Source organism: Paenimyroides tangerinum (assembly GCF_003865405.1).
GTDB lineage: Bacteria > Bacteroidota > Bacteroidia > Flavobacteriales > Flavobacteriaceae > Flavobacterium > Flavobacterium tangerinum.
This window is the reverse complement of sequence record NZ_RQVQ01000023.1, coordinates 1-52,459: the sequence shown is the minus strand read 5'-3', so window position 1 is coordinate 52,459 and position 52,459 is coordinate 1. Positions and strand designations below refer to the sequence as shown.

53 protein-coding genes and 3 pseudogenes are annotated in these 52,459 nt (G+C 33.3%); 36 read left to right on the top strand and 20 right to left on the bottom strand.

The annotated features are described in order from the left end of the window. Positions 1-188: 188 nt before the first annotated feature. Together EG240_RS16980 and EG240_RS16975 are read right to left on the bottom strand one after the other, a co-directional pair. Positions 189-326, bottom strand: a complete 138-nt coding sequence (locus EG240_RS16980; protein WP_262674986.1) for a hypothetical protein — start codon at positions 324-326, stop codon at positions 189-191. A gap of 71 nt (positions 327-397) precedes the next feature. Further along, entirely contained in the window at positions 398-712 is a 315-nt protein-coding gene (locus EG240_RS16975; RefSeq protein ID WP_262674984.1) for a reverse transcriptase domain-containing protein, read from the bottom strand. A 104-nt stretch (positions 713-816) separates the two neighbouring features. Here EG240_RS16975 and EG240_RS11015 point away from each other — a divergent pair, with 104 nt between their 5' ends. From EG240_RS11015 to EG240_RS10990, 5 genes are all read left to right on the top strand, one after another. Further along, on the top strand, positions 817-1,149 hold the full coding sequence (locus EG240_RS11015; RefSeq protein ID WP_397337812.1) for an ArsR/SmtB family transcription factor: 333 nt from the start codon (positions 817-819) through the stop codon (positions 1,147-1,149). A 17-nt stretch (positions 1,150-1,166) separates the two neighbouring features. Further along, positions 1,167-1,640, top strand: a complete 474-nt coding sequence (locus EG240_RS11010) for a DUF6428 family protein (RefSeq protein WP_125019442.1) — start codon at positions 1,167-1,169, stop codon at positions 1,638-1,640. A gap of 29 nt (positions 1,641-1,669) precedes the next feature. Then, a complete protein-coding gene (locus tag EG240_RS11005) occupies positions 1,670-2,725 on the top strand; it encodes an ArsO family NAD(P)H-dependent flavin-containing monooxygenase (RefSeq protein WP_125019441.1) in 1,056 nt (351 codons plus the stop codon). 140 nt (positions 2,726-2,865) lie between these two features. Then, a complete protein-coding gene (locus EG240_RS17080) occupies positions 2,866-3,045 on the top strand; it encodes a hypothetical protein (RefSeq protein WP_397337809.1) in 180 nt (59 codons plus the stop codon). Between the two features lie 366 nt (positions 3,046-3,411). Next, on the top strand, positions 3,412-4,797 hold the full coding sequence (locus EG240_RS10990; RefSeq protein WP_125019440.1) for an NAD(P)-binding domain-containing protein: 1,386 nt from the start codon (positions 3,412-3,414) through the stop codon (positions 4,795-4,797). Positions 4,798-5,105: 308 nt separating this feature from the next. On the opposite strand, the gene EG240_RS10985 is transcribed toward EG240_RS10990, so the two are convergent. Next, a complete protein-coding gene (locus EG240_RS10985) occupies positions 5,106-5,312 on the bottom strand; it encodes a DUF6766 family protein (protein ID WP_203229311.1) in 207 nt (68 codons plus the stop codon). Positions 5,313-5,385: 73 nt separating this feature from the next. On the opposite strand from EG240_RS10985, the gene EG240_RS10980 reads away from it, so the two are divergent. Continuing rightward, positions 5,386-5,754 carry a hypothetical protein gene (locus EG240_RS10980; RefSeq protein WP_203229310.1) on the top strand — a complete coding sequence of 123 codons (369 nt, stop codon included), beginning with the start codon at positions 5,386-5,388 and terminating at the stop codon, positions 5,752-5,754. Here the strand turns inward: EG240_RS10980 and EG240_RS17035 are convergent. Next, the gene (locus EG240_RS17035) at positions 5,654-5,863 is read right to left on the bottom strand and encodes a hypothetical protein (protein WP_317127013.1); all 210 of its coding nucleotides are present in this window, start codon (positions 5,861-5,863) and stop codon (positions 5,654-5,656) included. The two genes, EG240_RS10980 and EG240_RS17035, sit on opposite strands and share 101 nt — an antisense overlap. Positions 5,864-6,190: 327 nt before the next feature. Here EG240_RS17035 and EG240_RS10970 point away from each other — a divergent pair, with 327 nt between their 5' ends. Next, positions 6,191-7,105: a glutaminase gene (locus EG240_RS10970; protein ID WP_125019439.1), complete on the top strand. Its 915-nt coding sequence runs from the start codon at positions 6,191-6,193 to the stop codon at positions 7,103-7,105. A 335-nt stretch (positions 7,106-7,440) separates the two neighbouring features. On the opposite strand, the pseudogene EG240_RS10965 reads toward EG240_RS10970, so the two are convergent. Both EG240_RS10965 and EG240_RS10960 read right to left on the bottom strand, forming a co-directional pair. Continuing rightward, a pseudogene (locus EG240_RS10965) lies at positions 7,441-8,534 on the bottom strand (IS91 family transposase). Further along, positions 8,513-9,445 (bottom strand): tyrosine-type recombinase/integrase, encoded by a 933-nt coding sequence (locus EG240_RS10960; protein ID WP_235830372.1) that lies wholly within the window; start codon positions 9,443-9,445, stop codon positions 8,513-8,515. The pseudogene EG240_RS10965 and the gene EG240_RS10960 overlap by 22 nt, the downstream one beginning before the upstream one ends. Before the next feature lie 330 nt (positions 9,446-9,775). On the opposite strand from EG240_RS10960, the gene EG240_RS10955 reads away from it, so the two are divergent. After that, positions 9,776-10,300 (top strand): GNAT family N-acetyltransferase, encoded by a 525-nt coding sequence (locus EG240_RS10955; protein WP_125019438.1) that lies wholly within the window; start codon positions 9,776-9,778, stop codon positions 10,298-10,300. A gap of 75 nt (positions 10,301-10,375) precedes the next feature. Then, a complete protein-coding gene (locus EG240_RS10950; RefSeq protein ID WP_125019437.1) occupies positions 10,376-10,762 on the top strand; it encodes a hypothetical protein in 387 nt (128 codons plus the stop codon). Positions 10,763-11,202: 440 nt separating this feature from the next. Here the strand turns inward: EG240_RS10950 and EG240_RS10945 are convergent, their stop codons facing one another. Further along, positions 11,203-11,667, bottom strand: a complete 465-nt coding sequence (locus tag EG240_RS10945; RefSeq protein WP_125019436.1) for a LexA family protein — start codon at positions 11,665-11,667, stop codon at positions 11,203-11,205. Next, entirely contained in the window at positions 11,664-12,917 is a 1,254-nt protein-coding gene (locus tag EG240_RS10940; protein WP_125019435.1) for a Y-family DNA polymerase, read from the bottom strand. The genes EG240_RS10945 and EG240_RS10940 overlap by 4 nt, the downstream gene beginning before the upstream one ends. Before the next feature lie 1,195 nt (positions 12,918-14,112). Between EG240_RS10940 and EG240_RS10935 the strand changes: the two genes are divergently transcribed. From EG240_RS10935 to EG240_RS10910, 6 genes are all read left to right on the top strand, one after another. Continuing rightward, entirely contained in the window at positions 14,113-15,105 is a 993-nt protein-coding gene (locus tag EG240_RS10935) for a zincin-like metallopeptidase domain-containing protein (RefSeq protein WP_125019434.1), read from the top strand. A 208-nt stretch (positions 15,106-15,313) separates the two neighbouring features. Next, on the top strand, positions 15,314-15,913 hold the full coding sequence (locus EG240_RS10930) for a ParA family protein (RefSeq protein ID WP_125019433.1): 600 nt from the start codon (positions 15,314-15,316) through the stop codon (positions 15,911-15,913). Further along, complete coding sequence (locus tag EG240_RS10925; RefSeq protein ID WP_125019432.1) at positions 15,906-16,184, top strand: hypothetical protein; 279 nt, start codon at positions 15,906-15,908, stop codon at positions 16,182-16,184. The genes EG240_RS10930 and EG240_RS10925 overlap by 8 nt, the downstream gene beginning before the upstream one ends. Beyond that, on the top strand, positions 16,168-16,392 hold the full coding sequence (locus EG240_RS10920; protein ID WP_125019431.1) for a hypothetical protein: 225 nt from the start codon (positions 16,168-16,170) through the stop codon (positions 16,390-16,392). Before EG240_RS10925 ends, EG240_RS10920 begins: the two co-directional genes overlap by 17 nt. 186 nt (positions 16,393-16,578) lie before the next feature. Then, positions 16,579-17,733: a hypothetical protein gene (locus EG240_RS10915; RefSeq protein ID WP_125019430.1), complete on the top strand. Its 1,155-nt coding sequence runs from the start codon at positions 16,579-16,581 to the stop codon at positions 17,731-17,733. A 1,154-nt stretch (positions 17,734-18,887) separates the two neighbouring features. Further along, entirely contained in the window at positions 18,888-19,691 is an 804-nt protein-coding gene (locus EG240_RS10910; RefSeq protein ID WP_125019429.1) for a topoisomerase C-terminal repeat-containing protein, read from the top strand. 337 nt (positions 19,692-20,028) lie between these two features. On the opposite strand, the pseudogene EG240_RS17140 reads toward EG240_RS10910, so the two are convergent. After that, positions 20,029-20,118, bottom strand: a pseudogene (locus EG240_RS17140) (IS982 family transposase); the annotation flags it as partial. A 676-nt stretch (positions 20,119-20,794) separates the two neighbouring features. On the opposite strand from EG240_RS17140, the gene EG240_RS10905 reads away from it, so the two are divergent. From EG240_RS10905 to ilvA, 6 genes are read left to right on the top strand one after another with little or no spacing between them, the layout of a single operon-like run. Continuing rightward, positions 20,795-21,682 (top strand): branched-chain amino acid transaminase, encoded by an 888-nt coding sequence (locus tag EG240_RS10905; RefSeq protein WP_125019428.1) that lies wholly within the window; start codon positions 20,795-20,797, stop codon positions 21,680-21,682. Next, on the top strand, positions 21,682-23,358 hold the full coding sequence (ilvD, locus tag EG240_RS10900) for a dihydroxy-acid dehydratase (RefSeq protein WP_125019427.1): 1,677 nt from the start codon (positions 21,682-21,684) through the stop codon (positions 23,356-23,358). Before EG240_RS10905 ends, ilvD begins: the two co-directional genes overlap by 1 nt. Before the next feature lie 8 nt (positions 23,359-23,366). Beyond that, positions 23,367-25,097: a biosynthetic-type acetolactate synthase large subunit gene (gene ilvB, locus EG240_RS10895; RefSeq protein ID WP_125019426.1), complete on the top strand. Its 1,731-nt coding sequence runs from the start codon at positions 23,367-23,369 to the stop codon at positions 25,095-25,097. An 18-nt stretch (positions 25,098-25,115) separates the two neighbouring features. Further along, positions 25,116-25,646 carry an acetolactate synthase small subunit gene (gene ilvN, locus EG240_RS10890; protein WP_125019425.1) on the top strand — a complete coding sequence of 177 codons (531 nt, stop codon included), beginning with the start codon at positions 25,116-25,118 and terminating at the stop codon, positions 25,644-25,646. A gap of 20 nt (positions 25,647-25,666) precedes the next feature. Continuing rightward, positions 25,667-26,713, top strand: a complete 1,047-nt coding sequence (gene ilvC / locus EG240_RS10885; RefSeq protein ID WP_125019424.1) for a ketol-acid reductoisomerase — start codon at positions 25,667-25,669, stop codon at positions 26,711-26,713. Further along, positions 26,710-27,954, top strand: coding sequence for a threonine ammonia-lyase IlvA (gene ilvA, locus EG240_RS10880; protein WP_125019423.1), 1,245 nt, complete (start codon positions 26,710-26,712; stop codon positions 27,952-27,954). The genes ilvC and ilvA overlap by 4 nt, the downstream gene beginning before the upstream one ends. 203 nt (positions 27,955-28,157) lie before the next feature. Here the strand turns inward: ilvA and EG240_RS10875 are convergent, their stop codons facing one another. Beyond that, on the bottom strand, positions 28,158-28,613 hold the full coding sequence (locus tag EG240_RS10875; protein WP_124643026.1) for a DUF420 domain-containing protein: 456 nt from the start codon (positions 28,611-28,613) through the stop codon (positions 28,158-28,160). A gap of 31 nt (positions 28,614-28,644) precedes the next feature. Then, positions 28,645-29,133 (bottom strand): hypothetical protein, encoded by a 489-nt coding sequence (locus tag EG240_RS10870; protein WP_125019422.1) that lies wholly within the window; start codon positions 29,131-29,133, stop codon positions 28,645-28,647. 269 nt (positions 29,134-29,402) lie between these two features. Here EG240_RS10870 and EG240_RS10865 point away from each other — a divergent pair, with 269 nt between their 5' ends. Then, the gene (locus EG240_RS10865; RefSeq protein ID WP_125019421.1) at positions 29,403-30,200 is read left to right on the top strand and encodes a topoisomerase C-terminal repeat-containing protein; all 798 of its coding nucleotides are present in this window, start codon (positions 29,403-29,405) and stop codon (positions 30,198-30,200) included. 242 nt (positions 30,201-30,442) lie between these two features. Continuing rightward, a complete protein-coding gene (locus EG240_RS10860; RefSeq protein ID WP_090410428.1) occupies positions 30,443-30,619 on the top strand; it encodes a histone H1 in 177 nt (58 codons plus the stop codon). A 387-nt stretch (positions 30,620-31,006) separates the two neighbouring features. On the opposite strand, the gene EG240_RS10855 is transcribed toward EG240_RS10860, so the two are convergent. Then, positions 31,007-32,500, bottom strand: a complete 1,494-nt coding sequence (locus EG240_RS10855) for an aminotransferase-like domain-containing protein (protein WP_125019420.1) — start codon at positions 32,498-32,500, stop codon at positions 31,007-31,009. A gap of 64 nt (positions 32,501-32,564) precedes the next feature. On the opposite strand from EG240_RS10855, the gene EG240_RS10850 reads away from it, so the two are divergent. Genes EG240_RS10850 through bioA form a run of 5 tightly spaced genes read left to right on the top strand, consistent with a single transcriptional unit; the run spans position 32,565 to position 37,205 of the window. Next, positions 32,565-33,191, top strand: coding sequence for a hypothetical protein (locus EG240_RS10850; RefSeq protein WP_125019419.1), 627 nt, complete (start codon positions 32,565-32,567; stop codon positions 33,189-33,191). Further along, entirely contained in the window at positions 33,181-34,290 is a 1,110-nt protein-coding gene (locus EG240_RS10845; protein WP_125019418.1) for an aminotransferase class I/II-fold pyridoxal phosphate-dependent enzyme, read from the top strand. The genes EG240_RS10850 and EG240_RS10845 overlap by 11 nt, the downstream gene beginning before the upstream one ends. A gap of 2 nt (positions 34,291-34,292) precedes the next feature. Continuing rightward, positions 34,293-34,901 carry a dethiobiotin synthase gene (gene bioD / locus EG240_RS10840; RefSeq protein WP_125019417.1) on the top strand — a complete coding sequence of 203 codons (609 nt, stop codon included), beginning with the start codon at positions 34,293-34,295 and terminating at the stop codon, positions 34,899-34,901. After that, complete coding sequence (bioB, locus tag EG240_RS10835) at positions 34,898-35,896, top strand: biotin synthase BioB (RefSeq protein WP_125019416.1); 999 nt, start codon at positions 34,898-34,900, stop codon at positions 35,894-35,896. The genes bioD and bioB overlap by 4 nt, the downstream gene beginning before the upstream one ends. Positions 35,897-35,939: 43 nt before the next feature. Continuing rightward, positions 35,940-37,205 (top strand): adenosylmethionine--8-amino-7-oxononanoate transaminase, encoded by a 1,266-nt coding sequence (gene bioA / locus EG240_RS10830; RefSeq protein ID WP_125019415.1) that lies wholly within the window; start codon positions 35,940-35,942, stop codon positions 37,203-37,205. 305 nt (positions 37,206-37,510) lie between these two features. Here the strand turns inward: bioA and EG240_RS10825 are convergent. Beyond that, a pseudogene (locus EG240_RS10825) lies at positions 37,511-38,391 on the bottom strand (IS982 family transposase). Between the two features lie 102 nt (positions 38,392-38,493). On the opposite strand from EG240_RS10825, the gene EG240_RS10820 reads away from it, so the two are divergent. Next, positions 38,494-38,832, top strand: a complete 339-nt coding sequence (locus EG240_RS10820) for a hypothetical protein (protein WP_125019414.1) — start codon at positions 38,494-38,496, stop codon at positions 38,830-38,832. A gap of 3 nt (positions 38,833-38,835) precedes the next feature. Here the strand turns inward: EG240_RS10820 and EG240_RS10815 are convergent, their stop codons facing one another. Continuing rightward, the gene (locus EG240_RS10815; RefSeq protein WP_125019413.1) at positions 38,836-39,300 is read right to left on the bottom strand and encodes a LexA family protein; all 465 of its coding nucleotides are present in this window, start codon (positions 39,298-39,300) and stop codon (positions 38,836-38,838) included. Beyond that, positions 39,297-40,550 (bottom strand): Y-family DNA polymerase, encoded by a 1,254-nt coding sequence (locus EG240_RS10810; RefSeq protein WP_125019412.1) that lies wholly within the window; start codon positions 40,548-40,550, stop codon positions 39,297-39,299. The genes EG240_RS10815 and EG240_RS10810 overlap by 4 nt, the downstream gene beginning before the upstream one ends. Positions 40,551-40,595: 45 nt before the next feature. On the opposite strand from EG240_RS10810, the gene EG240_RS10805 reads away from it, so the two are divergent. The 4 genes from EG240_RS10805 to EG240_RS10790 all read left to right on the top strand — a co-directional run bounded on the left by EG240_RS10805 (position 40,596) and on the right by EG240_RS10790 (position 42,872). Then, positions 40,596-41,051 (top strand): hypothetical protein, encoded by a 456-nt coding sequence (locus tag EG240_RS10805; RefSeq protein WP_125019411.1) that lies wholly within the window; start codon positions 40,596-40,598, stop codon positions 41,049-41,051. Between the two features lie 117 nt (positions 41,052-41,168). After that, positions 41,169-41,624: a helix-turn-helix domain-containing protein gene (locus tag EG240_RS10800; RefSeq protein WP_125019410.1), complete on the top strand. Its 456-nt coding sequence runs from the start codon at positions 41,169-41,171 to the stop codon at positions 41,622-41,624. Beyond that, complete coding sequence (locus EG240_RS10795) at positions 41,614-42,177, top strand: PIN domain-containing protein (protein ID WP_125019409.1); 564 nt, start codon at positions 41,614-41,616, stop codon at positions 42,175-42,177. Before EG240_RS10800 ends, EG240_RS10795 begins: the two co-directional genes overlap by 11 nt. Before the next feature lie 125 nt (positions 42,178-42,302). Next, the gene (locus EG240_RS10790; protein WP_125019408.1) at positions 42,303-42,872 is read left to right on the top strand and encodes a recombinase family protein; all 570 of its coding nucleotides are present in this window, start codon (positions 42,303-42,305) and stop codon (positions 42,870-42,872) included. Positions 42,873-43,439: 567 nt separating this feature from the next. Here EG240_RS10790 and EG240_RS10785 read toward each other — a convergent pair. The 3 genes from EG240_RS10785 to EG240_RS10770 form a co-directional block, all read right to left on the bottom strand. Next, on the bottom strand, positions 43,440-44,234 hold the full coding sequence (locus EG240_RS10785; protein ID WP_125019407.1) for a cation transporter: 795 nt from the start codon (positions 44,232-44,234) through the stop codon (positions 43,440-43,442). A gap of 4 nt (positions 44,235-44,238) precedes the next feature. Then, entirely contained in the window at positions 44,239-46,410 is a 2,172-nt protein-coding gene (locus EG240_RS10780; protein WP_125019406.1) for a TonB-dependent receptor, read from the bottom strand. A gap of 452 nt (positions 46,411-46,862) precedes the next feature. Next, positions 46,863-47,099, bottom strand: a complete 237-nt coding sequence (locus EG240_RS10770) for a hypothetical protein (RefSeq protein ID WP_235830371.1) — start codon at positions 47,097-47,099, stop codon at positions 46,863-46,865. A 150-nt stretch (positions 47,100-47,249) separates the two neighbouring features. Between EG240_RS10770 and EG240_RS10765 the strand changes: the two genes are divergently transcribed. The 3 genes from EG240_RS10765 to EG240_RS10755 all read left to right on the top strand — a co-directional run bounded on the left by EG240_RS10765 (position 47,250) and on the right by EG240_RS10755 (position 51,844). After that, positions 47,250-48,218 (top strand): ATP-binding protein, encoded by a 969-nt coding sequence (locus tag EG240_RS10765; protein WP_235830370.1) that lies wholly within the window; start codon positions 47,250-47,252, stop codon positions 48,216-48,218. A 439-nt stretch (positions 48,219-48,657) separates the two neighbouring features. Continuing rightward, positions 48,658-50,652 (top strand): DEAD/DEAH box helicase, encoded by a 1,995-nt coding sequence (locus tag EG240_RS10760; RefSeq protein ID WP_125019404.1) that lies wholly within the window; start codon positions 48,658-48,660, stop codon positions 50,650-50,652. Then, complete coding sequence (locus EG240_RS10755) at positions 50,645-51,844, top strand: GIY-YIG nuclease family protein (protein ID WP_125019403.1); 1,200 nt, start codon at positions 50,645-50,647, stop codon at positions 51,842-51,844. Before EG240_RS10760 ends, EG240_RS10755 begins: the two co-directional genes overlap by 8 nt. A gap of 150 nt (positions 51,845-51,994) precedes the next feature. On the opposite strand, the gene EG240_RS10750 is transcribed toward EG240_RS10755, so the two are convergent. Beyond that, complete coding sequence (locus EG240_RS10750; protein WP_125019402.1) at positions 51,995-52,183, bottom strand: hypothetical protein; 189 nt, start codon at positions 52,181-52,183, stop codon at positions 51,995-51,997. An 81-nt stretch (positions 52,184-52,264) separates the two neighbouring features. Beyond that, the coding region (locus tag EG240_RS16705; protein WP_203229309.1) for a hypothetical protein at positions 52,265-52,459 on the bottom strand (195 nt) is incomplete at its 5' end.

Genomic DNA, 52,459 nt, shown 5'->3' with positions numbered 1-52,459 from the left:
TTCAAATGTGGCTGGTGTGGTTTTTCGGGTGATTGTTTTAAGTCGTTCTTTTAGTTTCTTCCACGCTTTTCCCGATACGATGAGTTGGTATTGATTTTTGCTTCCTTTCTCGTACGTAGATACGAACCCAAATCCTAAAATTGTGAAGTTGATTGGTTTTCTAATCCCGCTCTTTTCTTCATTTATAGTTAATTTGAGTTGTTTTTCAAAAAATTTTCAATTACTACTCTTGTAGCTTTGGCTTGATTGTGGCTTTTGCAATAGATACTAAAATCATCCACATAACGTACAAATTTATGTCCTCTTCGAGTCATTTCCTTATCCAATTGATGGAGTAAAATGTTCGACAATAATGGTCTTAAAGGATTTCCTTGCGGAACGCCTTTTACTCACGCGTTTATATTTGTTTTTTTTGTATTCGTGAATGCAGAGCATTTCTTCGTTTATGTAGTTTTCCGTTGATTTTAATAGGTGCTCTGAGCCATTTGCGTATGAGTTGCATCGTAGCTTTGCATTTCACTTTTTGATAGATTAAATTCAGTAATAAACAATGGTCAACTTCGTCAAAGAAGTTTTTCAGGTCAATATCCACAATGTGGTTTAATCCTGAATGGATGTAATCCCGAGATTGTCCAACGGCTTGTCGGGCATTCTTGTGGGGTCTAAATCCATAGCTGTAATTACTGAATTCGGGTTCGAAATGCGGTGCAATAGTTTGTGCTACGGCTTGTTGTTGAGTTGAAATTTATTTCAATAAAATAATTGATCATTAAATTCTTTGTCGTAATATTGCAATATAGAAATAAAGAAATGGAAATAGAACAAACAAAACCAAAGGATTTTACAGACAGCCAACACGAAATTACTCACATTATAAAAGCATTGGGACATCCTGCCCGAGTGGCTATCATAGAATATTTATTATCAGTTGACACTTGTATCTGCGGAGATATTGTTGATGTACTTCCTTTAGCACAGCCAACTGTTTCAAGGCATTTAAAAGAACTTAAAAATGCAAAACTAATTAAGGGAACCATTGAAGGTAACACGATTTGCTATTGCATTGACGAAAATACTATTGAAGAACTGCAAAAATATTTTACAAATATTTCGGCAAAACTTACTCTAAAAAACAAAAATTGTTGCTAACATAAAATAATACCAAAATGAAACTATCACAAGTAAAAGCACTTTTACCAACTTTAGAAAATGTAACATTCAAATTGGAAAACGGCTCTTTTGTTCCAGAACATTTTCACGTTACCGAAGTTGGAATGATTACAAAAAACTTCATTGATTGTGGTGGAGTAATTCGTACAGAAAAAACCGTAAATTTTCAGCTATGGAATGCAGACGATTTTGAGCATCGCCTAAAACCAACCAAACTTTTAAACATCATCAAACTTTCGGAAGAAAAATTAGGCATTGAAGATGCGGAAATTGAAGTGGAATATCAAAGTGAAACCATAGGAAAATACGGATTGGCATTTGACGGAACAAATTTCATTTTGCAAAACAAAACAACTGCTTGTTTAGCACAAGATGCGTGTGGAATTCCGTCCGAGAAAGTAAAGAAGAATTTATCCGAATTATCTGTAAATCAAAATGGGTCTTGTACACCAGGTGGTGGATGCTGCTAGTTAAATATAGACAAAAAAACAAATTGCGAATGGACAAAATATTCGATACCATAGTAATTGGAGTAGGGCAGAGTGGTCTGGCATGTGGCTATTACCTAAGAAAAGCGAAACTAAAATTTCTGCTTTTGGATAAGCAATCAGAACCGGGGGGCGCCTGGCTGCACGCTTGGGATAGTTTAACTCTTTTTTCTCCTGCAGATTACAGCTCCTTGCCAGGTTGGCCAATGCCCAAAACAGAGCAAAAATTCCCGCTGCGCTTACAGGTAGTTGATTATCTGATGAAATATGAACAACATTATCAATTACCCATACAACGAGGTGTTGAAGTTACCCACATCTTAAAAGACAATGGTATTTTTCATATTCATACTTCCAAAGGTATATTCCAAGCAAAAACGGTTATTTCAGCAACTGGTACATGGGGCAACCCCTACATTCCAAATATAAAAGGTATTGATAAGTTCAGTGGTATCCAATTACATTCCGCACATTATAAATCACCTGATAATTTTAAAGGGCTTAAAACTTTAGTGGTTGGGGAAGGAAATTCAGGGGCACAAATCGTTGCTGAAGTTTCGAAAGTTACGGAGGTTAAATGGTCAACCAAAAAAGAACCCCAATTTTTACCGGATGATGTCGATGGATATTACCTCTTCAATGTAGCATCAGCAAGATACAGAGCAGAAAAAGAGGGCAGGCCATTCGATGCTTCAGCATATAATTTAGGAAATATAGTGATGGTGCCGCCCGTAAAAGAGGCGCGAGAAAGAGGTGTACTCACTTCGTCGGGTTCCTTCACGGAGTTATATGATCAAGGAGTAATTTGGGAAAATGGACAACAAGAACAGTTCGATACAATTATCTGGTGTACAGGTTTTGGTTATGATACCAAGCATTTAAGAACTGTTGTAACACTCGATGAGCGAGGCAGCACGGAAACAATTGAAAGTAAATCCACTACTACAGATGGCTTGTGGTTGGTAGGTTATGGCAATTGGACAGGCTATGCATCCGCAACCTTAATTGGATTAAACCGAAGTACAAAACAAACGGTACAGGAGATAGAATTTTTTTTAAACTCTTAACGAATTAAAAATGAAAATTGCATTATTTAGTGACATTCACGCAAACCTACCCGCATTAGAAGCCTTTTTTGCAGATGTAGAAAAAAGAAATCCCGACAGTATACAGCCTCGCTGGACAAAATAAGAAAGTTCCATCCGGTGTGGCATTAGCTATGGTTTCCAGTGTAAGTTATTTGGGTTTTCTATTGGGCCCTCCGTTAATTGGTTATATCGCTGAAATATTTAGCTTGCGTTATTCCTATGGTCTATTTGCTTTCTTTGGTTTATTGATGTTTGTTATGACAAGTAAGTTAAAGATCTTTCAAGAGACTACAGACTAATACATTTATTTATTCAACCAATTTTGAAGGTCAATGGAGCGTCATCCATTGACCTGCATATCTATAAATTCTCAAAGAAATCCCATCTTAAAACAAAAAACCGCTTTATAAGCTCAGTAATACCATAAAGTTGTATTTGCAACCAAAATTTCGTATATTGCAAAAACGCAAGAGTATTACGAGTAATAGTATTGCATTGATCAATTCAATTAAGTCCTTGATAGAGGTCTTATTTTCTTCAAGAGTTTGCACTCTTTCAAAAATGCCTTCGAGCCTTTATTAAGGTTTCAGGATCAAATATTGATTCTTATTAGTTTAATCCTCCCTTCTTATAACATAAGAGAGGGAATAAATTTTTATGTATATATGACAAATTTTAAAGTTGGGATTATCGGTGCAGGTCCCAGTGGACTTGCTATGCTAAGGGCCTTTGAGTCAGAGCAGAAAAAAGGTAATCCCGTTCCAGAAATTAAATGTTTTGAAAAACAAGACAATTGGGGTGGTATGTGGAACTATACTTGGCGTACCGGCGTAGGTAAATATGGTGAACCATTGCACGGAAGTATGTATAAATACCTTTGGTCTAATGGTCCCAAAGAATGTTTGGAGTTTGCAGATTATAGCTTCACAGAACACTTTGGGCAACCTATTTCTTCTTTCCCACCGCGTGAGGTTCTTTTCGATTATATTCAAGGAAGAATAAAGAAAAGTAAAGCCCGAGACTTTATTCAATTCAATACAGTAGCACGCTGGGTAGATTACTTAGAAGATAAAAAACAGTTTCGCGTTATCTTTGATGATTTAGTTAAAAACGAAACTTTTGAGGAAATATTCGATTACCTAGTCGTGGGAACGGGCCACTTTTCAACGCCAAATCTACCTTATTTTAAAGGTATAGAGAATTTCCCTGGCGCTGTAATGCACGCTCACGATTTTAGAGGAGCAGATCAATTTATTGATCAAAAGGTCTTGTTGATAGGAAGTAGTTATTCGGCAGAGGATATCGGTGTGCAATGTTACAAACATGGAGCTAAATCCATTACGATCTCTTACCGAACGAGTTCTATAGGGTCTAAATGGCCTGAGGGAATAAAAGAGAAAGAATTAGTAACTCATTTTGAGGGGAGCACGGCCTTCTTTAAAGACGGTCACTCGGAAGACTTTGATGCTGTAATTTTTTGTACTGGTTATCAGCACAAACTTCCGTTCTTACCCGATAATCTGAGATTGAAATCTAAAAATTGCTTATACCCTAATCACTTATACAAAGGTGTAATCTTTAATGATAATGAACGATTAATTTACCTAGGTATGCAAGATCAGTATTATACATTTAATATGTTTGATACACAAGCTTGGTTCGCCCGTGATTATATACTGGGAAGAGTTTCGCTACCTTCTAAAGAGGAGCGTACTGCTGATATTAATAAATGGATGGCCTATGAAAAATCAACCGTCACAGGCGCTGATCATGTGGATTTTCAAACAGATTATATTAAAGAGTTAATATCTCTGACAGATTATCCACCGTTCGATCTGGACAAAGTAGCCGATATGTTTAAGCAGTGGCTGCATGACAAAGAGGTGAATATTCTCAACTACCGTGACCAAGTCTTTACTTCCGTTGTCGATGGTACAGAAGCATCTATTCACCACACCCCATGGATGAAAGAAATGGACGATAGTTTAGAACGCTATCTAGACGAAGTTACCCTAGATGACGAAGAATTAATGAAAGTAAATAACTATTAAGTTTTAGACGTCAAATCCTATAATATTAAAAATAGTCCAATTGTTTAATTACGATTGGACTATTTTTGATTTTCCCCAATCTTAATCCGGTCGATCCCCTACCGTTATCTGATTTTCTCATGAAATAGCACTCACGTCTATACTTTTAACATCATCAAGTAATCGGTCGTTTCAGCTTACTGACAGGATAGACTAACTTTAAATATATTACCCTGTAATCAAACACGTACTTCATAGGGCAATACATCGTGCTACCCTCAGCCGCTTGCTTTTATTTCCTCAACAAATCATTTGATTCACTGCATTTATTATTTTCCTGTTTCCAAATGTGGAGCGTCTACTGGCTTTGATTGTGGAGAGCCCTTTTGACGCAAAAAAATCGTTAGTAATACAATTGAAGCAACTGATAGGAATTCACTCTGCCAATTTTGAAAAGTTTCGAACCAAAAAGTAGGCTCACCAAGAAATTCGCCTAATCCTATTGAAGATTTGCCTTCCAAAGCGTCTTCTTCCATTTTCCCACGATAACTCCCATATAGATGTAAACCCCACTCCCTCTCCATAGAGCGCTATCGTGTAACGCCCGAAATGATTGAGAAAGTAAGTTCTGGAAAATGGGATACCAAAGAGAATGAAGAGGATCGCAAACAGCGCGATGCAATGGCAGCAAGAGGTTATTATCAGGCATTCCAGTCCGTCAAGGAAAGTATCAACTCCATATTGCGTGGAGCAAATGCGGGAATGCAGGTAGACAAAGACCACTCGAAATGGTATAGGCAACTTTTCGATCCGAGTGTGACTGCAGGTTTGTTGAAAGCCGCTGATCTAGCTGGATATCGAAACAATCAGGTTTATATCAGCAATTCCAAGCACGTACCCTTAAATGTTGACGCCATGCGTGATGCGATGCCTGTATTGTTTTCGAGCGTTGCTGCAGTTCAAAAAGATAATCTTTGACCTGTTCGGGATCCAACTCGGTAGGCAGGGTTTTAAAATGCAGCGCCAGGGCTGCCACATGCCGGGAATAATTATCGAACGTTCTGGGGCTCCTGCCCAGGATCGAAATATTCCTTTCGAAGCGTTGCAGCAGTTCAGCAAAATCACTAACTTCGCTCGAGGCGCGGTTCAGAATTTTGTTTACCCTTAACTCCTCCGGAGATTTTTTTTTGTAGCCATTTTAAAGATTTTTTGTTGTTTTACCAAAGTTAATAAAACAGCGAAGGGAAAAGCTACCGGAGGTTTAGTTCAACATCGTATTGGCAATAGTGCGGAGGGAAAGCAAGTTTGAAGATTTCAGATTTGCCGAAGATTAATTTATAATAGAAAAAGTTTGCATTTTTAGCCGCACCATCGCCAATACGTAACCGTTGTGTACAATTAAATTAAAAAAGAGGTGAATTTAGAAGAAATAGTTAGGGCAACCTATGAAGAGGTTAAAAATACAGATGACAAAGGACGATTGGCATCTTATATTCCTGAGTTGGTTAACGTTGATTCGGAAAGTTTTGGAGTATTTATATCAACAATTGACCACACTAATTTTGGTATTGGCAATTTTAACGAAAAATTTTCGATTCAGAGTATTGCAAAAGTACTTTCACTAAGCTTAGCATATAGTATTCTTGGCGAGAAAATTTGGACAAGACTTGGAGTAGAACCTTCAGGAACAGCATTTAATTCTCTAGTTCAACTTGAAGCAGATAAAGGCATACCTCGAAATCCCTTTATAAATGCTGGAGCAATTGTTATTTCAGATATTCTACTTAGCAAGCTGAAAAACCCAAAAGAAGAATTTTTATCTTTTATTAGAAGCATTTCCAATAATTCAGAATTAAACTATTCAAGCAAAATAGCTGCTTCAGAAAAAAGCGTAGGATTTCGAAATGTGGCATTATGTAATTTCATTAAATCCTTTGGAAATATTGAAAATGAACCCTCAGATGTTCTTGACTTCTATTTTGATCTTTGCTCTCTTGAAATGAATTGCAAAGAGCTTTCAGAATTATTTTTGTTTTTAGCAAACAATGGCTGTAACATATTTGCTAACAACTCGATACTTACCAAAAGCCAATGCAAAAGAATAAATGCACTAATGCAAACTTGTGGCTTTTATGACGAATCTGGAGAATTTGCCTTTAAAGTTGGACTTCCTGGAAAGAGTGGTGTTGGAGGAGGGATTGTTGCAATCCATCCAAATCATTATGCGATTGCAGTTTGGAGTCCGAAATTGAATGAAAAAGGAAATTCATATAAAGGGATGAAATTTCTTGAAGAGTTTACAACAAAATCTCAGTTGTCGATATTTTGAGATGAAATAGCCATGATTGAAACAAATCACCAACCGAAGATGATATTATAACCAATCTGGCGTATTCCATGTGACCCATAAAAATAAATAATAACACATGAAAACTGTACACAATAACTAAGCTTTCGTCTTGCCCGGAGGGCACGAGATGAAAGCCCGTTGAACGGAACCGGAGTAGCTTATAAAGTAATATGGAGTTTTCGAAGTATGACTTTAAGATATACAAGCAGTAATTTTAGGATTACTGCTTTTTTTGTGGTTGAATTTGTGCTGTTTCAATCATTTTTCGGGGTTTTCTGAGCCAATCGAACACAAGTTTCCCTTACCCGTAAAAGTTAATTCACAGAAGCAAGTGTGTTTTCGATAAGATAGGCTTTTGGCGGACCTCTTTGTCCGAAAACATGCAACGTAACCAGATTTCCAACTTTACAACAATAGCATTTTCGATGTTGTGTTTTAGTCTCAACTATCGGTCTAATGATATTTAAATCTTCTTGTAATTGTTGTAGTTTTCCGCGTTTCCAACTGCTACTTAAAATGCCGTAATGCCTAATTCGAACAAAGCGTTTAGGCAGAATATGCAAACTAAATCGCCTTGTAAATTCTTCGTTTTTTAAGGTGAGTTGCTTAGTTTTACTGTTGTCTTTATAGTCTTTGTAACTAATGGTAACTTCATGATTGGTTACGTTTTTAATCCGATGGTTACTAATGGCTACCTTGTATATCTACCTAAATATTCAATTACTTGCTTTGGACCACCAAAAGGCTGTTTGGCATAAACCACCCAATTTTTGGCAAACAATTGATCGTATAATTTCTGATTAGCTAGATTTTCTTTACGCATGGCCGCTACAAATTTTGCTCTAAAAACATTACTCAACGCATCTGTACAGAATAAGTATTTATCGGTTTTTATCTTGCGTTTCCAATTGCCATTTGCATCAATTCCACCGCCAGGAACAATACAATGAATGTGCGGATGTAAACTCAAATTTTGTCCCCAAGTATGCAAAATTCCCATCATTCCTAAATGCATATTTTCGGTTCTTCCGAATTGTGAAAGCGTTGCCCAAACCGAATCAAATAAGATTTTATACATCATTTGTGGCTGATGAATCGCTAAACCATTAAGCGAATCTGGAATGGTAAAAACCACATGATAATACGAACAAGGCAACAAATCTTGTTCGCGAGCCTGAATCCATTCTTCACGTTTATGTCCTTGACATTTCGGACAATGTCTGTTGCGACAACTGTTGTAACTAACACTTATATTTCCGCAAGAATCACAAGCATCTACATGTCCGCCCAAAGCAGCAGTTCGGCATAAAGTCAGCGCTCTGAGTGTTTTTTCTTGATGAACGGTAAAGTTTTGGTTGGACAAATCGACTTTTTTGAGCACATCGGCTACTTCCCATTGCGGCTGCATAGCGTAAAAACGGTATCAATTGGACTGTGTACTTTTTGGTTTTCGAGCTGACAAACATGCAAGTATTCCATCGTAGTTTCTACACGCTCATGTCCCATCAGTTTCTGAACCTGAAGAATATTTACACCATCTTCCAACAAATGGGTTGCATAGCTGTGACGCAACGTATGGGTGTGCACATCTTTTAAAATTCCAGCCTTTTTACAAACCGATTGAATCGCCCATTGTACGCCACGCTGACTGTAACGCGAATCAAATCCTCTGGCGTCTTTGGTGTTTCCGGTAAATAAAAAGGTGGTAGGATGTTCGACTGAAATATATTTTTTAATCCCTCGAATGATATGGTCAGAAAGTGGCACATAACGATCTTTCTTCCCTTTACTTTGAACGATATGAAGCAGTTTTCTATCGAAATCTAAATGCTTTAATTCGATGTTTCGAACTTCCATACAACGAAGTCCACAACCGTAAATCAAACCAATTAAAATACGATGTTTAAGTAAATCGGCATGTTGAAGCAACTTCCAAATCTCATCACGACTAAGAATAACAGGAAGTTTTTTTTCTTTAGGAATTGCAGGCAAATGAAGATAATCGTAGGGAAGATTTTCAGTTTTTAGCAGAAATCGAAGTCCGTAAACCGTATGTTTAAAGTACGATTGTGAAGGAGAATTGGAACGTTTTTGTAGTTCAAAGAGATAATCTTTAACCTGTTCAGGATCTAAATCGGTTGGTAAAGCACCAAAATGAAGCGCCATTGCAGCCACATGGCGTGAATAATTATCGAAGGTGCGTTTACTTCTACCTAAAATGGAAATATTTCGTTCAAAACGTTGCAAAAGTTCTGAAAAACCATTAATTTCACTACAAGCGCGATTCAGATATTTGTTTGGTCTTTCGACTACGCTCAAGGCAGGTCTTAATTCCTCTGGATATTTTTTTTAGTTACCATAATTTTGAATTTTAATACCATAAATATATGGTTTCTAATGGAAAAGCTACCGAAGGTTTAGTTCAACAGCAGTTTCGCAAAATGCGGTGTAAAGGCTTTTTTTAAAGTTTTGGCTTTTTAAGTCGCAATTACATTTCGTTTTGTAAAAAATATTAAATTTACAAAAGCCTAAATGTTTTGCTTGTGTTTTGGGATTTTCTTTAAACTTGGTTTTGTGAGATTCCCGCACTTCGCGAAGCTGCGGCTCGTTAGCGACAACCTTATCGAAACAGCGACCAACAAAGAATGAATGGAAAATATTGGCATTGAAAAATTAACAATAAGTGACCTTGACGAATTGCAAAAAATTGGTCGACAAACTTTTTATGAAACATTTTCTGAAAGCAACACGGAAGAAAATATGAAAAATTATTTGGAAAGTGGTTTTTCAGTTGACAAAATAAAAACCGAATTGAGTGATGAAAATGCTGATTTTTATTTTGCGAAAATTGACAAAAAAATAATTGGATATTTAAAACTCAACTTCGGACAATCTCAAACCGAACTAAAAGATGACAAAGCTCTTGAAATCGAAAGAATTTATGTTCTCAAAGAATTTCACGGAAAAAAAGTTGGACAAATTTTATATGACAAAGCAATAGAAATAGCCAAAAATAAAAATGCGGATTATGTTTGGTTAGGAGTTTGGGAAGAAAATCCGAGAGCAATAAACTTTTATAAAAAAAATGGGTTTGTAGAGTTTGACAAGCATATTTTTAAACTCGGAAATGATGAACAAACGGACATTATGATGAAACTAAAACTAACAAATTAAAAAGATGCAAAAAAGGCAGCTGCCAACTAACGGTTGTGTAGAATTAGGATTAACTTTGATAATTAAATTTTAAATATGGATTTTATTGCTAAAGAAATATCGATAAGTGATGAAGGGTTTGGAATTACAATTTCAATTTGTCAAAAGGAGGATAAATACAATCCAAATATTGATTTATCTTTTGAAGAAATTGTAAACTCAATGGGAAAATATATTCTTCTTCAAAAAACTTATGCCGAAGATGAATTTGAAACGGATTACTATTATTTTGAATCACATGATAAAGATAATTGTGGTGAGTTGGACGATTATGAAATTGTTTTATCCCATTCAGAATTTATAATAAAAGCACCTAATTTTAAATATAAGATAGGTATAGATTCTGATTCAATATTATTCGATGAGTTAAAGCAAGCCCTGCAATATTTCACAAAAGATAAAGGAAAATTGATTGTTTTATAAATTTGTAAATCAATCTTATATGATCTGATTTTAGTATTCATATATAAATATATATTTATATATATATTCTTCCCTCCCACCCTTTTATTGGATTAATTTGAATTAAATTATAAAATAGAATTCAGAATGAATTCTTAGAAACCTATTTTTAAACCTTCAGAATTAAACTTCTTATTCCATCGAAGATTAATTGATACTTCAGTTTCAATTCAAATTAGATGCATTGTCCCTTTGTTAAGCTGTACTTGATTCTAATTCCGATTCCTTATTTTGTATTGAATATATCTTGATATAATTAGCAACATAATATTCAAACAAATTTAAAATAAGAAGGTTATTTTTTTTGATTTGTAATTTATTTCTTAAGGTGTTGTAATTCAATTATATTTGACATATATTTATATATAAATATATATTTATATGTGATGTCTTTTTACTAGCTAATATCTTTTTTTCTTTTCTCTGATTATTGTATCTACTACTCCAAGTATGACTACTTCATCATTTTCTTCAATTTTTACTGATTCGGAATATTTAGGATTCAATGCCATTAGGGTTGAATTTTTTTTGTCATATCTCTTTAAAGTGTAGTCTGACGCATTTATTGAAACGACAATATCATCTCCATTTTGTGCTTCGTAATCTGATCTAATAATTATTAAATCTCCATCTAAATATTCTGGATACATTGAAAGACCCCTTACCCTATTAACAAATGTGCTTCCTATTTTTGAAAGGTACCTTTCGTCAAGGCTTACTCTGTCTGATAAGAAATCTTCTGCGGGAGATGGAAATCCTGCTCGTATGCCTCCATGAAATTCCGCAAAATATTTTTGTCCTTCTTTATTTATGGATAGATTCTCTAATTCATCTCCAAACTTTGGTGCCTTTATAAAATTTATCATCTGATTTCTAATATTTCATTCCACTTAGTTGTATAATTTGGACTCAATAGGTCCTGACGCATCTTCCAGGTTTGATCAAGTGCTTGAGAACCTATTTTTATCATTTTATGGCCGTATTTAAAGTTAAGTTTATCCATTACAGTCATAATCTTTCGATGATGTACTGGTTCATCTTCGAATAGATTAAACTGCTTTTCATCTTCGGGAGCAATTCCACTGACTATAACTCCTGCCTTTTTATAAGAATAGCCTTCTTTAAAAATGATGTCTAATCCTCTTTTAGCGTATTTTGATATTTCAATATTTGAATTTGTATCAAATGGTATTGTTACATTTATGGATTTATAATACTGTTCTTTTTCTGTCTGAAATCGATTTGTCAAAATAAAAACGGTTACAATTCTACAGGTTGATTTTTGATTTCTTAACTTTTCGGCACAAGTTGCCGCGAAGGTTGAAATTCGCTCTTCTAGATACTCCTTTTCTGTATACGTTTTATCAAATGAACGGGTAATAGCAATGTTTTTTTTGTTTGTAATTTCCTCTAATTCTAAAACTGAAATGCCCTCTAATTCTTTTTTTAAACGCAAGCCTACAACTGAGAATTCTTTTCGAACATAATTATCGGATAATTGAGTAAAGTGTATTGCCTTATGAACACCTCTAGATTTTAGTTTTCTTGAGAATTGTCTACCTATTCCCCAAACATCTTCTATGTCGAGCCATTTTAAGGCTTTAATTCGTTTCTCTTCAGTATCTATACAATGTACTCCATTTAGCTGCGAAAACTTCTTTGCGATACGATTGGCTACCTTTGCAAGTGCTTTTGTTGGAGCAATTCCAACGCAGGTTGGTATTAAAGTACATTTTAAGATGTCTTTTCGAATCTTTAAGCTATACGCTGTTAAATCATATTTTTCAAACCCCTTTAATCTTAGAAAACATTCATCGATTGAATATACTTCTACTTCAGGGCTGTATTTTTTTAAAATTGTTGCTACCCGATTGCTCATGTCCCCGTACAAAGCATAGTTCGAAGAAAAAACCTGTATTCCCTTTTCTAAAAATAAATCTCTGTATTCAAACGCTGGTGCTCCCATCGGTACTCCAAGTGCCTTTGCCTCATTTGAACGTGCGATAACACACCCATCGTTATTACTTAAAACAACAATCGGAACGTGACGTAATTTCGGATTGAAAACACGCTCACAACTTGCATAAAAATTATTACAATCAACTAAGGCATACATAGTACAAATTTACTCAAATCGACGATCCCGTAAAGTTAAAATGCACTTGTGTCAGATCTTGACGTTTTTGATTGAATAATTTAGTTTCCTTTCGGACTTTTTTGATTATAGTATATCTATATATAAATATATATTAGTCTGCATTGAATCGAGATTCCGTTAAACTTATAAATGAATAATCCCTTTTTTTTGATATTCGTATTGCTTTACTTATCTTTAATTTAGAATTCTTAGACTTTATTTTTTAAGTTGATTATTTTTGTTCGTCTGTCCATTATTGTCTTCGTTCTCTATATACACCTACTTATTTACCTAATAAGGTTTATGCACTGTTCAATTTTTCTAGGCGATGCATTTTCTTCCCCTGTTCGAAATCACGAACAAAAGATAAACCTACACCAGTACTTAGTTTTAATTCTTTACGTTTTTATATTATAAATATTCGTATTAAATTCTTTATTTTAGTCCTTGTCTGATATAAATATAAATAAAAAAGGCAAATAGCTTCCTTCTGGATATCTTAATTGAATTATTATATATAGATATATATTTATATATTTATATATTTACATAAAGATATATTTATATGTTTCCCACCCACCCTTTAGTAGATAAATTGGATTAAAACCTTAAAAATCAGTTTTAAAGAAAACATTGAAAACCTATTTTTAAGGGCAATCGTGTTTAAACTTCATTCAAATATGAAGATTAAACGACCTCATTTTTTAATCAAATTAGAAATATTGCTCCCTATTTTAAAATGAATATTTAGTTTTTAAAGTATTAATAACGCTTGATTTTTCTACTTAATTCCATTGTTCTTAAAGTTGTATTGAACTATTTAACCGATTATATTCTAGAGTTTTCTTTCGCCTTATCTATGGTTTTCTTGATGCAAAATTAAATCAGTGAGTAGGAGTAAAAATCTTTTGAGGTTTTTACTTCGCAGAAATCAAATATTGAGGCAAGACTTCATAATCATTCAAAAAATAATGAAGTCTTGCTTCAATGTTGTTTTATTTACTCGCAAAGATTCCTAAAAAAATTTACCGAAAAAGTAGTTACTCATTCTGAGTCTTCTTTTTCTTGACTTCATACTCTTTACTGATTTAGTGTTTTTGGCACAGAAAAGCCATAAAGCGTAAGCTAACTAAGAATATTAAATCAGTTCATTAATTCTAAAACTTTTAATCCTATGAAATCAAATGTAAAATCTAACCGTTCTGTAAATACTTCAAAAGAAACAGAAAATGCCAAAGGCGAAGCTTCAAAGAATATTAATGATGTTTTTTTTAATACTATTATTGACAACATAGAGAAATTAGAACCATCTAATTGGGATCATTTTTTAAAAGATAATTTGGTTTTTTCTCCTTCAAATATTGTTTCTAAATGTAAATACACACGTTACAACAAACTAATCTTAGCTATTGATATTTTAATTCACGAAAGAAAAAGTTTTTATTATGCTACGTTTTCTCAAATTAGTCAGGCTAATGGAAAGCTAAAAAAGGGATCTAAATCCGTTCCGATTCAATACTTTAATTTTGATATTAAACATAAAGAAACCAAACAGAGGATTTCACGATCGGACTATTTAAAACTTTCTTCAACTGAACAGAAAAACTTTACAGTGCGTAGTTTCTTAAAAGTTTATCGCGTTTTTAGTGTCGAGGATATAGAAAATTTTGAAGCATGTGATTTTAAAAATGTTTCTGATTCTGAAAATGAAATTTCTGAAATTTCTTTAAATGAATCTGCGGAGGATTTTGTTTTAAAACTGATTGAAAAAAAAGGTTTAAAACTTGAACATAATGCGCAAGATATTGCTTTTTATTCTCCTTCTTTAGATAAAATTTGTATGCCTTTGACTACCTTTTTTAAAGATGAACATTTTTATTATAGTACTTTATTTCATGAAATTACCCACTGGACAGGTCACAAATCAAGATTAGATCGTTTTGATGATACATTCGTAGATGGACGTAATGCTTATGCATTTGAAGAATTAGTAGCCGAAATAGGGGCGTTGCTTTTTTCTTCTGAATTCGATTATACTCATCAATTTATAAATTCGATCGTTTATCTTAAAAGTTGGTTAAATCAATCTAACTGCGAGGATAAAACGTTAACCATGCAGGAGGCTTTTACCTTGTCAAACAAAGCCTATTCGTTTTTGAAATACTAATTTATTCTGCCGCTTATTACTTTAAGGGGCAGAATAAATTTCCCCTTCGGGGAAGAAATTAGAAATTTTTTAATATTATATTTATTTATAAATTATTGATAATAAATATTTTAATATCTAATTGTGTATATAAATATATATTTATATATCTCTATGTTTGTATATTTATATATATATTAGTACTTTTGATTTAAATAATAAAAATACTATGGCAAAAATTATTTTATTTACCCATCAAAAAGGTGGAGTTGGTAAGAGTACATTATCATTTAATGTAGCCAATTTACTAAATCAACACGCTAAAGTGGGCTTGATTGATTGGGATTATCAAGGAACTTTATTACAGGTTAGAGAACTGAATGATCAATTGACTTATATTGATGTTGATCGAGATGTAAAGAAAATTCCTCATTCAGATTTTGATTTTATTATTATCGATACACCTCCGTATATTTTCGAAGAAATTCATGCCTTAGTTAAACTGGCTAATCTTATTGTTATACCTACACAAGCAAGTATTAATGATTTATTGGCTATCGATAAAACAGTTCAAATTATTAAAGAAAATGAAGCTGTAGATCGTTCTATTATTGTTTTTAACCGTATTAAGTCAAATTCTTCTTTAAAGGAAAAATTAACTGAAAACTTTAATGAGCTTCAAATTCCCATTGCCAATAGTATTATTAATGATTATGATGCAATCACAAATAGTATTGTTACTAAAGGGGTAGAGGTGAAGCATAAAGCAAATAATCAATTACAAAATTTAACAACTGAATTAATTACAAAACTTTTAAGTAATGGCTAAAAAAATGGATTTGTCTGCTTTAGTAAACCAGGTAAAAAAATCAAATGTTGAAACTCCTATTCAGAAGGTTGTTCCTGTTCAAAAGCCAATCGCTGCTACTGAAAAAGGATTTTATGTGAAAATTCCAAATGAGATGATTGTTTTTTTAAAGAACAAAGCCTCTCTGGTAGACGGATTAACGGTTAAGGAACTTATTAATGATGCACTCTTAACTGTTTATAATGATGAATACCAAGAATTTGTAAAACGTTATTATGCAAAGCACAAATAGAGTTTTTGTTGTAAACGTTAAGTTACTAGATGGAAACTGGGTAAAGTATCGAGCGGTCAATGGATCAAATGGTGTTAAACGTTTGGTTCAATATTTTGATCAAACTTTTGTTGGAGATAAAAAGTGGCTTTTTTGTAATGTTTATGATAAAGAGACTCAGCAACAAGTAGCTAATTATTTGAATGGTAAAAACCCTACTAGACCCTAGTATTTTAGAATAAAAAAATAGAGGAGCTAACGCTCCTCTATCGAAAAATAAAACCAATTAAGGTAAAATCTTCCTTTTCGTATTGCAAATATATGGAATATTGATTTGGAATAAAACTTAATAATCATTAAATTAACTCAAAATTTAGAATAAGATTATTCTTATTTAATAGCAAAATTATTCATCGTGGAAGGAAGAGATAATAAAGTTAAAGAAACCTTTGTAAGTCACTCAAAGTCTGATAAGGTTAAGATTTCGAATGAATTTTATCGAGATCTTTTTTTCCATTTTATTGATGGCGATTTTGTATTAAAAGAGGCAATGCCTATTGAAGCTAATCGTATTATTGTAAATATTTTAGATATTCTTCGTAATAGACAGTTTCAATATAAACAAGACCAACCATCTGATAGTCTGCAATTGGATTTATTTAAGAAAACCTATCTAACTGATGATGAGTCTTATGCTAAGATTGTAATGAAAACATCAGATATATCTTCTTCAAGAAATATCGAAACAATTAAAAATGGATTGCAATTCTTGGTTAATTTCAAACAAGAATGGCATACAGTCTCTTTTTTAAATCCTAAAGGAGAGGTTGAAAAAAAACAGTTCTATGGTGGTTTGATCATCGACCCTACCATTTACAAGGGACAGGTGTCTTTTTTTATCAATCCATACTGGTTTAAAAAGATTGTTGCCTTAGCCAATTATAATTACGTTTTGTATTCTCTGGTTTATTCTTTAAAGTCTCATAAGCACTTTTTATTCGCACTTTGGTTAAATACTTTAAAAGAGAACGGTACAAAGGTTACTTTGGAATTTATGAACAAGACTTGGGCAATTAATTATAAAGACCTTAGGTCGCTTAAAAAAGGCTTTTTGGACCCTATCAAAAAGGTTTTAGATAAGTCATCTTCTTTTTCTTTTAATAGTTCAATCAAAGGTGGATATTTAGGGATTATTCGATATGAACTAAAATCTATCGGAGAAGCTGCTGAAGAAGCGAAAAGCCTAAAGTCACAAGACGACCAATTTAAACTATATAAACTTTCTTACATTAAGAAACGTCACAAGATTACTGAAGATGAATATAACCGATTGGAAAAAATATTCTCTGAAGATTTTAGTGCTAAATTTCTTTTTAGTTCGGCCTATCAAAATGTAGTAAAAAAATACAATAGGCAACGCAGAAAAGATAATAATTGCCCTCTAATTACCGACATACCATTTGGTAATTTATTAGATGAGATTCAAGAAGAGATCGTTACAATCTATAAATTGACCAAACAGGCCGAGTTTGTTCCTAACGGATTTCCAATATTTAACACTCCAATTTAGGGGTGTTTTTTTATATATCTATAATATCGATGCGTTTTCAGATTATTTTGATATTCCCGGACTAGCAAAGATGTCGAAATTCCACTGCCCATAATAGTTCTGATTGTTTTCGGTTGTTATTTTTTAGTACTTAAAAATCTTTTTATTTTCTATTTTTAAATTTAAAATCGAAATTCCACTACCTAAAATTTCTGTTTTTATTACTTACTTCGTTTGTCTCTGTCATTTTTTATAATTTTTTATGTTCTTATTTCTTCTTATATATTTTCGAAATTCCACTACCCATCACGTTTTTTAGCACTCCAAGGCAAATTAGATTGATATTCGAAATTCCACTACCCATCACGTTTTTTAGCACTTTAAGGCAAATTAAATTGATATTCGAAATTCCACTACCTATTTAATTTTAGAATGCGATTTATTTTCTAACTATCCAATCAAACACAAGTTATTTTCGAAATTCCACCACCCACAAAGGTATATTACCACTATTTTTAGTAGTCATTTAGTAGGATTTTGTGTAACTTTACTTATACAGATGTATTTTTATTTTTCTCTTTTTAGAAATAAAGGGAGTAAAAACACTTTTTCGAAATTCCACCACTCAGAATATGATTAAAGATTTTAAAAAAACAATAATAAATCGAAATTCCACTACCCATTTTAGATGGTGTTATAGATTAAATACTCATTTTACGTCGAAATTCCACTACCCATTTAGCTTTTGGGCTAGTTTGGATAGTTTTTTAATGGAAAAAATCGAAATTCCACTGCCCTAAAATCGAAATTCCACTACCCATTTGAATATTCCACTTTTTTTAGCGAAATTCCACTGCCCAAAAATCGAAATTCCACTGGCCAATATTTCGAAATTCCACTCCCCAAAACTTCGAAATTCCACTCCCCAAAATTCATGACTAAACAAACCATAACACTATGTAAATCAAATAGTTTTAATTTATAAATAAATATCTTTAAAATTATATTTAAAATTATATTTAAAATTAATAAAAGAAATAGCCAAAATATAATATACCCCTTTTAAAAGGATTTTTTTTAATATTTTACCCATTATTGATGAAAAAGTCCGAAAAGGAACGAAATTCACCAAGGCCCCGGCGGATTTAATTTTTGTAAATTTGAAAAAAAAATAAATGAAAAAAATAGGAACTTGTCCGATTTGTTACCAAGGACAACTTTTAGAATTTGAAGATAAGTTTCAATGTAATTTCATGCATTCTGATCAAACTTTTTGTAATTTTTTTATTTATAAAAGCTATTCTGGAAAAAATTTAAATTTAGAAATCGTTTTAGATTTAATTTTAAATCATGAAACTAAGTTTTATAGTGATTTTGTAAATGAATCGGGGCAAAAATTTGAAGCTGCTCTTAAAATTTCAAATGGATTTATAGGGTTTAAATTTAAAAATCAAATTTTAGAAAATTGTAAGTGTGTAAATTGCGAGGGAGAAATTTATCGTTCGTTAAAAGGCTTTGGTTGCGAAAATTTTTTTTTAAAGAGGTGTGGAATGTTTGTTTACCGATCTTATAACGGTGTAAATCTTACTGATGATCATGTAAAACTTTTAGTTTCTGGCGAAATGACTCCATTTATTTCAAATTTTTTATCAAATTCAGGAAAATATTTTACTGCTAAATTGTATGTAAATGATTCTGATTTTCGTGTTCTTTTTGATTATAAAATTGGAGATTGTCCAAAATGTAAATTTGGTTCAATCATGAAAATGGAAAAATTTTACGGGTGTAGTAATTTTCTAAGTGATATAAAATGTGATTTTATAATTTGGCCTTCCATTTTTGGGTATGAAATATCTTTTTTAGATGTCGAGATTATTTTATCAGGTGATTCTACTGAATCTAAATCTTTTGAATGGAATTCTAAGTCTTTTGAAGGTTGTTTATCTTTAGATGAAAGTTTGAAATTACGTGTGATTTAGCAATATCTATATATAAATATATACTTATATATATTTAAGTAATGCATCAATCTAGTTTTTAATGAGACACTAATAGTATAGTTGCAAATTCCAGTTAAATTGACCACCTAATTCCAATTTAAACTGGAATTAAGTGGTCAATTTAACTGTTTTTTCCAAGCTTTTTAAAATCTCTAAAAACGGAACTCATTTATGGCAATAAACTCATTAATAAAGAGCAAATGAAGCTTGATTGGAGAATCTGGTCAAATTGACCACCTGATTCTGGTGAAAGTGATCACCTAATTCTGGTTTAACTTGACCATGTTATTCTGGTTAAAGTGACCAGATTCTCCAGCTTTATTGGCTTGAAATACATATTTTTAAATTCTGCTATTTTATGTAATTCGATTAAAATTAATTTGTAACTTGCTTCTAAGTTGCTTATAATTGTATCTGATTGTCAATCAATACAATATACTAATTATTAGTGTTTTGAGCAACTTTTTTATAATGCACTACGGGTTTGTAATAAATATAATTGTAATCAACTAGTAACCGCATAATTAGAATTCTTTTTTTCCAATGTATCCGACCCTTAGAAATTTCAAATTAAAAAATCATAAAAAATTTGTAGGATTAATAATTACGAGTTAAATTTGCACCTGAAAAACAGAAAAAAATGTACAATTCAATTATTATTTCTTCTATTATTATTTCGGGTGTGATTTCACATTCCGGGGAGGAATAATTTTTATGTAATCGAAAGATATATTTGAAAGCCTCCCGAGAAATCAGGAGGCTTTTTTTTTAACTTATATTAAACAAAGATGAATTTATATAACACTATTATTATCAGCATTATTATGAACTCGCTATTGTGAGAAATGCTGCTATATACCAAATTGTAAGCCTTTCTCATTTCAAGAAGGGCTTTTTTTTAAATTATATTAAACAAAGATGAACTTATATAACTACACTATTATTATCAGCATTATTATTATCAACTCGCCACCGTGAGGAATGCTGCTGTATGTCAAATTGTAAGCCTTTCTCACTTTCGGGAAAGGCTTTTTTTATGCCCAAGAAATCAAATAACAATTCAATAAAAAATAAAAACAAACATGTATTTCAACAACGAAACATTGCTTTATTTAGACGGAAAATTTGTAAAAGCCAACGATTCCACAACCAATTTGTATAGTCAAACCCTTCATTATGGTTACGGTGCTTTTGAAGGAATTCGTTCTTATGAAACAGAACACGGAACCAAGGTTTTTAAAGCAGAAGAGCATTACGAACGCCTAAAAAAATCATGTGAACTGGTCAAAATTCCTTTCAACTACACGGTGCAAGAATTGGTAGAAGCCACCTATGAATTACTGGAAAAAAACAACTTAAAAAATGCCTATATCCGACCATTGGTGTATTGCGGACAAAATATGAGCTTATCAAAACCTACCAGCGTTTCCGTGTTGATTGCTGCTTGGGATTGGGGAGCATATTTAGGCGAAAAATTATTGCGGTTAACGGTCTCTTCCTATTGCCGTCCGCATCCAAAATCAATCCATATCGAAGCAAAAGTCTGCGGTCATTATGTCAATTCTATCCTAGCAACCAACGAAGCAAAAGACAATGGTTTTGATGAAGCATTACTTTTGGATAGCGATGGTTTCTTGGCCGAAGGTCCGGGTGCTAATTTGTTTTTCGAAAAAGACGGAAAATTATTCACGCCGCAATTTGGAAATATCCTTCCAGGCATTACCAGATCTACGGTTTTGGAATTAGCAGATGAATTAGGTCTGGAGGTAGAACAGGGAAAATTCACCAAAGAAGATTTGTTCCAAGCCGACAGTGCATTTTACTGTGGAACAGCTGCCGAAGTGGTGGGAATAGCATCGGTAGATGATTGTCAATTTCCTACAAACTGGAACGACTCCTTGGGTAAAAAACTTCAAAATGCCTATTCACTTTTGGTCAGAGATCCATTAAAACAAAACCATTTCAACTAATGAAAACACTCAACAAATACAGCAAAACCATCACGCAAGATGAAACCCAACCTGCTGCACAAGCCATGCTTTATGCCATAGGATTAACGGAAGAAGATTTGCAAAAAGCACAAGTGGGAATTGTGAGTATGGGTTACGAAGGAAATCCCTGCAATATGCATCTCAACGATTTGGCGAAAGAAGTAAAAGCAGGTGTACAGCAAGAAAATTTAGTCGGTTTGATATTTAATACCATTGGAGTAAGTGATGGGATATCTAATGGAACAGATGGAATGCGATTCTCTTTGGTTTCAAGAGATATCATTGCAGATTCTATAGAAACAGTGGTGAGTGCACAGTGGTACGATGCAGTTTTAGCAGTTGTGGGATGCGACAAAAATATGCCTGGATCGATCATCGCTATGGGAAGATTAAACCGTCCTGCCATCATGGTGTATGGCGGAACCATTCATTCCGGAAAATGGAAAGGCGAATCGCTCAATATCGTTTCGGCTTTCGAGGCTTTGGGTAAAAAATTTGGCAATACGATTTCTGATGAAGACTACAAAGGAGTAATTAAAAACGCTTGTCCCGGAGCGGGCGGGTGCGGCGGGATGTACACAGCAAACACGATGGCTTCCGCTATTGAAGCTTTAGGAATGAGTTTGCCTTATAGTTCTTCTAATCCAGCATTGAGCAGCAATAAAAAAACCGAATGTTTTGATACCGGAAAAGCCATTCAGACATTGTTGGAAAAAGACATCAAACCCAAAGACATTATGACCATAAAGGCATTCGAAAACGCAATGACTATGGTCACCGTTTTGGGAGGTTCTACCAATGCCGTGATGCACCTGATCGCTATGGCAAATTCGGTAGATATAGAACTTACTTTGGATGATTTCCAAAAGGTTAGCAACCGTGTTCCCGTATTGGCAGATTTGAAACCGAGCGGCAGATACCTGATGGAAGATTTGCACGAGGTAGGAGGAATTCCTGCCGTGATGAAGTATTTATTGAAAAACCATTTACTGCACGGCGATTGCTTAACGGTCACCGGAAAAACCATTGCCGAAAATTTAGAATCGGTGCAGGATTTAACCGAAGGTCAGCAAGTATTTCTTCCCTTAGAAAATCCGGTAAAAGCAAACGGACATCTGCAAATGCTCTACGGAAATCTGGCTACCGAAGGAAGTGTCGCTAAAATAAGCGGTAAAGAAGGTGATTATTTTGAAGGAACTGCCAAAGTTTTTGACGATGAATATGCCGTGATTGATGGCGTTCGAAACGGAGAAGTAAAACCTGGCAATGTGGTAGTAATCCGTTACTGCGGACCAAAAGGCGGACCGGGAATGCCTGAAATGCTTAAGCCGACTTCAGCGATAATGGGTGCTGGATTAGGCAGTTCAGTAGCATTAATTACCGATGGCAGATTTTCAGGCGGCACCCACGGTTTTGTTGTAGGTCATATCACACCGGAGGCTTTTGTAGGCGGAACAATTGCTTTGGTAAAGGATGGCGATATCATTGCGATTGACGCTAAAAACAATACGATAAACTTAAAAGTTTCCGAACAAGAATTGGAAAAACGAAAAGCTGCCTGGAAACAACCTTCCTTAAAAGCAAATAAAGGTGTTTTGTTCAAATACGCACAATGTGTTTCAAGCGCTTCTTTAGGCTGTGTAACCGATAAATAAAATTTAAAATGAAAACAACGGAATTAGAAACACCCAAACAAACTTCGGTGCTGCTGCAAACCATAGGTGCAGATGCGGTGATACAAAGCCTAAAAGCCGAAGGGGTAAAAACAATATTTGGTTATCCGGGTGGTGCGATTATGCCCATCTACGATGCCCTGTTTGATTATCTTGAAGAAATAAACCACGTACTGACAAGACACGAACAAGGTGCTATTCACGCTGCTCAGGGCTATGCCCGGACTTCTGGAAAAACAGGCGTTGTATTCGCAACTTCAGGGCCAGGTGCTACCAATTTAATCACGGGTTTAGCCGATGCATTGATCGATTCTACGCCCTTGGTTTGCATCACCGGACAAGTGGCTTCTCACCTTTTGGGAACGGATGCTTTTCAAGAAACTGATGTGATGGGGATTTCAATGCCTGTAACCAAATGGAATTGCCAGGTTACCAAAGCGGCAGATATCGCTCCTGCTTTAGCTAAAGCATTTTATATTGCCTCGTCTGGCCGTCCGGGACCTGTTTTGGTGGACATTACCAAAGATGCTCAGTTTGAAAAGCTGGTTTTCTCTTACGAAAAGTGTACAGCGGTTAGAAGTTTCCAGCCGATACCCAAAATGAACGTAAGTCAACTTCAAGCAGCAAGCAAGCTGCTCAATCACGCAAAAAAACCATTGATGATTGTTGGTCAAGGTATTATGCTTTCCAATGCGGAAGAAGAATTACTGGCTTTTGCCGAAAAAACTGGCGTTCCGGTGGCTTCCACACTTTTGGGACTGGGTGCTTTCCCGGCAAATCACCCCCAATTTGTGGGTATGGTTGGTATGCACGGTAATTACGCGCCTAATGTAAAATCCAATGAGTGCGATGTCCTTTTAGCAGTCGGAATGCGGTTTGACGATCGTGTGACGGGCGATGTTTCTCGTTATGCAAAACAAGCAAAAGTGGTTCACATAGACATTGACGCTGCCGAAATTAATAAAATCATCAAAGCAAATGCACCCGTTTTAGCCGATGCTAAAGAAGCATTAGCGTTATTGACGGATCTGGTAGAAAAGCAAAATCATCAACGTTGGTTGGATGAATTTCAACAGGCAAAAGAAAATGAATTGCAGGTCTTGTCTAGAAACAGGAATAAAGATTTTTCTGATGAATTAAGAATGGATTTGGTCATCGATTTACTTTCTCAAAAAACCAATGGCAATGCAGTGATAGTAACCGATGTGGGACAGCATCAAATGATGGCAGCACAGTTTTATCAATACAATCAAACCAAAAGCAATGTTACCTCTGGCGGATTGGGAACAATGGGTTTTGCACTTCCGGCCGCTATCGGAGCAAAAATGGCAAACCCAGAAAAACAAGTAATAGCCATCATTGGGGATGGCGGTTTCCAAATGACTTTGCAGGAATTGGGAACCATCATGCAGAATAATATCGGGGTAAAAATTATCATCTTAAACAATGGATATTTAGGAATGGTGCGACAGTGGCAACAAATGTTCTTCGAGAAAAGATATTCGTTTACCGACATTCAAAGTCCAGATTTTGTAGCATTGGCGGCTTCTTACAACATCAAAGGACTAAAAGTAGAAAAACAGGAAGATCTAAGCCATGTTTTAGATCAGCTTTTAAACACAGAAAATGCCTTTCTACTAGAAGTGAAAGTAGCCAAAGAAGACAATGTTTTCCCGATGGTTCCCACAGGAGCTTCTGTTGCTGAAATTCGATTACAATAAATTAAAAAAATAAATAAAATGAAATCCTTAGACCGCCAGTTTACCGTATCCATATTTACGGAAAATACAATCGGAATGCTCAACCGCATCACCATCATATTTACAAGACGACATTTGAATATTGACAGCATCACCGCTTCTGAAACAGAGGTTAAAAATGTACACCGTTACACTATCGTTTTGAGAACAAACAGAGAACAAATAGATAAAGTTGTTGGGCAAATCGACAAATTAATTGATGTTCTGAAAGCCTTTGTACACGAAGATAATGAAGTAGTACATCAGGAAATTGCGCTATATAAAATCAAAACAACAGAACTTAAATCCAACAATGTAGAGCAAGTGGTTAGAGAAAATAGTGCCAAAGTTCTCACCGTAGATCCCGATTTTATCGTCATTGAAAAAACAGGGCACAAAGAAGATACACAGGTTTTATTTGAGAAATTGAAACCCTTTGGTATTCTGGAATTTGCCCGCTCAGGAAGAGTAGCAGTTACCAAACCAATGAAAGAATTAAGCACTTATTTAAAAGAATTAGAAATCAATTAAAAAAAATAATACAATATAAAATGGCACAATTAAATTTTGGCGGCGTACTGGAAAATGTCGTAACACGAGAAGAGTTTTCATTAGAGAAAGCAAGAGAAATATTAAAAAACGAAACCGTAGCCGTAATCGGTTACGGCGTACAGGGGCCCGGACAAGCATTAAATTTGAAAGATAACGGTGTGAAAGTTATTGTAGGTCAACGAAAAGGAACAAAAAGCTGGGACAAAGCATTGGCAGATGGTTGGGTAGAAAACGAAACCCTTTTTGAAGTAGAAGCTGCTTGTGAAAAAGGCACTTTGCTGATGAATTTATTATCAGACGCCGGGCAAATTCAAGCGTGGGAAACGATGAAAAAACATTTAACTGCAGGGAAATCATTATATTTTTCACACGGTTTTGGCGTAACATTTTACGAAAAAACCGGCATCGTTCCGCCCAAAGATGTAGATGTATTTTTAGTCGCCCCAAAAGGTTCGGGAACATCGTTACGAACATTATTTTTAAAAGGACAAGGTCTAAATTCTAGCTATGCTGTTTTTCAAAATGCTACAGGAAAAGCAGTAGAGAAAGCCTTGGCATTAGGCATTGCCATTGGATCGGGCTATTTGTTTGAAACCACATTTCAAAAAGAAGTATATAGCGATTTAACCGGAGAACGAGGCGTTTTGATGGGAGCAATAGCAGGAGTTTTTGAAGCGCAATACCATGTACTTCGTCAGCGAGGCCATTCACCAAGCGAAGCATTTAACGAAACCGTAGAAGAACTAACCCAAAGTTTAATGCCTTTGGTAGCCGAAAACGGAATGGATTGGATGTTTGCCAATTGTAGCACCACCGCACAACGAGGCGCATTGGATTGGAAAGGTAAATTTAGAGATGCCACCACGCCTGTTTTTAATGAATTGTATGATGACGTGCTTTCTGGAAAAGAAGCTGCCATCGTTATCGAAGCCAATAGCAAGCAAGATTACCGGGAAAAACTCAACGCAGAACTCAAAGAAATACAACAAAGTGAGTTGTGGCAAACTGGAATGCAAGTTCGAAAATTAAGACCTCAAACCAAATGATACATTTAGCAAAAATACAAGAGGCAGCCGAAAATCTGAAAGGTGTGGCTGTGCATACGCCTCTTGTGAAAAACGAAAACCTGAGCGAGCGATTTGATGCTCAGGTTTATTTGAAACGGGAAGATTTACAACCTGTACGATCCTACAAATTGCGTGGAGCGTATCATAAAATAAGTTCGCTTTCCGAAAATGATATAAAACTAGGCGTTGTATGTGCAAGTGCGGGTAATCACGCTCAAGGAGTGGCTTTTGCGTGTAGAAAACTGAACATAAAAGCCGTTATTTATATGCCTATTACCACACCTGCACAAAAAATAAAGCAGGTAAAACTCTTTGGAAAAGAAAATGTAGAGGTTGTGTTGAAAGGTGATACTTTTGACGATGCCTACAACGAAGCCCTTCTTTTCAGCCAGAAGAATAAGGCAGTTTTCGTTCATCCGTTTGATGATGAATTGGTTATTTCCGGACAAGGAACTGTAGGATTGGAAATTGTGGAAGACAGCAAATGTAAAATTGATTTTTTATTCTTCCCAATTGGAGGTGGCGGTTTGGCAGCAGGGGTCGTTTCGGTTTTTAAACAATTGAGTCCTGAAACTAACCTTATCGGTATAGAACCACAAGGAGCAGCCTCTATGAAAACATCTTTGGAAAACGGTAAAAATACTGCATTGACGAACATTGATAAATTTGTAGATGGAGCTGCCGTAAAACGGGTGGGCGACAAAACATTTGAAATCTGCCAACATTCGTTAAATGACATCGTCTTAGTGCCTGAAGGGAAAGTTTGCACAACAATTTTACAATTATATAACGAAGAAGCCATTGTTGTAGAACCAGCTGGTGCATTGAGTATTGCAGCCTTGGATTCGTATAAAGACCAAATCAAAGGTAAAAATGTGGTGTGCATTGTTAGTGGCAGCAACAATGACATTACAAGAATGGAAGAAATAAAAGAGCGATCCTTGATGTTTGAAGGATTGAAGCATTATTTCATCGTCAACTTTCCACAACGACCAGGAGCATTAAAAGAATTTGTAAATGATGTCTTAGGAGAAAATGATGACATTACTTATTTCCAGTTCACTAAAAAGAACAACCGCGAAGAAGGTCCGGCTGTTGTTGGCGTAGAACTAAAATACAGTTCTGATTTAGATAGTATGGAACAAAAAATGAAAACTAAAAAAATAAATTATCAGCATCTGAACGAGCAGAAAGAACTGTTTACACATTTGATTTTCTAGGGTTAAAATAGGAGTGGAAAGACTTCTATCCACTCCTTTAGCTTCCTTCACTTTTTTCAAAATTCAAAAAAATATTCTCAATTGAACATCAAGAATATTGCTGCTACTAAATATGATAGCATAAATAAAAAAGAACATAACATCTGTTTTTCTCCCTACTGTTGTAAAATTAAAGGACTACATATTATCATGAGAAATTAGATTTACAAAAAGAAAGCCATGGTACAAACAATAGCAGCCGTTATGGCGGTATAAAATAGACCTATGATAGTTCCGTAACCTAACTTTTTGTGTACTGTCGAATATTTTCCTGGTAATGTTTTTTTCTTTTTCAAATTCTTATTAGCACTGAAAACAGTAATTCCCCAGAAAATATAGGTGATTACCGCACCTATGATATGAGCAATCAATAAACTATTAAAGAATAACGTCCCAGTATACTTACTGTTAGAAACGAGACTGCCTGATCCGCCCGAAACCCTTATTTGAACTTCTAAAATAATCAGTGCAACAATACAGGTCCAGAACAATCGTTTTTGAATTTTGACGTGGACATCAAGGTTCTTTTTCTTAATTTGAGAAACAGCATAAAGCGAAATAAAGGGGGCTGCAATTGACAATATTAGCATTCCCACAACAATTAACAATGTAATGTTCATAATTTTGATTTTTAATTAATTATTTTTTCTGTTAAAACTCGAAGATTAGCCCAAGGGAAGGTAAAGGATGTCCAGTTTTATTGTAAAGAATAACTGGTATGGCGTTGCTTCCATCAGAACTAATAGGTTGTCCATTGGTGGTCACAAAGCCTGTATTATCTTCGTTTCGCTTAAACGTAAAGTTCGGTTTGGTTTCATTTTTTTGCATCAATAAGTTTTGTACATCTAGATATATACCCAACGATGTCTTTTTAAAGTTGAATTTCTTATCCACTCGGAAATCCAGTTGGTTGAAATTGGAAAGTCTGTTCTGGTTCAATAAGGAAGCATCTGGAATTCCCTGGCCCAGCAACAAATAGTTTTGTTGTGAGGCTGCCAGATCATATGGTGTATAAGGATTTCCACCTGCAAAACGGTATTTTAATCCCAAGTCCCAGTCATTTTTCATCTTATATCCCAGAGTTGCAGAAAACAGGTGTCTGTTGTCCACTACCCATTCAATCGATATTCTACTACCCATAACTTCGAGATTCCACTACCCAAAAAAGCATAAAGTATAGAGTGTAAAACATTAGTAAACAATGTTTTATACCTTAAAAAAACGGTTACTTAAAATTAATATTAAAATTAATATTAAAATTAAAATAAGAAACGTTCAAAATCATATTCCCATTTTAAAAGGAATTTTTTTAATCATTTACCCATTATTGATAAAAAAGTCCGAAAAGGAAAGACGATATTTTCACCAGTGCCCGGCGAATTTTTGTAAATAATAGCTAATTTTATAGAATGAAACGAGTTGGTACATGCCCCATTTGCAACAAAGGGGAGCTTTTAGAGTTTGAGGATAAATTTCAATGTAATTTCGTTGAAAATAATAAGCAGTTGTGCAATTTTTTTATTTATAAATCTTATTCGAAAAAAATTATCACTCCCGAAATGCTATTTGACTTACTTCACAATTACGAAACAAAAATTTATTCAGATTTTGTGGATGATAAAGGTGAAAAATTTGAAGCTGCATTAAAAATAGTACACGGTTATATTAATTATAAGTTTGGAAATCAAATTGTAGATAATGTTAAGTGTGTTAATTGTGATGGCGAAATTCTAAGAACAAAGCAAGGCTGGGGATGTGAAAATTATTTTAATCGAAAATGTGGAATGTTTATTTACCGTTCTTATAATGGAACTGTAATGACTGAAGATATTGTAAGGTTATTAGTTACTGGCAACTACACTCCTTTTTTAAATTTTACTTCAAAACAAGGAATTAATTTTCAAGCAAAACTTTTTGTAAATGACAGTACTTTTCAAGTGCAATTTGATTACTCTTTAGGAGATTGTCCGAAGTGTAGCGGTACTGTATTAAAAATGGAAAAATTCTTTGGTTGTACTAATTACTTATCAGATATTAAATGTGATTTTATAATTTGGCCATCTATTTTTGACTATAATTTATCTTTTATTGATGTAGAAATATTACTTAGAGGAGATCAAACTGATGTTAAATCTTTTAGGTGGAAAGATAAGAATTTTGAGGGAAGGCTTTCATTAGATGAAAATTTTAAATGTAAAGTGTCATAATAACTTACTTGTTATCATTTATTTAAAAATATATATGTATAGTAATATATATAAATATACATATAAAAAAATATATACATATTTAAATATAAATATAGCTTTATATTTAAATATTGTTTTATAATTTAGTCTTCTTTTTAAGATGATTACGATAATTTTCAATTTTAAAGCATTAAAATATTAATGTAAAGTTCCTCCCTATTACTGTTTCAAATGCTATATTTGCATAAAATAGTATTATAATGAAAGAACTTTTAGAACAATTGAACGCAGAATTTGAAACGTTCAATTCAGATGCTCAATTACAAATGGAAAAAGAAAATAAAGCTGCTGGAACTAGAGCGAGAAAATCATCTTTAGCTTTAGAGAAACTTTTAAAAGAATTTAGAAAGTTATCTTTAGAGGAATCTAAAAAATAATAGACAAGCCGTATACATTAAGATACGGCTTTATTTTTTGATTATAGTACGATATATATAAATATATACATATGTAAATATATACATATGTAAATACATGTATATAAGCATAACTATTGTACAACTCCAATTTTCAGGACCATAATAGGGTTTTATAAAAGTGTAACTCTTACATTATCTTAAGCAGCGATTTTTCATAAATTTCAATACAACCATAATTTTTTATAAATTTCGCTATAAGTTTTTCTACTTTAGTATATTATAAAAAAGCAAAAATGATTTTTCTAAAAGAGGCAATAGACATTCATGTTTTTTATTTTTAAATTAATTCCTTACCTTTCTACTTAACTTACTTATGTGATAAATATCTACTTATCTCCCATATTATTAATGAGAGGTGGATATGCTTACTATACTTTTTGATAATATTTCTATGCTATTTTTCATTTCTTCAGTTGTTAGATGTCCGAAACCGATTCGCATAGCAGTGATAGATTTGTTTTGATAAAGTAATGTTCTTGGAATTAACAAATTATATTTAACACATTCTTGGCTTATTTTGAGTAGATTAACTGATTTTTGCCATTCTATCCAATAGGCAAGCCCACCAGTAGGAATTTGATAGTTTATATCATTACCGAATGTCTCTTTTAAAATATTTGCAAAATTATTACGACGCTGCTGGTAAATTTTTATTGACTTTTTTAAGTGACGATGTATTTCACCCTCTTCTATTAACTCCCCCAATACCTGTTCCATCATAATATCTCCTTCTCGATCAATAATGCCAAGATATTTTCGCATTTCATATATTAGATTTTCTGGAGCAACAACAAATCCAGTTCTAAATCCTGGTGGCAATGTTTTTCCAAAAGAACCTACATACACCACCATACCGTTGGTGTCTGCACTGGCAATTGGAAGTGTGGTGTTTTTGTCATACTGAAATTCGTAGTCATAATCATCTTCTAAAATAACAAAGCCAAATTCATCAGCAAGTTGAAGAAGTTCCATTCTTCTACTACCGCTTAAAGTTACAGTTGTAGGATAATGATTGTGTGGTGTAAGGTATAGCGCCCTAATGGTTGTATGCTCACATAATTCTCTTAATTTGTCAACTTGTATACCGTATTTATCTATAGGAATTGTTAGGATTTGGGCTCCATTTTTTTGAAAAATCATGTTAATGGCAAAGTAACTTGTTTCAGCAACAACAACTTTGTCTCCTTTTTCTAATAAAATTTGAGATATAATATAAATACTTGCATCAACTCCTCTTGTTATAAGAATATTTTTATCTGAAATATGTAATCCTCTAGTCAAATTCAGATAATTAGACAGTTGCTTTCTAAAATAGATACTTCCTTCTTCTTTAGAATAAGCCCATTTTTTTTGATTTTGTTTTCTTTTTAAGCTAGCCGAATAAAATTTAGTAAAGGTCTCAATTTGTGTGACTCTGTAATCTGGAGTACCATCATTCCATCGATACAAAAAATCACCATATTCGTAAGGATTATCAAGAATATTAGTCTTATTGAAACTAAATCCCGTTTGTCTTGGATAGGAATAAAGCTGTAGAGATTCTGAGCTCTTAATTTTTATCTTTTCTGGTTCTTTATCTAGAATAAATGTCCCTCTATTGGAATGGATTTGAACCCAACCTTGCGCATCCAATTCTTCATAAACTGCTATAATGGTTTTTCTGTGAACACCTAAAAGTTCACTAAGCGTCCGACTACCAGGTAACTTCAGACCAGTAGGTAGATAACCTCTTTGGATAGCATTGATAAACTGAAAAGTAATTTGTAAGTAAATAGATGTAGAAGAATCTCGATCTATAGATATGAAACTTTGAAAAGGAATATTAACCGGACTACTCATGATATTTAAAATGGTACCTTATAGTGTCCGGAAAGATAATAATTTTGTCGCACAAATAAAAACAATGAATTTTTACAACCTTTTACAAAAAATAGTTCAGCAAAATGAAATGCATGCTAAATGGCTGAATACGCTGTCTTTCATGGAAAATGCAGGAGCAAGAAAAATATCTGCTTGCGAGCATCCGACGAAAGTTAGTTTAATTCAACTTAAACACGCAGCAGAAGAGCATCGTCACGCTTATTATCTGAAAAAACAAATTTTAAAAATCAGTCCTGAAGTCTGCAAAACGTATAAAAATAATGAACTTTTGGCTTCCATTGCAACGAGGCAATACTTACACTCTTTAGATATTAAAGCTTGTAAATATCTTCAGCAGAATTTCAATTTGAATAAAGAAGATTTGAAATATGCGGCTTATTTATTTGTGACCTATGCTATTGAAGTTCGTGCTGATGAATTGTACCCTATTTATCAGGATATTTTAACTAAGGTTTCTTCCAAAATTATAGTGAAATCAATTATTCTAGAAGAAGAGGGACATTTGGAAGAAATGATTAATCAATTGGAGGAATTTTCGGAAGACTGGAAGGTTCATGCAGAAGTTATTTTAACCATTGAAAAAGATTTATATGAGCAGTGGGTTAATGCAATTTCAAAGGAGGTTTCAAAATGGAATCATGCACAATAATTTCCTCTATTTTAAGGAAGCTTTAGAAGAAAGAAAAGAAAACGGAATCTTAAGAATTTTAAAACCAAAAGAGAAAGGAATCGACTTTTATTCCAATGATTATTTAGGATTGGCTACAAACAAAGAATTTCAGGATTTATTATTAAAAAAAATCTTAGAAAATCCCGAATTATTAAAAGGGAGCACAGGCTCTAGATTAATAAGTGGAAATAGTTCTGTTGTTACCGAAGTCGAAGATTTCATTGCCAAAGAACATAAATTTGAATCAGCTTTACTTTTCCCTTCTGGATATAATGCGAACTTAGCTCTGTTTTCAACACTTCCAAATCGACATGATACGATTATTGTGGATGAAAAAATTCATCGGTCTGTGCATGATGCTTGTAAAATGTCATATGCTAAGAAATTAAAATTTAAGCACAATGATGTTGAACATTTAGAGCTAATTTTAAAAGGACAAAATGGGATTTGTTATGTGGCGATTGAAAGTCTTTATTCGATGGATGGGGATATTGCTCCTGTTAAGGATATTGTCGAAATAACGAAAAAATATAAAGCACATCTGATTATCGATGAAGCGCATGCTTTTGGTGTTTTTGGGTATGGTTTGGTTGCTCAATTGCATTTGCAAAATAGTGTTTTAGCTACGGTAATTACTTACGGAAAAGCTTTGGGAACGCATGGTGCATCTATTTTAACAAATGAAGTAATTAAATCTTACCTCATTAATTTCGCAGCCTCTTTTATCTATACAACTTCAGCACATGATTTTCTATGGATGAGTATAAAAGAAGGATATAATTTTCTAGAAGCAAATCAACATTTATGCGTTGAATTAAAGAAAAATATTAAAATTTTTCGAAAGCATAACCTTCAAAGTATTTCTTCAGAAAATAGTCCAGTTCAGGCAATTTTAATTACCAATAATCGTCAATTAATAGCTTTGAAAGAAACTCTATTTGATAGTGGATTTTTGACATATGCTGTTTTCAGTCCCACGGTAAAAGAAGGAACAGAAAGATTGAGGATCTGCTTGCATAGTTTTAATAAAGAAGAGGATATTATAACGCTTACAAATATTATTAAGCAAAACATTTAAAAATGAAATTATTTATTACTGGAATCGGAACAGAAATAGGTAAAACGGTTTGTTCGGCAATTTTGACAAAATATTTTAATGCAGAGTATTGGAAACCCGTTCAATCTGGAGATCTCGGTTTTTCAGACACCATGAAAGTCAAAAAATGGGTTGGAAAAAATACAGTTTGCCATGCAGAAACCTACTGTTTTCAGTTGGCAGCATCACCGCATCAATCTGCAAAAGAAGAAGGAATTACTATTGATTTAAATAAAATAAAACTTCCTGAAACAAAAAATAATCTTATTGTAGAAGGTGCTGGGGGACTCATGGTTCCAATCAATGACAGTGAATTTATTATTGATTTAATTGAAGAATTAAATCTCCCAACGGCATTGGTTGTCAAAAATTATTTAGGTTGTATCAATCATACTTTATTGTCGATAATGCTTTTAAATCAAAGAAAAATTACATTGCAATATTTAATTCTCAACGGAGACTTCCCATCAGATACTGAAAGGATTATTTGTAAAAATATTTCATCAGAAACAAAAATTATAAGAATTCCGGAAATCGAAAACATAACAAAAGAAAATATAGAAAGTATTACAAAACAATTAGAAAAGATATGAGAGATAAAACAAAATTGAGGAATGATTGGACCAAAGAGGAAATCGAAGAAATTTATAATCAGCCTTTACTAGAATTAATCTACAAAGCAGCAAGCGTTCACCGCGAATGGCACAATCCTGAAGAAGTTCAAATGTCGACATTGTTATCTATTAAGACAGGTGGTTGCCCCGAAGATTGCTCTTATTGTGGACAAGCGGCACGTTATCACACGGATATAAAAGTTCAGGCTTTGCTGCCGACGGAACAGGTGATTGCACATGCTCAAAAAGCAAAAGACAGTGGATCCTCACGTTTTTGTATGGCAGCAGCGTGGCGAGAAGTTCGTAACAATCGTGATTTCGATAGAGTTATTGACATGGTAAAGGGTGTAAACGAACTTGGAATGGAAGTTTGCTGTACGTTAGGAATGCTTACCGAGGAACAGGCAATTCGTCTTCAGGAAGCAGGATTGTATGCTTACAATCACAATTTGGATACTTCGGAACAATATTATGAAGAAATTATTTCAACAAGAACTTTCGATAACAGAATTAATACTATTAACAATGTCAGAAAAGCAGGAATTACCGTTTGCTCAGGGGGAATTATAGGCCTTGGAGAAACACACGGAGACAGGATTTCGATGCTTTTAACGTTATCGACAATGCCAAAACATCCAGAATCTGTTCCGATTAATGCATTATCTAGAGTCGAAGGAACACCGCTTCAGGATAATGAAAAAACGAATACTTGGGAAATGGTTAGAATGATTGCTACAGCGAGAATAATTATGCCGTCATCGATGGTTCGACTCAGCGCAGGAAGAATTGAAATGACCGAATTTGAGCAAGGGTGGTGTTTTATGGCAGGAGCCAATTCTATCTTTACAGGAGAAAGAGAAACCCTTTTGGTGACCCCAAATCCAGGAGTTTCGGAGGATATGCAAATGTTGCAGACATTGGGATTAAAACCAATGAAAAGAGCATCGGAAAAAGTTATAAGCTGTGAATTATAAGTTAAGAGTTTGTTTTTATAATTTCTAAAATCTAATTTCTACAATGAGTTTACAACAACGCGACAAAGACGTCAATTGGCATCCTTATACGCAAATGAAGATTGCCGAAGATACAATTCCTATTGTAAAAGGAAAAGGAGTCTATCTTTTTGATAATCAAGGGAATCGATATATTGATGCGGTTTCTTCATGGTGGGTAACGATTCACGGCCATGCACATCCGTACATAGCACAAAAGGTTTCGGAGCAGTTGAATACGTTGGAGCAGGTCATTTTTGCCGGATTTACACATGAACCCGCTGTCCAGCTTTCGGAGAATTTATTAAGTTTATTACCTGATAATCAACAAAAAGTTTTCTATTCGGATAATGGTTCGACTGCTGTTGAAGTAGCTTTGAAAATGTGTATTCAATATTGGTATAATCAAGGGAAGAAAAAGACGAAAATTCTCGCTTTTAAAGACGCTTATCATGGCGATACCTTTGGTGCAATGTCGGTAAGCGGAAGAAGTGTTTGGACGAAACCGTTTGGAGAAATGCTTTTCGAAGTTATTTTCATGGATACACCGACTTCAGAAAATTTGAATGATTTAAAAGCAATTATTCAAAATCATTCGCAAGAAATAGCTTGCTTTATTTATGAACCTCTGATTCAGGGAGCTGCAGGAATGTTGATGCACAAAGCGGAAGACTTATCAGTATTAATGAAAATTTGCAGAGAACAGAAAGTTTTAATGATTCAAGATGAAGTCTTTACCGGATTTGGGAGAACAGGAAAACTATTTGCTGCCAATTACCTTTCTGAGAAACCAGATATTATGTGTTTTTCAAAAGGATTAACTGGAGGAACAATGCCTATGGGAATTACTACTTCCTCCAATGAAATTTTCGAAGCTTTTTTGTCGGATGATAAATACAAAACCTTATTTCATGGACATTCTTTTACTGCAAATCCGTTAGCTTGTACCGCGGCTTTGGCAAGTATGGAGTTATTATTGAAAGAAGATACTTTGACTCATATTAAATTAATATACGAGAAGCATTTAAATTTTTCCAAAACATTACAACAACATCCAAAAGTTGAAAATGTAAGATTGATCGGAACTATTTTAGCTTGGGAAATTAAAAATGATAAACAAACTTCTTATTTTAATGAAATAGGTAAAATTTCATATAATGAATTTCTGAAAAGGGGAATTATTATGCGTCCGTTAGGAAACGTAATGTATCTCGTTCCACCTTATTGTATTACATCTGAAGAATTAGATTTGGTTTATAAGAATATTTTAGAAGTAATGGATTACTTATAATAAGACATTCTTTAGTTCGTCTTAAGATTAAACATACTTAAACTCTAGAAATAATTTTGTTTTTAGAGTTTAGTTTTTTTCTCCACTAAAATATAAAACAAAATTTATTCGAGAAAGTTCATTTAAAACTCCTGAATACTCAGAAAGGGATTGATTTTATGTCTGATTCATTTATTAATATTAGAGCATTCTGTAAATTTTGTTACTAAAAATGTTTTCATACACTCAGGTCTATTATTTAGTTCCTAAAGGTTTACAGGTAGTATCCAAATTATAACTTTATTACTTTAACCCGTAGTGCATTATTAAGTTAAATTAATTTTCAGATTATTGATGTTTCTACCAAACACGAACCTGTTTAAATATTGTATAGTGGTTAAGGTGGTTATTTTGGAAAGAATCCTTGTTTTAAAACCTTTAAAAGATTTAGCATAATTACGTCTAATCATAAACTGATCACACAATTGTGAGAACAAGGTTTCTATACGTTTTCTAAACTTTTTAAATTGATAAAATTGTGGTTTGTAGTCTTTCTGATTTTTTCTTTTTGGCGTTTCCAATTGTATATTTACCTCATTAAATAAGTCTAGCTGTATAGTGCTAGAAAGATAGCCCTTATCGGCAAGTATCACACAATCGGATAGTTGCAATTTAATATCTTGTAAATAATGAATATCATGAACCGAAGCAGGAGATAAATCAAAGCTCTGAAAAACACCATTAATTGAACAAACAGCATGTAATTTATACCCGTAAAATGTAAGTTTTGAGAGGCTCAAAATCCTTTATTTGGAATAGCGTAATCTGTTTCTTTACAAATTTTACTACGTGATGAGCGTGAAATTTTACAAACCTCCAACGGCATACTATCTACTACAAAAAAGGTTTCAAACTCATTAAATTTTTCAACCATTTTCATTCTGATTTCTTCCATAAATGGATATAGTTTTCTTTTTCTTCTGTTATAAACGCTTCGCTCAATTCTGGATGCAATTTCAAAACCTTTTATGTCTCTAAAAAGTTGATGTTCAGAATCAATCGATTTGAATTCCGCCAAAATCATTAAGCTAATCAATTCTATATCAGATAGCTTTGGCTTTATTGGCTTGAAATACATATTTTCAAATTCTGCTATTTTACGTAATTCGATTAAAATTAATTTGTAACTTGCTTCTAAGTTACTCATAACTGTATCTGGTTGTAAGTCAATACAATATACTAATTGTTAGTGTTTTGAGCAACTTTTTTTATAATGCACTACGGGTATATAAATATAAAAAGTCACTTCATGGAGATAACTGGGGAACAATTAATAGCTGCAAATAAGATTTATAACTATTTAAATAGTATTACTGATTTAGATCTAGAATTAAAAAATAATTGGACGGATATCAGCAGTGATATGATTGAGTTTTTGCAATCTCCAAAACTTATAACTTATTTAAAAACAAATACTAATCTTAATGGTATTTTAAACCAATCAGATTATAAAAGTATGAAAGGCGAAATATTGAAAGATAGGAAATTTATTATAAATTGTGTTCTAAAATATAACGTGAATGATGAGATTTTTAGTCCAGAAGAAAAACAAGGTGCTTTAGATTTCTTTTTTGGTTCAAATGAATAAAATTTATTTTCTTTTTCTTTTATCTCTGATCACAGCATCAACTACTCCAAGTATCACGACTTCGTCGCTTTCATCAATAGTTACACTTTTTGCATAATCACTATTCAAAGCCACTAAGCGATTATTCGCTTTATCGTATCGTTTTAATGTATATTCTGAACTATTAATAGACACAACTATATCATCTCCATCCGTAGGGTAATAGTCGGAACGTATGATGATAATATCGTTTTCTAAATACTCTGGATACATTGATAATCCTTTCACACGATTTACAAATGTACTTTCTACTTTAGACAGATAACGTTCGTCTAAACTGATGCGATCACTTAAAAAATCTTCTGCAGGAGATGGGAATCCAGCACAAACTCCACCACATACTTGTACATACTTTTTTTCTCCTTCTGCATGGATGGTTAGGTTTTCTAATTCAGTTCCAAAATAAGGTGCTTTTTTAAATGTTATCATTGTATGGTAAGTATATCATTCCACTTTGTTGTATAGTTAGGACTTAATAAATCTTGTCTCATTTTCCATGTTTTATCTAATGCTTGAGAACCAATTTTTAATTTTTTAACTCCATATTTAAAATTCATTTGATCCATAACATTCATCAGTTTTCGATGCTTTGGGTGCTCGTCTTCGAATAAATTGAATTGTTTTTCACTTTCGGGTGTTATTCCACCAACTATAACACCCGCTTTTTTATAGGCATACCCTTTTTTATAAATAGCATCTAATCCAATTTTTGCATATTTAATAATCTCAATAGATGAATTAGTAGGGAAGGGGATAGTTACATTGATTGATTGGTAATATTGTGGTTTATCTGTCTGAAATCTATTGGTAAAAATAAAAACCGTTACAATTTGACAATTGCTGTGTTGGTTTCTTAATTTTTCAGCACAAGTTGCAGCAAAAGTTGCAATGCGTTCCTGTAAATAGGTTTTATCTTCATACGTTTTATCAAAAGATCTTGTCGTAGCAATATTCTTTTTTGTTTTTACATCTTCAAGTTCCATAGCAGATATACCTTCTAACTCCTTTTTTAATCGTAAACCGACTACAGTAAATTCCTTTCGAACATATTCATCAGGAAGTAAAGTAAAATCTAATGCTTTATTTACTCCTTTTGCCTTTAATTTTTTAGCAAATTGTCTACCAATACCCCATACATCTTCAATAGCTAACCAACGCAAAGCTTTTATTCGTTTTTCTTCGGAATCTATAGCATAAACACCTTCTAATTGCGGATATTTTTTAGCTATTTTATTGGCTACTTTAGTTAATGCTTTTGTGGGGGCAATTCCAATACACGTTGGAATTAATGTGTTTTTAAGCACTTCTTTTCTTATTTCTTTTGCATACGATACCAAATCATAATTTTGAAATCCTTTGAACTGTAAGAAACTTTCATCAATCGAGTAAACTTCTAAATCAGGAGTGTATTTTCTTAGTATTCGAGTTACACGGTTACTCATATCGCCATACAAAGCATAGTTGGAGGAAAATACATTTACATTATTATCCTGAAATATCTTTTTGTATTCAAAAGCGGGTGCTCCCATTGGAATACCTAATGCTTTGGCTTCATTAGAACGTGCAACAACACACCCATCGTTATTACTTAAAACAACAATTGGTTTATGGCGCAAAGTGGAATTAAAAACCCTTTCACAACTCGCATAAAAATTATTACAATCTACTAAAGCATACATTTTGCAAAATTATTAAATTAGTAAACGTGCTAAAGTTAAATTATTATGATGCCAAGAAACGTCGTTTGTTTATCGTTAGATTTAGGAAATTCATTAGAACCTGAGCACATATCTAACATTGAGATTGTAGCGAAAAATTTAGAAGATTTTAATAATCGTTTTCAAACAGAATTTTATCTTTTTTATGATACGGATGGATATACTTTTGAAATCCCTGAACAATTTATAATTAATGATTTATTAAATTGGTTTGTTGAAGGTATTGGAGAATTATTAGCTTTTTCATATTCTCCAACTCGAGACAGTTATTTTGATTTAAATGCTTATTTAAATGTTCGCAAAACAGAATTAGACTTTTTGCATAGTTTTGAAATGTATAGCAACTATCGTAAACGTTATATTGATTATGCCCCCTTAGGATTTTTAGAAGAGGGCTCGTACTTTTTTATAAAAGAAAATCTTACTAATTTGATATTAGATTATTCGCGGAATTTTAATTGATAAGACCAATTTCGGCAAGTTATTTATTTACTAATAGACGAAGTTTAAAATTATTTATTTTCGTTTATTTTGTTTGTTTCGTTTATTTCGTTTAAATTTGTTGAAACAATTTAAAGTATGGAAGCATTAGACTATATAAAAAGACCTACTAAGAAAGAACAACGAGTGGCTATTGAATCTTATTCGGCACTTTCTTCGATTTTATCACAATTGAAGCAAGATGATACTGAAATAGAAATCGAAGAAACAAACGACAGAATTAAAATACCTATTAAGGCTTTAAAACTTTTAAGTGAAATTTTAAAGTCAATGAGTGAAGGAAATCCAATTTCTATTGTACCAATTGCAACGGAAGTCACTACTCAAAAAGCAGCTGAAATATTGGGTTGTTCAAGACCTCATTTAGTTAAACTTTTAGAACAAGGTGAAATTGATTTTACAATGGTTGGAAGGCATCGTCGTATTTTATTTGAAGATGTAATCAAATATAAAAACGAAATGAAGCAAAAACAGAAAAAGCATATCATTGATATTATGAACTTTGATGACGAAATAGGTTTATATGATTCATAGTGTTCGATACAAAGCTGTTCTTGACACCAATGTAATATTTCCTATCGAGATTAGAGATTTATTATTTTGGTTTGCTCATTATGATTTATATACCCCAAAATGGAGTAAAATCATTTTTGATGAATGGAAATCTGTAATGATTCGAAAGGGAGTTGAATCTTCACAAGCAGAGAAGCGGATAAACATAGCAAATTTGGCATTTCCCGATGCTTTAGTATTAAATTATGAAGGTTTAATTGATACTTTAAGTTTACCTGATAAAGATGATAGACATGTATTAGCTGCTGCTATTAAAGTCAATGCCAATATTATTGTAACTAATAATTTGAAGGATTTTCCAGATGATTATTTAGACTCTTTTGGATTGAAGGCAATTTGTGCGGATGATTTTCTTACAGATATCATTGATTTAAATCCAAAAATAGCCCTCCAAGCTTTTAAAGATTTGGTATTAAATCGCAAAAACCCGGCAATGGATGAATTTCAAGTATTAGAAAGTTTTAGAAAAAATGGATTAAATCAAACAGCAGATTATTTACATGCTTTATTGTAATTAATGATACCAAAAATCGACCGTTTTATGGGACTACTTTTTAGTAGTCTTTTTTTTATTTCTATTAGTGCTTTTTATCGTTATTTTTATTAGTTTTATAAAATAACCTTTTACAGTACTTTTTTATGATTATTGGATATGCGAGAGTTTCTACTAAAGATCAAAATTTAGAAAATCAGATAGATTTACTCAACCAACATAAATGTGAAAAAATATTCTCAGATGTTGCAAGTGGAGTAAAAGAAGATCGAAAAGGATTATTAGAACTTTTAGGTTTTGCTCGCCCTGGTGATACTATTTTAGTCTATAAAAATGATCGTATTTTTCGCTCGCTTAAAAATATGGTGGATTTAATCGAAACTTTCAATCAAAAGAAAATACACTTTAAATCGATTACTGAACCCGAATTTGATACGCAGTCAGCTAATGGTAAATTTTTACTTCAGATATTTTCCGCTGTAGCAGAGTTTGAACGTAACCTCATTAGCGAACGAACGAAACACGGTTTAGAAGGAGCAAGGAGGCGTAATAAAAATTTAGGGCGACCAAAAGGAGTTTCAAAAGAAACTTTAGAAAAATACCAGTTCGCAAAGCACCTTTACGATAATAAAAAATTAAGTATTGATAACGCTTGTAAACAAGCCGGTTTAAGTAAAACTTCCTTTTATAGAGTAGAGAAGGGGAGTAGTATATAAATATATATTTATATACTACTGTTACAGTAGATTTAAAATTATACAAATAAAAAAAACTAATAACGAATTCTGAGATCAATATATAATTTTATAGTGCTGCTCTATAGCAGAATGTATAGAGGGAAACTTTTGTTATAGAAATGTACAATATTTCCCCTTTAAAAAAATCATGTATAATATAAGTATTATACGGAGGATTGTTTTATTTTAAAGTTTTCAGGAAAAAGCTGTATCGGTTGAATACTAAGCTTTTATAAAGATTATCAAAAAAGTCAGGTAACGATTTGGTAACGGTGCTTATTGCTTTGTATTTCAACGTGTTTCCGTTAGCTCAAAGCAAATATACGAATTTTTTGTTTCTCAAAAACAAATAAACATTTTATTCCCTATCGGGATTACAGGACAAGAGAAAAGGGCTTGCAAAGCCCTTTTCACATAATACTGATAGAATAAACTCTGTCTTTCGTCCTTGTTCTTCCGTTTTATTCAAATACGTTCACAACAGCTTAATACCTGTATTTTCATTATCCTGTCTGTTTCTATTAGTTAAAATAGGGAACTTAACGACTACTTTGCCAATTTCAATATTCTATATGCCCCTCTTGCCACTACTACAAATACAATAGCTCCGATAATCAAATCGGGATAGCTCGAGTTTAACCAATTGACCAAAATTCCTGCAACGATAACCCCCGAATTGATTATAACATCGTTTGACGTGAAAATCATCGAAGCCTGCATATGGGCTTCTTTACTCTTGTTCTTTTGCAATAGGTAAAGACAAAGTACGTTTGCTATCAATGCCAAAACAGAAACAATAATCATTGTTTTGAAATCGGGCATCGCTTCTATTCCGATAAAACGTCTGATAACTTCAACAAAACCGATAACGGCTAACAGGATTTGAAAGTAACCTGCAAATTTGGCGATATTGTTTTTTCTTGCAATCGTACCCCCAACAGCAAACAAAGCCAATGCGTAAACGATGCTATCGGCAAGCATATCCAAGCTATCCGCTACCAATCCCATTGAGTTGGAAAAAATACCGAACAACATTTCCAATCCAAAGAAAACGAAATTGATAATCAATACCGTCCATAGTAGTTTCCGTTGGTTATTGCTTGTATCTGTTTCAACAACTGCGTTAGTTTCTTCGGTTGAAATCAGCGTTGTATTTAGGTTCAAGGTTTCCAAAGCTGAAAAAATCGGCTCTGGGTTTCCACTATGGTAAACATTTAGTTTTCTATTGGGAATATCAAATTCCAATGACTTTACCGTATCAAAGTTTTGCAGTTTCATACGGATTAATTGCTCCTCACTTGGGCAATCCATTTTTGTTATATTAAATATGGTTTTATTCATATTCTTAAAGTCTAAATTTTATTCCTCCGTTAATTACAAATCCGTCTAATGGTGCATAGATGTCTTTAAAAACAGGGTTGGTTATTGTACCTGTATAAATGTTGTCGAAACGTGTCTGTCTTGTATCAAAGAAATTTTCAAAGTTGATGTACAAAGAAAACCGTTCCCAAATTTTTTCAGCCATAAAGCCACATATAACATAGTCTTTTCCTGTTGTTCCGTCATTGAGCTTTTGCGGACTAAAATAATAGGCTTCCAAACCGATTTTCCATTTATCCTCTATTTCATACATAAGTACAGAGTTAATGCGGTGTTTTGGTGTTAGTGGATTTTCGGTATTTGTTCCGTTTTCAATCAATCGGGTATCGGTAAAAGTGTAGCCCAAAAACAATTTAAAATCATCATAACCGATTTTGATATTTGTTTCTGTTCCTTTGGTATGAATGTAGCCCGATGAATTGATGAACTGATATGTATTTGTAGCTATATTTTGAAGCAACAAAGGGTTATCCAAATAGGTGTAAAAGAATAAATGATTTATGCTGAATGTCCAATCATCGCCAATATTAGTACGGTAATTTATATCTGCATTTGCTCCGTAGCTTTTTTCCAATTTATTGGTATTATCGTCAATAGGCATTACGTTTTGATATTGTATGCGTTCGCTTTCTTCTGTAAAAATGGTTGGTGTTTTGTAGCCAAATCCGCCCCCGATACGTGAAGTCAATCCGTTTGCAATCTGAAACAATGCCGATACTCTCGGTAAAAAAACAGCTCCGTAATCTATCACGTAATCCGTTCTTAAACCTGTTTCCAATTGAAGCCAATCCGTAGCCTTAAAAGAATTTTGAACGAAAGCCCCGAATGTGGTTTGGTTGTAATCTCTCAACGGAAATGCGGTCATCTGCTTTTCTTTAAAATTGTCCGTCCAAATATTAACGCCTGTTACCCATTCTGACTTTTCTTTGCTGTGGGTATAGCTTGCTTCCGTAAAAGTGGCTGTTTGCGTTCCCTCAAACTCGTAATTGGGAATAGCTGTATTGCGGTTAAAATAACTTACGCTGTTCTTTATCTGTACAAAACTGTTTTCGTTTACCGTATGGTCAAAAACAAATTGGGTAGAATAGCGTTGTGTTTTGTTTTCTTCAAAATATTGGTGTGTGTTATCGCCTTTGCCTTTGATGTAAAGCATATCGCCACCCAAACGGTTTTCAATGGTGGTGTTAATGCCGAAGTTCATTTTTGTTTTATCATTGAAGTAAACAAATAATTTAGGGTTCAGTACATACCTTTCAAATTGGGGAATGGCAGAAAGCCCGATTTGTGCAGGGTCGTAAGCTCCGTTGCGATTATGCGAAGCAAATATTGTCGTTCCGATTTTCTTAAACTTCTGTCCGTAAAAACCATTGATGTCTAAACCCCTGCCCGATGTTCCGTTTAAATGAAAACGCAAATCCCTTTCTTCCGTTGGTGTCTTGGAAATCAGATTTACCAAACCTGCTATTGCTCCACCACCGTACAGCGTAGATGTTGAACCTTTAATAACTTCAACCTGCTTTAAGTCAAGCGGTGGAATTTGCAACAAACCCAATCCGCTCGAAGCACCCGAATAAATAGGAAAACCGTCTTTTAAAATTTGCGTATATCGTCCGTCAAGCCCCTGAATACGAATACTTGCATTGGCACTTGTGGGCGATGTGGTTTGTACGTGGATGCCTGTGCTTTCTGCCAAAAGCATACGAATATCCCCTGCTTTCATATTGCCTTTTTCGTCTAACTCCTCACTTCCTATAAACTCAATACGTGTGGGGATATTTTGGATAGTTCTTGTACTTCTTGTTGATGAAATAACGATTTCTTCCAAATCTTCCGATTGTTCATAAAGTAGGATTTCAATCGGAGCTGTATCTTCTAACGGAAAATTAAAGCTGTCGGTACGTTGGGCAAAACCGATATAACTAAATTGAATTTCTTGCAAACCGTTTGCAATACCTGTTAATATAATCTGTCCGTTTTCATCGGAAATTGTGGCGATTGTAGTGCCTGTTACCTGTGCGGTTACGCCCATTAAAGGCTCTTTTTTTTCGCTGTCTTTAATTACAGCTTTGAACGTATTTTGTGCATATACACAAAGGTTGAGTGTCATAAAAAATGACACAAAGAGTATTTTTTTCATTGAAAAATAATGCTTAATATTTAATAAATAAGTAATAACGGTGGAAAGCACCGTAACAAATCAGTTTGGGCGGAAAGCACCATATATTAAGCCAATTGTGGAGGATGCCAAATAGAATAAGGAAAGTCTGAAACAGACGGTGCAGGTATTGCACCTGCTTTCTTTACAGGTAGTTGTATAGAGTTTATTGTCGAAAAATAAAAAGAGTCTATTACAAATCCTGTACAGGTATTACACTTGGAAAAAGGCGAGCAACACGCCATTCCGCAATCATCATCGTTTTGCTCTTGGCTACTTGTTGTTTGCTGTTCGGTTTCAAGACATTTATCTTCCATAAAGCAAGGTGCGGTCGATAAGACCAACACTAATAATGCTAATATGTATGATAAATACTTCATATTGCAAATGTATTGAAAATATCTTTTAAACCTCTTCCGACAAAGATAATTGTATTACAATCTCCTCCCTTTTTTCTTTTTCTTCTTCATCCGGTTGGCAAACTGTTCTTCTTCGTAATTCACTCCCTGTGCATCGGGTAGCAAGCTGAATAATCCTAAATCGAAATTAGTCGAATGCTCCTGTGGAATAAACTCAAAAAGGTCTTTCGTTGGCAAATCGTCCAATGTATTTGTTTTGGAAACAGGGCTGTTCTGTATTTTTAATTCGGGTTTGATTATGATACTAAGCATATTTCTCTTTTCATAATTCCTGCTGCAAAAACACAACCAATAGATTTTTTACATAAATCTTATATTAGAATAGGTAGTTATACCAAATTACTGAATGAATTTCCTGAAAAGCAAGCAAAGATATGGAGAAATACAGGGAAACCGTATGAAATGGAAATTGCCAGAGAAGGGTTGAGTATTTCTGATGTCATTAAATATTTAAGTACAGAAACTTATTTTGATTTGATGAAGATTCCATATCCCACCGATCAAAAAGGTGTGATTGAAAAATTGATGGAAGATAACATTGTTATAAAAATTCATTCAAAATATGCAATTACAAATCTTGGAGCTCTATTATTTGCAAAAGAGTTAAAGGATTTTGGATCAGTTGAACGTAAGTCAGTACGAGTAATTGTTTATAAAGGAACAAATAAAGTAGAAACAGAACGGGAACAAATTGGCGCTAAAGGGTATGCTTTAGGATTTGCAGGGATGGTTAATTGGATAAACGGACAGTTACCAGCTAATGAAGAGATTGGAAAAGCCTTAAGGACAGAATCAAGGATGTATCCTGAAATAGCCATACGTGAATTGGTTGGTAATTTATTAATTCACCAAGATTTGAATAGTAAAGGATTTCCAATGATTGAGATATTTACAGATCGTATTGAGTTTACTAACCCGGGAGAACCTATTGTTAATCCCGATCGCTTTATTGATGCTTATAATTCTCGTAATGATAAACTGGCTGATTTAATGCGTAGAATGGGTTTCTGTGAAGAAAAAGGCTCAGGTATGGATAAAGTGTTTTATTATAATGAAATATATCAATTACCTCCAATTAATGTATTAATAGTGGAAGGCAGAACACGGGTAACGATTTATGCATATAAAACCTTAAATGATTTAGATAAAAAAGAAAAAATAAGAGCATGTTATCAGCATGCGTGTTTAAGATATGTCTCTAATGATAAAATGACTAATCAATCATTAAGAGAACGTTTTCAAATAGAAGATCAAAACGCAGCAACTGCTTCACGGATTATTAAAGACGCTTTAGAAGAAGGGGTTATAAAGCTTGAAGATCCAGAAAATAAATCACGAAAATATACCAAATACATTCCATATTGGGCATAAATCTTATTTGATGGTCATTTGATAGAAAGATAATTAAAAACCTTAAACATTTGATAATGAGTTCTTTTTTATTTGATGACTGTTTGATTTCTTTACTGGCTCAGGAGGATTCTTATTTGATGGTCATTTGATAAATACGCTCTTTAAATATATAAAGCCTTTAAAATTAGGTGTTTTTCATTTGACGCTTATTTGATTGGAAATATAAAATAATGATTCATATTACTCAATAGGATATATAAAAACATTCGAATAAACAGTGATGAAATAAATGAAATGTACGTCTAAAGCCTATGGGATAAATAAGTTTTAGACGTAATAAAAATATTTTTAATTTTAATCAATTGATTATTAATAGATAAGCAACATATAAAATCAACTAAAAGGAATAAATTTAGACGAACTTTAGATATGCCTTTAGTTAAAATAGAAGTTAAAAATGGAAAAAGAAAAGAATACAGACTATATAAAACCTATTAATTTGGTAAATGTTACTTATGCTCAAACAGGCAAAAGTAAATCGACAAATGAATTAGGAATGCGTGAAATGCAGGCAAAAGCGTATGAAGCTCGTTCTGCACAATATTTATTATTAAAAGCTCCGCCTGCTTCGGGAAAATCAAGAGCCTTGATGTTTATTGCATTAGATAAACTAATAAATCAAGGACTAAAAAAAGTAATTGTAGCTGTTCCTGAGCGATCTATTGGAAATTCATTTGCGCCCAATGAACTGAAAAAGTATGGTTTTTATGCCGATTGGGAGTTAAATAACAGATACAATCTTTGTTCTCCAGGTAGTGATACTTCCAAAGTAAAAGCATTCAAGGAATTTCTTCAATCAGATGAAAAAGTATTGATATGTACCCACGCCACCTTGCGTTTTGCTTTTGAAGGTTTGCAAGAAACAGATTTTAATAATTGTTTAGTAGCAATTGATGAATTTCATCATGTTTCTGCTGATGGAGATAACATTTTAGGAAATGTTATTCGTAGAATTATGGAGAAATCTACAGCTCACATTGTTGCTATGACAGGATCGTATTTTCGTGGCGACAGTGTTCCTGTGTTATCGCCTGAAGATGAAGAAAAATTCATGAAAGTTACTTATAACTATTACGATCAGCTTAATGGTTATGATTATTTAAAATCGTTAGGTATTGGTTATCATTTTTACCGTGGAAGATATTATAAACACGATGGGGATCGAGGAATGTCTGCATTAGAGGAGATCTTAGATGAAAATCTTAAAACAATCATTCATATTCCGAGCGTAAATTCAGCAGAATCTTCAAAAGAAAAACGTGAAGAAGTTAATCACATCATAGATTGTATTGGTGACTTAGAATATCAAGATACAGAAACAGGAGTTTTATATGTGAAAAGTAAACGCTCTGGTAGAATCTTGAAAATTGCCGATTTGGTTAACGATATTCAGAAAGAACGTGATAAAATTACAGCCTATTTACGTGGTGTAAAAACTCCCGATGATATTGATATGATTATTGCTTTAGGTATGGCAAAAGAAGGCTTTGACTGGCCCTTCTGCCAACATGCTTTAACGATAGGATATAGAGGTTCGTTGACCGAGATCATTCAAATTATTGGTCGTGCAACAAGAGATAGCAGTAATAAAACACATGCGCAGTTTACCAATCTTATTGCACAACCTGATGCCGTTGATGATGATGTGCGACTATCTGTAAACAACATGCTAAAAGCAATTACAGCATCTTTGTTGATGGAACAAGTATTAGCTCCAAATTTTAAATTCAAGCCTATGGATGATCCTGATGAAAATGAAGGAGAGTCAGATGATGAAAATATAATCAAAATAAGAGGGTTTAAAAAACCAACCTCGCAGAGAGCAAAAGATATTATTGAAAGTGATTTAAACGATTTAAAAGCACGTATTCTTCAAGATGATACGATGCTAAAGGCAATGCCAGGGAATTTAGAACCTGAAGTGATCAATACTGTTTTAATTCCAAAAATTATTCGTGAAATTTACCCTGATTTAGCTGCTGAAGATGTCGAAGCTATCCGTCAATATGTAGTGGTGGATTCTGTTATTAAAAATGGAGAAGTTGAGGAGCATGGTTCAAAGAAATTCATTCGTATGGCAGGGAGTTTTGTAAACATTGATGATATTCATATTGATTTGATCGACACAATTAATCCATTTCAAAAAGCATTTGAAATTTTATCTAAGAATGTAACAACTTCTATTTTAAAAGCTATTCAAGACACAATAAATGTTACTAAAATAGAAATGACCGAGGAAGAAGCAATTGCTTCTTGGGAAGCTATTAAACGTTGGAAAATGAACACAGGGAAAGCTCCTGATATTAATTCCCATGATCCAAAGGAACAAAGATTAGCACAAGCTTTATTATTTTTGCAAGACGCAAAACGTAGAAAAAATCAAAATGGCTAAAAGTTTAGACGATATATTTAATGATGATGATTTTGGTTTATTAGAATCACAACAAAAACAATCCTTTGTCCGTACAGACGAAGATCGTTTGATTGATTCCTTTGAAGAAATCAATCTATTTTATGAAAAAAATAATAGAGAGCCGTCAACAACTTCTATGTCCGAATACACCTTATCAGCTAGATTAAAAGGTTTTCGAGCTAATGAACAAAACAAAAGTATCTTGAAAACGTTCGATCGTTTCAATCTTTTAGGTGAAGTAGAACTAAAAATGGAAACATTAGATGACATTTTGAGTGATGATGATTTAGGGTTGTTAGATGATGAAGGAGATTTCTCTATTTTTGAATTCAAATACACTCCTAAAGAAGGTAGTAGAGCAAATGCAGATTATATTGCACAAAGAAAATCTATTTCAGAAAGAGATTTTCAAAAATATGAATTGATGTTTAAGCAAGTTCACAAAGAGCTTAAGGAAGGAAAGCGTAAACTATTAAACTTTACGAATGCCGAAGATAATTTAATAGAGGGGAATTTTTATTTAGTTGATGGTTTGCTGTGCTATTTAGAAGTTTCTAAAGCGGAAAAAGTAGTGAAAGAAAACAAATCTGGAGACCGAATTCGTTTAGAGGGAAGAACTGTAACTGTTTTTGAAAATGGAACTATTTCGAATATGTTGTTTCGTTCATTAGGTAAAGCTATTCAAAAAAACGGTAAACTAGTTACTAATACTGATGAAGGAATGTATAATGAACTTCAAGAAAATTTCAATTCTGTAAAGGAAGAGGATGTTCAAAGTGGTTGGATCTATGTTTTGAAATCAAAATCAGAAAACGCTAAAATCAAGAGTTTAGAAAACTTATATAAAATTGGTTTTTCAAAATATCCAGTTCACGAACGCGTTAAAAATGCCAGTAAAGAAGCAACCTACTTATTCGCAGATGTAGAAATAATCGATTCACGTGCTTGTTATAACGTAAACATTCAAAAGCTTGAAAATTTACTACACCGATTCTTTGCAGAAGCTTGTTTAGATATTGATTTGTATGATAAGTTAGGTAATCGTTATATTCCTAGAGAGTGGTTTTTAGTACAGTTACATGTTATTAACGAAGTTATTGAATTAATCTTGAATGGAAATATTATAAATTATAAATATGATTATATTAAAAGTCAAGTTATTTTGAAGTAATATTACTTTTCCTTTTCGGACATTTTTATCAAAAAAATTAATCCCAAATTAGAATATAATTTTCTAATTTGGGATTTAATATTCTGGTAAGAATTAATATGAATTTCAAAAAAAAATGCCTGACTTTTAAAATAAAAGGCAGGCATTTTATTACATGAAATCAAGAATTTCATTTTTCATTTTTGAAGGAAATTTGACATTGTTTTCTTTCAAAAGTTCTTTATCAATAGATTCAATTTCTTTGATTATTCCTTTAAGTTTTTCATCATTTAAAGCAGCTAAATCCAATTGAAGTTTGTATAATTTCAATGATAATTTCTTTACATTTTTCTCGTCCATATTAATTTTATTTGTTGTTATACTGTGATAAAATTAAAACTTATAGGTTTGTTTATTTCTATTTAAGCTGTTAAAAAATACTTATTTAACATTTTGGTTACCTGTAGGTTCGGTGTTAATCGACTCTAATATTTTATTGTAATTTTTTAGATTTTCAATAATATCACCGTAAACTTGGATGATTAATGTTAAACATGAACATATGGTGTTAATCTGCAAAAAACGGCTATAGTATACCACCTTCAGCGGATTAAAGTGAGCATAGCGCAACGGCTC

Coding starts and splice junctions, on each gene's coding strand:
- EG240_RS10920 (WP_125019431.1), top strand. CDS start 16,168: ATGCAAAGCACAAATAGAGTTTTTGTTGTAAACGTTAAGTTACTAGAT.
- EG240_RS10850 (WP_125019419.1), top strand. CDS start 32,565: ATGAATTTTTACAACCTTTTACAAAAAATAGTTCAGCAAAATGAAATG.
- EG240_RS10805 (WP_125019411.1), top strand. CDS start 40,596: ATGATGCCAAGAAACGTCGTTTGTTTATCGTTAGATTTAGGAAATTCA.
- EG240_RS10945 (WP_125019436.1), bottom strand. CDS start 11,667: ATGATAAATTTTATAAAGGCACCAAAGTTTGGAGATGAATTAGAGAAT.
- EG240_RS10905 (WP_125019428.1), top strand. CDS start 20,795: ATGTATTTCAACAACGAAACATTGCTTTATTTAGACGGAAAATTTGTA.
- EG240_RS10855 (WP_125019420.1), bottom strand. CDS start 32,500: ATGAGTAGTCCGGTTAATATTCCTTTTCAAAGTTTCATATCTATAGAT.
- bioA (WP_125019415.1), top strand. CDS start 35,940: ATGAGTTTACAACAACGCGACAAAGACGTCAATTGGCATCCTTATACG.
- EG240_RS10860 (WP_090410428.1), top strand. CDS start 30,443: ATGAAAGAACTTTTAGAACAATTGAACGCAGAATTTGAAACGTTCAAT.
- ilvN (WP_125019425.1), top strand. CDS start 25,116: ATGAAATCCTTAGACCGCCAGTTTACCGTATCCATATTTACGGAAAAT.
- EG240_RS10755 (WP_125019403.1), top strand. CDS start 50,645: ATGGCTAAAAGTTTAGACGATATATTTAATGATGATGATTTTGGTTTA.
- EG240_RS10950 (WP_125019437.1), top strand. CDS start 10,376: ATGGATTTTATTGCTAAAGAAATATCGATAAGTGATGAAGGGTTTGGA.
- bioD (WP_125019417.1), top strand. CDS start 34,293: ATGAAATTATTTATTACTGGAATCGGAACAGAAATAGGTAAAACGGTT.
- EG240_RS10785 (WP_125019407.1), bottom strand. CDS start 44,234: ATGAATAAAACCATATTTAATATAACAAAAATGGATTGCCCAAGTGAG.
- EG240_RS10790 (WP_125019408.1), top strand. CDS start 42,303: ATGATTATTGGATATGCGAGAGTTTCTACTAAAGATCAAAATTTAGAA.
- ilvA (WP_125019423.1), top strand. CDS start 26,710: ATGATACATTTAGCAAAAATACAAGAGGCAGCCGAAAATCTGAAAGGT.
- EG240_RS10925 (WP_125019432.1), top strand. CDS start 15,906: ATGGCTAAAAAAATGGATTTGTCTGCTTTAGTAAACCAGGTAAAAAAA.
- EG240_RS10820 (WP_125019414.1), top strand. CDS start 38,494: ATGGAGATAACTGGGGAACAATTAATAGCTGCAAATAAGATTTATAAC.
- ilvB (WP_125019426.1), top strand. CDS start 23,367: ATGAAAACAACGGAATTAGAAACACCCAAACAAACTTCGGTGCTGCTG.
- EG240_RS10810 (WP_125019412.1), bottom strand. CDS start 40,550: ATGTATGCTTTAGTAGATTGTAATAATTTTTATGCGAGTTGTGAAAGG.
- EG240_RS10845 (WP_125019418.1), top strand. CDS start 33,181: ATGCACAATAATTTCCTCTATTTTAAGGAAGCTTTAGAAGAAAGAAAA.
- EG240_RS10800 (WP_125019410.1), top strand. CDS start 41,169: ATGGAAGCATTAGACTATATAAAAAGACCTACTAAGAAAGAACAACGA.
- EG240_RS10750 (WP_125019402.1), bottom strand. CDS start 52,183: ATGGACGAGAAAAATGTAAAGAAATTATCATTGAAATTATACAAACTT.
- EG240_RS10940 (WP_125019435.1), bottom strand. CDS start 12,917: ATGTATGCCTTAGTTGATTGTAATAATTTTTATGCAAGTTGTGAGCGT.
- bioB (WP_125019416.1), top strand. CDS start 34,898: ATGAGAGATAAAACAAAATTGAGGAATGATTGGACCAAAGAGGAAATC.
- EG240_RS11005 (WP_125019441.1), top strand. CDS start 1,670: ATGGACAAAATATTCGATACCATAGTAATTGGAGTAGGGCAGAGTGGT.
- EG240_RS10865 (WP_125019421.1), top strand. CDS start 29,403: ATGAAACGAGTTGGTACATGCCCCATTTGCAACAAAGGGGAGCTTTTA.
- EG240_RS10815 (WP_125019413.1), bottom strand. CDS start 39,300: ATGATAACATTTAAAAAAGCACCTTATTTTGGAACTGAATTAGAAAAC.
- EG240_RS10870 (WP_125019422.1), bottom strand. CDS start 29,133: ATGGGTAGTAGAATATCGATTGAATGGGTAGTGGACAACAGACACCTG.
- EG240_RS10990 (WP_125019440.1), top strand. CDS start 3,412: ATGACAAATTTTAAAGTTGGGATTATCGGTGCAGGTCCCAGTGGACTT.
- EG240_RS10980 (WP_203229310.1), top strand. CDS start 5,386: ATGATTGAGAAAGTAAGTTCTGGAAAATGGGATACCAAAGAGAATGAA.
- EG240_RS10930 (WP_125019433.1), top strand. CDS start 15,314: ATGGCAAAAATTATTTTATTTACCCATCAAAAAGGTGGAGTTGGTAAG.
- EG240_RS10955 (WP_125019438.1), top strand. CDS start 9,776: ATGGAAAATATTGGCATTGAAAAATTAACAATAAGTGACCTTGACGAA.
- EG240_RS10760 (WP_125019404.1), top strand. CDS start 48,658: ATGGAAAAAGAAAAGAATACAGACTATATAAAACCTATTAATTTGGTA.
- EG240_RS10935 (WP_125019434.1), top strand. CDS start 14,113: ATGAAATCAAATGTAAAATCTAACCGTTCTGTAAATACTTCAAAAGAA.
- EG240_RS10795 (WP_125019409.1), top strand. CDS start 41,614: ATGATTCATAGTGTTCGATACAAAGCTGTTCTTGACACCAATGTAATA.
- ilvC (WP_125019424.1), top strand. CDS start 25,667: ATGGCACAATTAAATTTTGGCGGCGTACTGGAAAATGTCGTAACACGA.
- EG240_RS10770 (WP_235830371.1), bottom strand. CDS start 47,099: ATGCTTAGTATCATAATCAAACCCGAATTAAAAATACAGAACAGCCCT.
- ilvD (WP_125019427.1), top strand. CDS start 21,682: ATGAAAACACTCAACAAATACAGCAAAACCATCACGCAAGATGAAACC.
- EG240_RS10910 (WP_125019429.1), top strand. CDS start 18,888: ATGAAAAAAATAGGAACTTGTCCGATTTGTTACCAAGGACAACTTTTA.
- EG240_RS11010 (WP_125019442.1), top strand. CDS start 1,167: ATGAAACTATCACAAGTAAAAGCACTTTTACCAACTTTAGAAAATGTA.
- EG240_RS10875 (WP_124643026.1), bottom strand. CDS start 28,613: ATGAACATTACATTGTTAATTGTTGTGGGAATGCTAATATTGTCAATT.
- EG240_RS10765 (WP_235830370.1), top strand. CDS start 47,250: ATGGAAATTGCCAGAGAAGGGTTGAGTATTTCTGATGTCATTAAATAT.
- EG240_RS10780 (WP_125019406.1), bottom strand. CDS start 46,410: ATGAAAAAAATACTCTTTGTGTCATTTTTTATGACACTCAACCTTTGT.
- EG240_RS10985 (WP_203229311.1), bottom strand. CDS start 5,312: ATGGAAGAAGACGCTTTGGAAGGCAAATCTTCAATAGGATTAGGCGAA.